The sequence below is a fragment of the Saccharibacillus kuerlensis DSM 22868 genome, from assembly GCF_000378145.1.
Classification (GTDB): Bacteria; Bacillota; Bacilli; order Paenibacillales; family Paenibacillaceae; genus Saccharibacillus; species Saccharibacillus kuerlensis.
The window spans coordinates 1-57,671 of record NZ_KB899283.1 but is presented as its reverse complement, the minus strand read 5'-3'; the positions used below and the strand labels follow the sequence as shown (position 1 = coordinate 57,671).

47 protein-coding genes and 1 riboswitch (1 of these 48 running past the window's edge) are annotated in these 57,671 nt (G+C 50.0%); all 47 genes read left to right on the top strand.

Annotated elements, in window-relative coordinates; genetic code table 11:
* Positions 1 to 259: the 3' portion of a low molecular weight protein arginine phosphatase gene (locus tag F456_RS0109575; RefSeq protein WP_018976803.1), read on the top strand. The gene continues 320 nt to the left of window position 1, outside the view; only the last 259 of its 579 coding nucleotides appear in the window; the start codon falls outside the window, past its left edge; its stop codon occupies positions 257 to 259.
* Between the two features lie 290 nt (positions 260 to 549).
* Positions 550 to 631: riboswitch (ZMP/ZTP riboswitch) on the top strand.
* 203 nt (positions 632 to 834) lie between these two features.
* Positions 835 to 1,419: a TIGR01440 family protein gene (locus tag F456_RS0109570; protein WP_018976802.1), complete on the top strand. Its 585-nt coding sequence runs from the start codon at positions 835 to 837 to the stop codon at positions 1,417 to 1,419.
* Between the two features lie 178 nt (positions 1,420 to 1,597).
* Positions 1,598 to 2,845 (top strand): serine hydroxymethyltransferase, encoded by a 1,248-nt coding sequence (locus F456_RS0109565; protein ID WP_018976801.1) that lies wholly within the window; start codon positions 1,598 to 1,600, stop codon positions 2,843 to 2,845.
* Between the two features lie 462 nt (positions 2,846 to 3,307).
* A complete protein-coding gene (locus F456_RS0109555) occupies positions 3,308 to 4,189 on the top strand; it encodes a carbohydrate ABC transporter permease (RefSeq protein ID WP_018976799.1) in 882 nt (293 codons plus the stop codon).
* Positions 4,189 to 5,025: a carbohydrate ABC transporter permease gene (locus F456_RS0109550; protein ID WP_018976798.1), complete on the top strand. Its 837-nt coding sequence runs from the start codon at positions 4,189 to 4,191 to the stop codon at positions 5,023 to 5,025. Before F456_RS0109555 ends, F456_RS0109550 begins: the two co-directional genes overlap by 1 nt.
* Positions 5,026 to 5,038: 13 nt before the next feature.
* Complete coding sequence (locus tag F456_RS0109545) at positions 5,039 to 6,310, top strand: ABC transporter substrate-binding protein (RefSeq protein ID WP_018976797.1); 1,272 nt, start codon at positions 5,039 to 5,041, stop codon at positions 6,308 to 6,310.
* A gap of 400 nt (positions 6,311 to 6,710) precedes the next feature.
* A complete protein-coding gene (gene upp, locus F456_RS0109540) occupies positions 6,711 to 7,340 on the top strand; it encodes a uracil phosphoribosyltransferase (protein ID WP_018976796.1) in 630 nt (209 codons plus the stop codon).
* Between the two features lie 139 nt (positions 7,341 to 7,479).
* A complete protein-coding gene (gene wecB, locus F456_RS0109535) occupies positions 7,480 to 8,652 on the top strand; it encodes a non-hydrolyzing UDP-N-acetylglucosamine 2-epimerase (protein ID WP_018976795.1) in 1,173 nt (390 codons plus the stop codon).
* A gap of 287 nt (positions 8,653 to 8,939) precedes the next feature.
* Positions 8,940 to 9,317 carry an ATP synthase subunit I gene (locus F456_RS0109530; RefSeq protein ID WP_018976794.1) on the top strand — a complete coding sequence of 126 codons (378 nt, stop codon included), beginning with the start codon at positions 8,940 to 8,942 and terminating at the stop codon, positions 9,315 to 9,317.
* A gap of 30 nt (positions 9,318 to 9,347) precedes the next feature.
* Positions 9,348 to 10,115 (top strand): F0F1 ATP synthase subunit A, encoded by a 768-nt coding sequence (atpB, locus tag F456_RS0109525; protein ID WP_018976793.1) that lies wholly within the window; start codon positions 9,348 to 9,350, stop codon positions 10,113 to 10,115.
* 111 nt (positions 10,116 to 10,226) lie between these two features.
* A complete protein-coding gene (gene atpE, locus F456_RS0109520; RefSeq protein WP_026293774.1) occupies positions 10,227 to 10,439 on the top strand; it encodes a F0F1 ATP synthase subunit C in 213 nt (70 codons plus the stop codon).
* Positions 10,440 to 10,548: 109 nt separating this feature from the next.
* Entirely contained in the window at positions 10,549 to 11,034 is a 486-nt protein-coding gene (atpF, locus tag F456_RS0109515) for a F0F1 ATP synthase subunit B (RefSeq protein ID WP_018976791.1), read from the top strand.
* A complete protein-coding gene (locus F456_RS0109510) occupies positions 11,031 to 11,576 on the top strand; it encodes a F0F1 ATP synthase subunit delta (protein ID WP_018976790.1) in 546 nt (181 codons plus the stop codon). The genes atpF and F456_RS0109510 overlap by 4 nt, the downstream gene beginning before the upstream one ends.
* Positions 11,577 to 11,594: 18 nt before the next feature.
* Complete coding sequence (gene atpA, locus F456_RS0109505; RefSeq protein ID WP_018976789.1) at positions 11,595 to 13,109, top strand: F0F1 ATP synthase subunit alpha; 1,515 nt, start codon at positions 11,595 to 11,597, stop codon at positions 13,107 to 13,109.
* A gap of 402 nt (positions 13,110 to 13,511) precedes the next feature.
* A complete protein-coding gene (gene atpG / locus F456_RS0109500) occupies positions 13,512 to 14,375 on the top strand; it encodes an ATP synthase F1 subunit gamma (protein WP_018976788.1) in 864 nt (287 codons plus the stop codon).
* A 24-nt stretch (positions 14,376 to 14,399) separates the two neighbouring features.
* Complete coding sequence (gene atpD, locus F456_RS0109495; protein WP_018976787.1) at positions 14,400 to 15,800, top strand: F0F1 ATP synthase subunit beta; 1,401 nt, start codon at positions 14,400 to 14,402, stop codon at positions 15,798 to 15,800.
* 31 nt (positions 15,801 to 15,831) lie between these two features.
* Complete coding sequence (locus tag F456_RS0109490; RefSeq protein ID WP_018976786.1) at positions 15,832 to 16,254, top strand: F0F1 ATP synthase subunit epsilon; 423 nt, start codon at positions 15,832 to 15,834, stop codon at positions 16,252 to 16,254.
* 387 nt (positions 16,255 to 16,641) lie between these two features.
* Complete coding sequence (locus F456_RS0109480; protein WP_051086727.1) at positions 16,642 to 16,896, top strand: DUF1146 family protein; 255 nt, start codon at positions 16,642 to 16,644, stop codon at positions 16,894 to 16,896.
* A gap of 164 nt (positions 16,897 to 17,060) precedes the next feature.
* Entirely contained in the window at positions 17,061 to 18,407 is a 1,347-nt protein-coding gene (gene murA, locus F456_RS0109475; protein WP_018976783.1) for a UDP-N-acetylglucosamine 1-carboxyvinyltransferase, read from the top strand.
* Between the two features lie 207 nt (positions 18,408 to 18,614).
* Entirely contained in the window at positions 18,615 to 19,613 is a 999-nt protein-coding gene (mreB, locus tag F456_RS0109470; protein WP_018976782.1) for a rod shape-determining protein, read from the top strand.
* Positions 19,614 to 19,771: 158 nt separating this feature from the next.
* Entirely contained in the window at positions 19,772 to 20,653 is an 882-nt protein-coding gene (locus tag F456_RS0109465; protein ID WP_018976781.1) for a flagellar hook-basal body protein, read from the top strand.
* Positions 20,654 to 20,665: 12 nt separating this feature from the next.
* Positions 20,666 to 21,472: a flagellar hook-basal body protein gene (locus F456_RS0109460; protein WP_018976780.1), complete on the top strand. Its 807-nt coding sequence runs from the start codon at positions 20,666 to 20,668 to the stop codon at positions 21,470 to 21,472.
* Positions 21,473 to 21,566: 94 nt separating this feature from the next.
* Positions 21,567 to 21,785 carry a DNA-directed RNA polymerase subunit beta gene (locus F456_RS0109455; RefSeq protein WP_018976779.1) on the top strand — a complete coding sequence of 73 codons (219 nt, stop codon included), beginning with the start codon at positions 21,567 to 21,569 and terminating at the stop codon, positions 21,783 to 21,785.
* Positions 21,786 to 21,981: 196 nt separating this feature from the next.
* Positions 21,982 to 22,413 (top strand): 3-hydroxyacyl-ACP dehydratase FabZ, encoded by a 432-nt coding sequence (gene fabZ, locus F456_RS0109450; protein WP_026293771.1) that lies wholly within the window; start codon positions 21,982 to 21,984, stop codon positions 22,411 to 22,413.
* A 52-nt stretch (positions 22,414 to 22,465) separates the two neighbouring features.
* Positions 22,466 to 24,178 carry a phospho-sugar mutase gene (locus F456_RS0109445; RefSeq protein ID WP_018976777.1) on the top strand — a complete coding sequence of 571 codons (1,713 nt, stop codon included), beginning with the start codon at positions 22,466 to 22,468 and terminating at the stop codon, positions 24,176 to 24,178.
* A gap of 186 nt (positions 24,179 to 24,364) precedes the next feature.
* Entirely contained in the window at positions 24,365 to 26,383 is a 2,019-nt protein-coding gene (locus F456_RS0109440; protein WP_026293770.1) for a DUF5693 family protein, read from the top strand.
* Complete coding sequence (gene csaB / locus F456_RS0109435; RefSeq protein ID WP_018976775.1) at positions 26,356 to 27,507, top strand: polysaccharide pyruvyl transferase CsaB; 1,152 nt, start codon at positions 26,356 to 26,358, stop codon at positions 27,505 to 27,507. The genes F456_RS0109440 and csaB overlap by 28 nt, the downstream gene beginning before the upstream one ends.
* Positions 27,504 to 28,271: a WecB/TagA/CpsF family glycosyltransferase gene (locus F456_RS0109430; RefSeq protein WP_018976774.1), complete on the top strand. Its 768-nt coding sequence runs from the start codon at positions 27,504 to 27,506 to the stop codon at positions 28,269 to 28,271. The genes csaB and F456_RS0109430 overlap by 4 nt, the downstream gene beginning before the upstream one ends.
* A 100-nt stretch (positions 28,272 to 28,371) precedes the next feature.
* Positions 28,372 to 29,493 (top strand): glycosyltransferase family 4 protein, encoded by a 1,122-nt coding sequence (locus tag F456_RS0109425; RefSeq protein ID WP_018976773.1) that lies wholly within the window; start codon positions 28,372 to 28,374, stop codon positions 29,491 to 29,493.
* A 280-nt stretch (positions 29,494 to 29,773) separates the two neighbouring features.
* On the top strand, positions 29,774 to 33,358 hold the full coding sequence (locus F456_RS0109420; RefSeq protein WP_018976772.1) for an S-layer homology domain-containing protein: 3,585 nt from the start codon (positions 29,774 to 29,776) through the stop codon (positions 33,356 to 33,358).
* Positions 33,359 to 33,566: 208 nt separating this feature from the next.
* A complete protein-coding gene (locus tag F456_RS0109415) occupies positions 33,567 to 33,908 on the top strand; it encodes a hypothetical protein (RefSeq protein ID WP_018976771.1) in 342 nt (113 codons plus the stop codon).
* 462 nt (positions 33,909 to 34,370) lie between these two features.
* Complete coding sequence (locus F456_RS22245) at positions 34,371 to 37,358, top strand: beta strand repeat-containing protein (RefSeq protein WP_083923596.1); 2,988 nt, start codon at positions 34,371 to 34,373, stop codon at positions 37,356 to 37,358.
* Positions 37,359 to 37,538: 180 nt separating this feature from the next.
* Positions 37,539 to 38,741: a methionine adenosyltransferase gene (gene metK / locus F456_RS0109405; RefSeq protein ID WP_018976769.1), complete on the top strand. Its 1,203-nt coding sequence runs from the start codon at positions 37,539 to 37,541 to the stop codon at positions 38,739 to 38,741.
* A gap of 378 nt (positions 38,742 to 39,119) precedes the next feature.
* Entirely contained in the window at positions 39,120 to 43,559 is a 4,440-nt protein-coding gene (locus F456_RS22240; protein WP_018976768.1) for an Ig-like domain-containing protein, read from the top strand.
* A gap of 295 nt (positions 43,560 to 43,854) precedes the next feature.
* Positions 43,855 to 46,551 carry a phosphodiester glycosidase family protein gene (locus F456_RS0109395; RefSeq protein ID WP_018976767.1) on the top strand — a complete coding sequence of 899 codons (2,697 nt, stop codon included), beginning with the start codon at positions 43,855 to 43,857 and terminating at the stop codon, positions 46,549 to 46,551.
* Between the two features lie 82 nt (positions 46,552 to 46,633).
* Positions 46,634 to 47,830, top strand: a complete 1,197-nt coding sequence (locus F456_RS0109390) for a sensor histidine kinase (RefSeq protein WP_026293768.1) — start codon at positions 46,634 to 46,636, stop codon at positions 47,828 to 47,830.
* Positions 47,802 to 48,527, top strand: a complete 726-nt coding sequence (locus F456_RS0109385; protein WP_018976765.1) for a response regulator — start codon at positions 47,802 to 47,804, stop codon at positions 48,525 to 48,527. The genes F456_RS0109390 and F456_RS0109385 overlap by 29 nt, the downstream gene beginning before the upstream one ends.
* Positions 48,528 to 49,142: 615 nt before the next feature.
* Positions 49,143 to 51,032: an ATP-dependent helicase ComFA gene (locus F456_RS23575; protein ID WP_018976764.1), complete on the top strand. Its 1,890-nt coding sequence runs from the start codon at positions 49,143 to 49,145 to the stop codon at positions 51,030 to 51,032.
* Entirely contained in the window at positions 51,029 to 51,931 is a 903-nt protein-coding gene (locus tag F456_RS22230; protein WP_018976763.1) for a ComFC family protein, read from the top strand. Before F456_RS23575 ends, F456_RS22230 begins: the two co-directional genes overlap by 4 nt.
* A 133-nt stretch (positions 51,932 to 52,064) precedes the next feature.
* Complete coding sequence (locus tag F456_RS0109370) at positions 52,065 to 52,469, top strand: TIGR03826 family flagellar region protein (protein WP_018976762.1); 405 nt, start codon at positions 52,065 to 52,067, stop codon at positions 52,467 to 52,469.
* A gap of 234 nt (positions 52,470 to 52,703) precedes the next feature.
* Entirely contained in the window at positions 52,704 to 52,976 is a 273-nt protein-coding gene (flgM, locus tag F456_RS0109365) for a flagellar biosynthesis anti-sigma factor FlgM (protein ID WP_018976761.1), read from the top strand.
* A gap of 121 nt (positions 52,977 to 53,097) precedes the next feature.
* On the top strand, positions 53,098 to 53,604 hold the full coding sequence (locus tag F456_RS0109360; RefSeq protein ID WP_018976760.1) for a flagellar protein FlgN: 507 nt from the start codon (positions 53,098 to 53,100) through the stop codon (positions 53,602 to 53,604).
* Positions 53,605 to 53,623: 19 nt separating this feature from the next.
* Complete coding sequence (gene flgK / locus F456_RS0109355; protein WP_018976759.1) at positions 53,624 to 55,210, top strand: flagellar hook-associated protein FlgK; 1,587 nt, start codon at positions 53,624 to 53,626, stop codon at positions 55,208 to 55,210.
* A gap of 21 nt (positions 55,211 to 55,231) precedes the next feature.
* The gene (flgL, locus tag F456_RS0109350; RefSeq protein ID WP_018976758.1) at positions 55,232 to 56,137 is read left to right on the top strand and encodes a flagellar hook-associated protein FlgL; all 906 of its coding nucleotides are present in this window, start codon (positions 55,232 to 55,234) and stop codon (positions 56,135 to 56,137) included.
* Between the two features lie 94 nt (positions 56,138 to 56,231).
* The gene (fliW, locus tag F456_RS0109345; protein ID WP_018976757.1) at positions 56,232 to 56,678 is read left to right on the top strand and encodes a flagellar assembly protein FliW; all 447 of its coding nucleotides are present in this window, start codon (positions 56,232 to 56,234) and stop codon (positions 56,676 to 56,678) included.
* On the top strand, positions 56,678 to 56,908 hold the full coding sequence (gene csrA, locus F456_RS0109340; protein WP_018976756.1) for a carbon storage regulator CsrA: 231 nt from the start codon (positions 56,678 to 56,680) through the stop codon (positions 56,906 to 56,908). Before fliW ends, csrA begins: the two co-directional genes overlap by 1 nt.
* Positions 56,909 to 57,107: 199 nt before the next feature.
* A partial coding sequence (locus F456_RS0109335) for a flagellin (protein WP_018976755.1) occupies positions 57,108 to 57,671 on the top strand: 564 nt, incomplete at its 3' end.

Here is a 57,671-nt window from a genome sequence, read left to right as displayed (position 1 = left end):
AGGATATGTGGAAGACGATCCTCGTGTGCTGGCTGACCTGGAGGAGCTGGACAGTCTGCTGGCATCCGCTCAATTGTCACGGGCTCTCGGTGAATCTCCGGATACCTCGCAGCAGCAGCGAGTGATAGAACTGCAGCAGCGTATCCCGGTCTTCGATATTTCCGATCCGTTCGGCGGCTCGCGCGACGACTACGAAATAACGGCAGCGGAAATCCGCACGGCGCTTGATCGGCTTCTCGGCAAGCTGGAACGCGGATAAGGAAGTTTTCCTATCATTGAACAAGCCCGCGTCTTTGGACAGGGCTTTTCTTTTGGTGTCTTTCGGTGTCTCTTGCTGTATCTCTTGTTTTGATTTTTGATTTTTATCCGTCTTTCTAGTGCTGAAAAAAGCGGGACAGAACCTGTTACCCGTAGGTGTAAAGGTAATCTGAAAATTCAAAAGTCGAACAAATTCCGAACGCCCATCCGTACTATCCGTTTTTTGTCCGTATTTCGCTCGAAAATCAGTTGATTTTTGAGCATTGTTGCCTTATGATGAAGGTGAAAATGCAGACCCGGTGTAACTGGCGACGAAGTGGGTTCAACCACGATGGAGCACCGGAGTTATCGGCCGGTCGCCTGGGCATAGAGCAGCTTCGCGTATTACGCGTGGTCGCTCTTTTTGTTTTTTTATCAGCTTTCGAAAATCTACAGCGACTTTGATGCACGTATTTCACTTTTCCATATCCGACTTTTCTAGGTGCCCGACTTTCCTTTACGCCGCTTCGGCGGTATGATCGTTAGAGGAACGTCGGATCGTTCCGGCGAATGGCATCCAGAGAAGGAGTGACGAATATGGAACAGGAACGCGAAGACTCGATCCGCTCTCAGGCGGCGCTCGCTGTACGGGAGCTGGCGGAAACCGCCGGACTTAAGGCGGGCAAAGTGCTGGTGGTTGGAACCAGCACAAGTGAAGTAGCCGGAAGGCATATCGGCACTTCAGGCGCGCTTGAAGTGGCGCAGGAGCTGCTCGCCGGTATCCGCGAGGTACAGCAGGAATTTGGCTTTGACACCGTGTATCAATGCTGCGAGCATCTGAACCGGGCGCTTGTAATGGAACGCTCCGTATTAGAGCGGCTTGGGCTTCAGGAGGTTTCGGCGGTGCCGATACCGAAAGCCGGCGGCTCCATGGCGTCCGCCGCTTATCGCAGCATGGAAGAACCGGCGCTGGCGGAGACGATCGAGGCCCATGCGGGGCTTGATATCGGAGAGACGCTGATCGGCATGCATCTGCGCCGTGTAGCGGTGCCGCTGCGTTTGTCGGTACGCCAAATCGGGGAAGCGCGGGTAAATGCAGCGCTGACCCGTCCACCGCTGATTGGCGGGGATCGGGCGGTATACCGTCTTCCGGAAGAGGCGGATTCGACTTTCTGCGAGTAATGAAGGCTTTAATTGCGCCCATCTGCTCTGCAGCATACCAAGCAGGTTCTGTGTAGAACCTGCCTGGTAGATACCTATGCACTTCGCCACTTCACGGTATTGAAGAAGCGGCCTGAGAACGGCTGCGGGATTAATGAACACAGACAATACTTTTAAAACCAGGGAGGAATACGTAAACATGGAGCACTTGAGAAAAAGCGATCCGGCCGTACTGAAAGCAATGGGATTGGAACTGGACCGTCAAAAAGCCAATATTGAACTGATTGCTTCCGAGAATATTGTCAGCGAAGCGGTTATGGAAGCAATGGGTTCTGTTCTGACCAATAAATATGCCGAAGGTTATCCAGGCAAGCGCTACTACGGCGGCTGCGAGCACGTCGACGTGGTAGAAGATCTGGCACGCGACCGTGCTAAAGAATTGTTCGGCGCAGAACATGCCAACGTACAGCCGCACTCCGGCGCTCAAGCCAATATGGGTGTGTATCTGGCAACGCTCAAAGCGGGCGACACGGTACTGGGTATGAACCTGGCGCACGGCGGACACCTTACACATGGCAGCCCTGTTAATGCTTCCGGTATTCTCTATAATTTTGTAGCTTACGGTGTGCGTGAAGACAACTTCCGCATCGACTACGACGAAGTGCGCAAGACGGCGTTCAAGCATCGTCCTCGTATGATCGTGGCAGGAGCCAGCGCATATCCGCGTACAATCGATTTCGAAGCAATGGCTTCGATCGCTCATGATATCGGCGCACTGTTCATGGTCGATATGGCGCATATCGCGGGTCTTGTAGCAGCCGGCGTTCATCCGTCCCCGGTTCCGCATGCTCACTTCGTTACCACAACAACACATAAGACGCTGCGCGGACCTCGCGGCGGTATGATTCTGTGCCAGAAGCCTTGGGCGCAGGCAATCGACAAAGCGATGTTCCCAGGCATTCAAGGCGGACCGCTTATGCATGTGATCGCATCGAAAGCCGTTGCGTTGGGCGAAGCGCTCGATCCGTCGTTCAAAGTATACGCGCAGAACGTTGTCGATAATGCCAAAGTATTGGCTGAGACGCTGATCGGCGAAGGCATCGAAATTGTATCTGGCGGAACGGATAACCACCTGATGCTGATCGATACGCGCGGTGTAGGCATCACCGGCAAGGAAGCCGAGCATGTACTCGATTCCGTCGGCATTACGGTCAACAAAAATGCGATTCCGTTCGATACGGCAAGTCCGTTCATTACAAGCGGTATCCGGATCGGCACGCCTGCAGCGACTTCGCGCGGCATGGATCAGGATGCAATGAAGTCGATCGGACGGATTATTGCTTCCGTACTGAAGGCGTCGAAGGACGAGAACGTATTGGCTAAAGCACGCGCGGATGTTAAGGAATTGACCGACCGCTTCCCGCTGTATGCAGACATGAAATACTAAGCGTATCTTCTTAATAAAAGTGCGAAAGCCCGGTTCCTCGTGGAGCCGGGCTTTTTGGCGTGTGCTCCTTTTCTGATGAACAGCGAGCGGCAGACACCTACAGACCACTGGAGTATTGAAGTATATATTTTTAAATTTATGGAAAATATTAAGAGATGAAAGATACCAGCCAAAAAAGGGTATATAAAGAATACGTTTTGCAATCGCTTTATTGCTTATGCTCGAACTTTTCGATTTTTGGTTTGAGTGTATGCCGCAATTTAGGCATGTGTGCAGCTCGTGAATCCTTCCGATCCAGGCGCCCTCGGAAGAGCCCGCGAATTTGCGCATAGGCTTCAGCCAACGCTTACGAACGAATTCTCCGACCGCAGCGGAATGCCGGTTGTCCGATCCGCAGTCCAAGACGCGTTCCGCAGCCAAAGGCATCGATTTTTACACTTTTTACAGAGGAGAGGATTCGGATTGAGCCGTAAAAAACTTTCGCAGTGGACGCAGCAGCTCGTTTTCGTAGGTCCCACGACGATCTTCTTCGTTCTGATCGTCATGATTCCGTTTCTGCTCGGGATTTACTATTCGATGACAAATTGGAACGGCGTATCGCGCGACCTTGAGTTTGTCGGTCTGCGCAATTATGCTCACATCTTTACCGCCGACCCGGATTTCCGAAATGCGTTTTGGTTTACCGTGCGCTTCACCATTGTAGCGGTTATTTTGACAAACCTGCTGGGCTTTTTCCTTGCTTACTTTCTCATGAAGCCGCTTAAGAGCAAGAATGTACTGCGGACTGTCTTCTTCATGCCCAACATGATCGGAGGCCTGCTGCTCGGATTTATCTGGCAGTTCATTTTCGTACGCGGCTTCGCTGCAATCGGCCAAGCAACAGGTATTTCTTTCTTCAATCTGCCTTGGCTGGGCAATGAATCGACCGCTTTCTGGGGAATTGTCATTGTATTCGTCTGGCAGTATGCCGGCTACCTGATGGTTATCTACATAGCCTCGCTCGGCAACGTCTCCAAGGACGTCCTTGAGTCGGCGTCGATCGACGGTGCCAAGCCGGGACAGGTGTTATGGAAAATCATCATTCCGCTCGTCATGCCAGCAGTGACCGTCTGCCTGTTCCTGACGCTGTCGTGGTCGTTCAAAATGTTTGATCTGAATTTGGCGCTGACTAACGGCGGGCCGTTCAACGCGACTCGTTCCGTAGCGCTCGATATTTACCGGGAAGCATTCACGAACAGCCGTCTGGGCCTCGGTACGGCCAAAGCTGTCATCTTCTTCGCCATCGTTGCGATCATTACGGCCCTTCAGGTCCGTGCTACCAAGAACCGGGAGGTTGAAGCTTAATGGAACAAGATTCGAGATATCGTGTACGAACGCTGGTCATCGAAATCCTGCTCATTCTAATCGGCCTGTTGTTCTTGGTCCCTTTCTATTTCCTGCTGTCAAATTCCTTGAAGACGTTCGGAGAAATTCTGTCTGATGCCGCAGCTCTGCCGAGCACGCTTCAATGGGCCAACTACAAAGCCGGTTGGGAAGCGATCGACTTTCCGTCCGCGCTCAGAAATTCGCTGATCGTTACGATTGCCAGCAACCTGCTGCTTGTTCTATTCAGCTCGATGGCCGCTTATCAGATGGTACGCCACAATACGGTATTCAATCGCGTTCTATTCGGTCTGTTTGTGGCTGCCATGGTCATTCCTTTCCAGTCGATCATGCTGCCGTTGATGGACGTAACGAGCCGCGTAGGACTCAGTGACAGCCTCTGGGGGCTTATCCTCTGCTACCTGGGCTTCGGTGCTCCGCTGTCGGTCTTTCTGTTCCATGGCAACATTAAATCCATTCCGCTGGAGATTGAGCAGGCGGCGCAGGTGGACGGAGCAGGCACATACGGCGTCTTTTTCCGAATTGTCTATCCGATGCTTCGCCCGATGTACGTGACGATCATCATTCTGAATACGCTGTGGATTTGGAACGATTATCTGCTGCCTTCCCTAATCTTGACGAGCGAAAATCTGCGAACGATTCCGATCGCCACGTTCATGCTGTTCGGTCAGTATACGAAGCAGTGGGACCTGGCGCTTCCGGCACTTGTACTCGGAATCGCTCCGGTCATCATTTTCTTCCTGGCCATGCAAAAATATATCGTGTCGGGCATCGCGGCCGGCGCCGTGAAAGGGTAAAGGAGGAAAAACCATGCTGAAGAGAAAACTAATGCTTCTGCCTGCTCTGCTCCTGACCGCCGCGGCCGCATTGTCCGGCTGCAGCCAAGGAGGCAGCACGGGCGGAGCCGGAGAAAAGGTCATCAATATTTATCAGGGTAAAGTCGAGATCTCCAATCAGCTTGCGGAAATGAAGCAGGTCTACGAAGAGTCACACCCTGGCGTTACGCTGAATATTCAATCGGTTGGCGGAGGGACGGATTACGCGGCCTCGCTGAAGTCACGCTTCTCCGCTGGCGCACAGCCTGACATCTTCACGATTGGCGGCTTCCAGGAGCGTGATCTGTGGCTTGAATATCTGGAGGACTTGTCGGATCAGCCTTGGGTGCAAAATATGGATCAGGTCGCAAAAGATCCCATGAGTGCGAACGGGAAGCTGTATGGTTTTCCGCTGAACTACGAAGGTTATGGCTTCCTGTACAACAAGGACATTTTTAAGGAAGCCGGCATTACGGAGATTCCGAAAACACTGAGTGAGTTGGAGCAGGCGGCTCAGAAGATCGAGGAAGCCGGCTATACGCCGTTCGTCAACGCTTATGCGGAATGGTGGGTGCTTGGCAACCACAACGTCAACGTACCGTTTGCCCGCCAGGATGATCCGGAAGCTTTTCTGAAGTCGCTGGACGACAGCAATGCCGATATCAGAAGCAACGAAATCTTTGCCGGTTGGCTGGATCTACTCGACCTGACACTTAAATACGGCAATGCCAACCCGCTGACAACCGATTATAATACGCAAATGTCTACGTTTGCGAACGGCCAGGCGGCCATGACGCAGCAGGGCAACTGGGTACAGCCGACGCTTGACGGAATCAATCCCGATCTCAATGTAGGAATGATGCCGATGCCGATCAGCGAAGATCCGGAAGCTAACGATAAGCTGTTCGTCGGAGTGCCAACCTACTGGGTCATCAACAAGAATTCGCCGGTCAAGAAAGAAGCGAAGGAACTGCTGGAATGGATGGCGACTTCGCCGGAAGGTCAGGAGTTCCTGACGACAAAATTTCAGTTCATTCCGGCGTTCAACAATATCCAGGGAGACCCTGAGGGAATTGGGAAGCTGGGCGCTGATCTAACCCAATATATCGAAGAGGGTAAAGTGCTCAACTGGTACTTCCAGCAGCTGCCGATCGGCACGCCGCAGGATTACGCCAATCTGATGCAGTCGTATATCGCGGGACGCGATACCCGGGATGAAATGCTGAAAAACCTTCAGACTTCTTACGACAATTTGAAAGTACGCTGACAAGCGCTTTGCCGAAACGGACAGATAGAAAGCCGACAAGGAAGCGAAAAGCTGCCAAGTAAGCAGGGGCGGAAGACGTAATTGCAACAACTGAAATTAAGGACTACAGCGCTATTGTGCAGGACCTTTGCATGGCTCCCAACCGGCATTTCGGTTGGGGATTTTTTTTGCGCGAAAAAGAAGGAAGGAGGCTTGTACAAATAAAGGAACACGTTTTTGTAACGGACTTTTCAAGGCTGATGCACAGAGGGCTTCGTAATGCTATAATGAACAAGATTTACGGTGCGCTGCAGGATATTACATGCTTGCAGGAACGCATCTCATAAGGAATTCGAGACGAATTTTCGAAAAAACGGACGCTGTTAAAAGGTGCCGAACATTGTACGGAGGGACGAACATTATGAGTAAACTGGTGATCTGCGATCATCCGCTGATCCAGCACAAACTGACTTTTATCCGAGACGTGAACACGAATACCAAGGACTTCAGAGAGCTTGTCGACGAAGTAGCGACATTGATGGCTTATGAAATTACGCGCGAAGTGCCGCTCGAATCCATTCCGGTAGAGACGCCGGTTACACAAACCGAAGGCAAGGTCATTTCAGGCCGTATGCTCGGTCTGGTTCCGATTCTGCGTGCGGGACTTGGTATGCTCGACGGTGTATTGAAGCTTCTGCCAGCGGCCAAGGTAGGGCATGTCGGACTGTTCCGCGATCCGAACACACTCCAGCCGGTCGAGTATTACGTGAAGCTGCCAACAGATGTACAAGAGCGCGAGTTGATCGTTATCGATCCGATGCTGGCAACAGGGGGTTCTGCCATTGCGGCGATCGACGTGCTGAAGAAACGCGGATGCACCCAGATCAAGATGATGAATCTGATTGCCGCGCCGGAAGGCGTGAAAGCGGTACAAGATGCGCATCCTGACGTGGACATCTATGTAGCGGCACTCGATGAGAGACTCGATGATCACGGTTATATCGTACCGGGACTTGGCGATGCCGGAGACCGTCTGTACGGAACCAAGTAAGAATTCGGAAAGTATGCAGATACGGTTGGATAAAAAGGTTGAAAAAGCGCTTTATAAGGAAGCTATTATAATGAAGGAACAAGCGATCCGGTTTCTTCGATGAGTCGGATCGCGAGCGGAAAGGTGAGAAAATCAACCGATGAAAAAAATTAAAGTGATGACAATCTTCGGCGTACGCCCGGAAGCGATCAAAATGGCTCCACTGATTCTTGAACTGGAGAAGCATCCGGAAGAGATTGAATCGATCGTGTGCGTCACGGCCCAGCACCGTCAGATGCTTGATCAGGTACTGGAAGTATTCAAGATTACTCCTGACTATGATCTGGACGTAATGAAGGATCGTCAGACGCTGAACGAAATTTCGATTCGAGTCCTTCAAGGTCTGGAGCCTGTGCTTCGCGAAGCAAAGCCGGATATTGTACTGGTGCACGGAGATACGCTGACGACATTCTTGGCGAGCTATGCGGCGTTCATGCTGCAGATTAAAGTCGGTCATGTGGAAGCGGGACTTCGGACGTGGAACAAGCTGTCGCCTTATCCGGAAGAGATGAACCGTCAGCTGACGGGCGTTATCGCGGATCTCCATTTCGCTCCGACCTCTTGGTCGGGAGGGAACCTGGCTAAGGAAAATAAGTCGAAGTCAAGCGTTTATGTCACAGGCAATACGGTCACGGATGTGTTTCAATATACCGTACAGCCCGATTACACTCACCCGATGCTCGATTGGGCCAAAGGAAAAAGGCTAATTCTGATGACTGCACATCGTCGCGAGTCGCAGGGCGAGCCGCATCGCAATATTTTCCGGGCGGTAAAACGGATTGCCGACGAGTTCGAAGACGTGGCAATCGTGTATCCTGTGCATCCGAGTCCTGCTGTCAAAGAGCCTGCTCATGAAATCCTCGGCGGTCATCCTCGTATTTCGCTGATCGATCCGCTCGACGTCGTAGACCTGCACAATTTCTATCCGCATACGCATTTGATCCTGACCGATTCCGGAGGCCTGCAAGAAGAGGCGCCGTCGTTCGGCGTGCCTGTTCTTGTTCTGCGTGATACGACGGAACGTCCAGAAGGCATCGAAGCCGGCACCCTGGAACTAGTGGGAACGGAAGAAGAGACGGTATATGCACGGACCCGGGCGCTGCTCAGCGACGAGACTTTGTACGAATCCATGAGCCGGGCTGCCAATCCTTACGGAGACGGCCAAGCGTCCCAGCGTATTGTCAATGCGATTCTTCACAGTTTCGGCTTCAAAAGCGAACGTCCTGAAGAATTTCACACAATGGACACAATTGATCCAGAAGTTGCATTGTGATTGACTAGGTAAACAGTATACAGTATAGCTGTACGGTTGATACGCTTTCATAGAGAAGTGCGGCATCTGCTATTGAAAAATGCTGCATTCGAAATGTGAGCATACTGACTGTGCTTTGTACAGGGTTCGGAGCGGGATTTCAGAGCGAATGAGATTCGGCGGAAACGATTGATTGATTCCATAAAAGGCAGGGATTGGTCGATTGACAGAGACTCTAGCTGTTCAGTAAAATAAAACAGACTCAGTCAGGATGCCTCATTTTAACTTATTTTTTCTGGAGGGGTAATGTGAATGATTTAACTCCTATTGTAAATACGGCATCCAGGATCATACTGCTTCTGTTGTCCGTTTTAATTTTCGGCTGGGCTCTTTTCCCTGATTATCGTCCGGTATTCTCTGGACTGGTTCTAGGCGTTGTAGCGGGTGGGTTCAATGTTCGCTTCCTTTCTTCCAAAGTTCAAGAGCTGGGAATGTTGGCTATGAATCCGGAAGGCAAACGATACAATTTCGGGTTTCTTACCCGTCTTTGCATAAGCGTACTGGTCGTGGCAGTAGCCGCAAGATTCGATCAGGTCTCGCTGGTATCAGCGGTTGTCGGGCTCATGATTCCGCAGCTGCTTACCATTCCTGTCAGTATTGTGGTAAGCATCAGAAACAACCATTGACCCGTATCACTTCGGAAAGGAGGGACAACTATGCATGACGCTCCCGTTATCAATCTCGGCGGGTTCAATCTTGACCTCTCGGCGATCATTATGCTTCTCGTCACCTGCGTGATCACATTCGCACTTGTAAAGCTGAGTATTCGGAACTTATCCGTCGAAAATCCGTCCAGAATTCAAAACTTCATGGAATGGGTCGTCGAATTCGTTCAGAACCTTATTGCAAGCACCATGGACTTGAAGAAGGGTAAGGCTTACATATCGCTCGGCCTGACGCTGATTCTCTTCATCTTCGTTGCCAACCTGCTTGGGCTTCCATTTAACCTGATTACGGATCTTCCGGCCAATTATACAGTCTTTGGTCAGCCGATTCAGGCAACTGTCGGGCTTGAAGCCGGTCAACATGCCCATGTGCTCTGGTGGAAGTCTCCAACAGCGGATATTTCCATTACTGCGGGGCTTGCAATCGTCGTGTTCATTCTGGTGAATTATCTTGGATTGCGCTTGAATAGAAAGCACTATCTGAAGCATTATGTACAACCGTTCTGGATCTTCCTTCCATTGAATATCGTGGAGAACCTGTCGAAGCCGATCGCTCTGGCCATTCGTTTGTTCGCCAACATTTTCGCGGGGGAAGTGCTGATTACCGTTATCCTGAAGCTTGGATTCTTCGGTATTCCGTTCATGGCCGCTTGGCAGGGCTTCAGTATCTTTATCGGCGCGCTGCAGGCATTTATTTTCACTATTTTAACAATGGTGTACATTTCGCAGGCAACGACGCACGAGGAAGCTCATGATTAATTGCAGTTCATTCCGAAAAAAACGTCTGTCTTAAATAGGACAGTCGGATGATTCGTATAGCTTCAAAAAACAAATATCAACCATACTTTGAGGAGGCAATTCATAATGGATTTGAACTTTTTGGCAGCAGCAATCGCAGTAGGTCTGGGCGCACTTGGCGCTGGTATTGGTAACGGTATGATCGTCAGCAGAACTGTTGAGTCCATCGCTCGTCAGCCAGAAGCACGCGGTCAACTGCAAACAACCATGTTCATCGGTGTAGGTATCGTCGAAGTTATTCCGTTGGCGGCTACCGTTATCGCCTTCCTGATCATGTTCTCTTAATATTCATACGACTGTTTGGCGGGGAGGGCTTTGCCATCCGCGCCTTCGTTTTGTTAGTATACATGCATTTGTGTAAGTACACGTTTTCAATGGAAAGGAGCGATAATCGGTGCACATCTATTGGGAAAATATATTGATTACGATCATTTCGTTCATTCTGCTCTATTTCCTGCTGCAGAAGTATGCGTTCAACAAGCTCTTCTCCATCATGGAGCAGCGCCGCGAACTGGTCATGAACCAGCTGGCTGAAGCTGCGAACAGCAAAAAAGCGGCAAGTGATTACGTCGAAGAGCAGCGTAAAGCGCTCGAACAGGCGCGTCTGGAAGCTCAAGGCATCATCGAAACGTCCAGACAAACAAGCAGTGCTCAAGCCGACATGATGCTCGAACAGGCAAAAGAAGAATCGCTGCGGATCAAAGACGAAGCTCTTCGGGATATCGAAAGCGAGAAGAACAAAGCGGTGGCTGCGCTCCGCGGCGAAGTGGGACGCGTATCCGTACAGATCGCTTCCAAGCTTCTTGAAAAAGAAATCGATGAGAAATCGAATGAAGGCCTGGTGGATCAGTACCTGAAAGACGTAGGCAGCAAATCATGAGCCGCGATAGCCGGGTCGCAAAGCGTTATGCGCGTGCACTGTTTGAAGTAACCTTTTCACAAGGGAAGGTTACCGAAACCCAGGCCGAGCTGCGCGCCATAACGGAAGTATTTGCGGCGAATGCGGATTTGAGTCGATTCATTTCTTCGCCAAGCGTATCTGTGGAGAACAAAAAGAACGCTTTGCAGGCCGGATTTGAAGGGCGAATTTCCATTCCGGTCATCCGCACGATCGAATTGTTGATTGAACGGGGACGGGCAGAGCTTTTCGGCGAATTGAGCAAAAGTTACGAGCTGATCTCAAATGAGGCGCTTGGTCTGGCTGACGCTGACGTATATACGGCGTTTCCAATGACCGAACAGGAGAAAACCGCGGCCGCTGAACGCTTCGGCGTACTGACAGGCAAACGGATTACCATCCGCAATGTGATCGACAAAAGTTTGCTCGGTGGAGCAAAAGTTGTGATCGGCAATACACTTTACGATGGCAGTCTGGCAGGCAAGCTGGCTCGTCTCGAAAAGTCGTTTGAACAGAAAGCATAGTGACAGGGGGGGAAACACTTGAGTATCAGACCTGATGAAATCAGCACACTGATTAAAAGCCAGATTGAACAGTATCAGAATGATATTGAAGTCGCCGAGGTAGGTACCGTTATTCAAATTGGTGACGGGATCGCCCGGGCGCACGGACTCGATAATGTAATGTCGGGCGAGCTGCTCGAGTTCTCCAACGGAATTATGGGCATGGCGCTCAACCTGGAAGAAGATAATGTAGGTATCGTTATCTTAGGACCTTACACGGATATTCGCGAAGGTGACCAAGTTAAGCGTACCGGCCGCATTATGGAAGTTCCGGTTGGCGAAGCAATGCTCGGTCGCGTCGTGAACCCTCTCGGACAGCCGGTCGACGGCAAAGGTCCAATCGCAACGACCGAATTCCGTCCGGTTGAAGGAAGCGCTCCAGGCGTTATCGACCGAAAATCCGTACACGAGCCAATGCAGACAGGTATCAAGGCGATTGACTCGATGGTTCCAATCGGCCGCGGACAGCGCGAACTGATTATCGGTGACCGTCAAACCGGTAAAACGACAATCGCAATTGATACGATCTTGAACCAAAAAGGCAACAATGTGAAGTGTGTATATGTCGCAATCGGTCAGAAGCAATCTACCGTCGCACAGGTTGTGGAAACACTGCGTCGTACCGGCGCACTGGAGTACACGATCGTCGTAACGGCATCGGCTTCCGATCCGGCTCCGCTTCAGTACATTTCGGCCTATGCCGGATGCGCAATGGGCGAGTACTTCATGTACAAGGGCGAGCATGCCCTCGTCATTTATGACGACTTGTCGAAGCAGGCCGCGGCTTACCGCGAACTTTCCCTGCTGCTTCGCCGTCCTCCGGGCCGGGAAGCTTACCCGGGTGACGTCTTCTATCTGCACTCCCGTCTGCTTGAGCGCGCAGCGAAACTGAGCGACGAACGTGGCGGCGGCTCGTTGACGGCACTGCCGTTTATCGAAACGCAGGCTTCGGACGTATCGGCTTACATTCCGACGAACGTAATCTCGATCACCGACGGTCAGATCTTCCTGGAGTCGGACTTGTTCTACTCGGGTCAGCGTCCGGCGATTAACGTCGGTATCTCGGTATCGCGTGTCGGCGGTTCCGCACAGATTAAGGCCATGAAGAAGGTTGCCGGTACACTGCGTCTGGATCTGGCTCAATACCGTGAGCTTCAGGCATTCTCGCAGTTCGGTTCGGATCTCGACAAATCGACGCTTGCCCGTCTTAACCGCGGTGCACGCATGATGGAAATTCTGAAGCAGGGTGTCAATCAGCCGCTATCGGTTGAACAGCAGGTTGTAAGTTTGTACACGGCGGTTAAGGGCTTCCTTGACGATATTCCGGTGGCAGACGTTCGCCGCTTCGAACGCGAGTTCTTGATTTATATGGCGAGCGAACATCAAGCGATTCTCGACTCGATCATCCAGACCAAGGATCTTACGTCCGACAACGACAAAGCCCTGGTTGCGGCAATTGAGAAGTTCAAAAAAGGATTTGCAACGACGGCATAAGTGCCGGATGCATATTTTCTATAGAAGGTTTGCGAACTTGAAGTAAGCAGTGCTGCGGTTTTCCATGAGGAAAATACGGTGCTGCCTACAAGGGTTCAGAAGACTTTCTTATACAAAGTAGGATACGGATTTACGCTTACGAAGTGGCTTTGCTCCGCAAAGTCTCACGTGTCGAGAAAGTATAATTCTGAATGAAGCGAGGAGGCGGAGGGAGAAATTCAGTGAAGGAACGATAGTGTTCGCCTTTGAAATTGAGAAAATTCTATTTGAATTTAATCCCTTTTCTCAATTTCAACACGCGACCGGAACGAATTTCTCCCGCAGCCACAACGTTTCTGTAACGAATAGGATTTTCTTGATAATTTGTGACTTTGCTCTGCAAAGTCTTTGGGAGGTGACAGAATGGCTAAAGGAATACGCGAAATCAAGCGGCAGATCAAAAGTACGCAAAATACGCGTCAGATCACCAAGGCTATGGAGATGGTTGCGGCCTCCAAGCTGCGTCGTGCACAGGAGAAGACGGAAGCGGCGCGTCCTTACTCGGAAAAGCTGCGTGAAGTCGTAGCAAGCATCGCTTCCGGCAGCACCGGAGTTCGTCATCCAATGCTCGAAAAACGCGCAGTACGTAAAACGGCTTACTTGGTTATTACATCGGATCGCGGTCTTGCTGGCGGTTACAATGCTAATATTCTGCGCCGGGTATCGAACGAGCTTCGGGATCGTCATTCTTCTCCCGACGAATACATGATTTACGTAATCGGCCGGAAAGGTCGCGATTATTTCCGCAGACGGGGCATCCCGGTCGCGGAAATGGTAACGGATCTTTCCGACGCTCCTTCGTTCGCCGATGTCAAGACGCTTGCATCCCGAGCAGTCAGAGATTACGAGCTCGGCAACTGCGATGCGTTGTACTTATGCTATAACCAGTTTGTTAATGCGCTTACTCAAATTCCACAGGTCGAAGGACTGCTGCCAATGGAGCCGGTCACTTTCGATGGTGCGATGCAAAGCTATGAATTCGAACCTTCGCCTGCCGAAGTTTTGGACGTGCTGCTGCCTCGTTATGCCGAGACGCTGATTTACAAAGCTGTTCTTGAAGGAAAAGCAAGTGAACTTGGCGCGAAGATGACTGCCATGGGTGCAGCGACTAAGAATGCATCCAAGCTGATCAACGAGTATACCTTAACGTACAACCGTGCACGTCAGGCAGCCATTACACAGGAAATTACCGAAATCGTGGCCGGCGCTAATGCCGCACAAAGCTGAAGCTTGTAGGGGGGAAAACCAAGCATGAATACAGGACGCATCATTAGCATCACGGGTCCGGTTGTCGACGTGGAATTCGAACGTGGTCAGCTTCCGGAAATCCTGAATGCGCTCAAGGTTCAAAAAGCGACGGAAAACGGCCAGACTTTTGAACTGACTCTGGAAGTCTCTAACCATCTGGGAGACAATACGGTGCGCTGCATCGCGATGTCTTCTACCGATGGATTGATGCGCGGAAGCGCAGCGGTCGATACGGGAAGTCCAATTTCCGTACCGGTCGGAGAAGTTACACTGGGACGTATCTTTAACGTTCTTGGTGAGCCAATCGACGAAGCGGGCGAAGTGGTATCGGCGATCAAAGATCCGATTCACCGTCAGCCTCCGACGTTCGACGAACTCTCGACACAGGCAGAAATGCTCGAAACGGGCATCAAGGTTATCGACCTTTTGGCTCCTTACGCCAAAGGCGGAAAAATCGGCTTGTTCGGCGGTGCCGGTGTAGGTAAGACCGTTACGATTCAGGAACTGATCAATAATATTGCGCAGGAACACGGCGGTATCTCTGTATTTGCCGGTGTCGGCGAACGTACTCGCGAAGGTAACGACTTGTACCATGAAATGAGAGAATCGGGCGTTATTAACAAAACGGCGATGGTCTTCGGACAGATGAACGAGCCTCCGGGCGCGCGTCTTCGCGTCGCATTGACGGGTCTGACTATGGCGGAGTATTTCCGCGATCAAGAAGGCCGCGATGTACTGCTGTTCGTCGATAACATCTTCCGCTTTACCCAAGCGGGCTCCGAAGTATCTGCACTGCTCGGCCGTATGCCTTCTGCGGTAGGCTACCAGCCTACATTGGCAACGGAAATGGGTCAGCTGCAGGAACGGATTACATCGACCAAAAAAGGTTCGGTTACATCCATCCAGGCGATTTACGTACCGGCGGACGATTATACGGACCCGGCTCCGGCTACAACATTCGCACACTTGGATGCTACGACTAACCTGGAACGTAAAATCTCCGAAATGGGTATCTTCCCAGCCGTAGATCCGCTTGCTTCCAGTTCGCGGATTCTGTCTCCGGATGTAGTTGGCGAAGAACATTACGAAGTTGCTCAAGGCGTGAAGCAGATTCTTGCCCGCTACCGTGAGCTGCAGGATATTATTGCGATTCTCGGTATGGACGAGTTGAGCGAGGACGACAAGCTGATCGTTGGCCGTGCGCGCAGAATCCAACGCTTCTTGTCGCAGCCTTTCCACGTAGCCGAAGCTTTCACAGGTCTCAAAGGCCGTTATGTTCCGGTTAAGGAAACGATTCGCAGCTTCCGCGAGATTCTTGACGGCAAATACGACGACCTTCCGGAAGCGGCATTCCTCTTTGTCGGCACGATCGAAGAAGCCGTCGAGAAGGCGAAAAACCTGTAAGCTTACAAGCTTCGGGTGAGGAGGGATAGAAGTGAACACCTTTTTGCTGGAAATCGTCACGCCGGAGCGTCTTATTTACTCTGGCAATGTCACCAGTATCGTCGCTAAAAGCATAGAAGGCGACATGGGCGTCCTGCCGGGTCATATTGCGACGGTCGCTCCGCTGCAAATCGGAGCGTTCAGCCTCCAGCATGACGGCAAGTGGTCCCATGTAGCGGTACACGGTGGATTCCTTGAAGTCCGTTCCGAGAAAGTGGTCGTGTTGGCGGAAAGTGCGGAGCTGCCGGAAGCGATCGATATCGACCGTGCCCGTGCGGCGCGTGAGAGAGCCGAATTGCGCCTCGAAAACGGAAAACTGCATCAGGATGAGATCGATTTCCGCCGTGCCGAACTCGCGCTCAAACGTGCAGTGACTCGTCTCGACGTGACCAATATGGACATCGTCAACAAATAGTCGCAAAGCCGGTCTCCTCGGAGACCGGCTTTTTTTGTATAGTTATATTTCCCCGGAAATATAAAACACATGTAAATATTCAAAGCGCTTTTTCTCTTATAAATTCATATCGTCCAACGGCAGATTGACCACGGTTTAAATCAACAAACGAAACAAGAAAACCCGCAACCACAAGGGATAAAAAAGAAAAACGCTTACAATTTTATAAGCAAGCAGGCAAAACCCAGTAAATAAGCTCAAGAGGAAAGTTATGGGCGTTTTTTTGCAAAATTTGTTTGAAATGTGCTGGATTCTTCGCCCGCTTCCCAGTATTATAGAGAAGTCCGCAAAAAATAATCGTTTATGCAGTCAGAAGGTAAGGCCGGATCAATGAAAGGAGCTTGGATGATGGCTGAAAGAGCAATGGCATCTTTCTCGCAAACCGGAGTTTCCGGCATCTTGTCCATGTGTATTTCACTGGGCTGTATCGCTTTGGCATGGTGGGCGCTGCAAAACCTGAAGCTCGATCTCTTTATTCGCCATCCTCAGAGTTCGCAGGGGAAAATGCTGCATGTTCTGTTGGCGATTGTGCTCGGGCATTTCGTTGCGAACTTTATTTTGGATTATATCGGATGGTCGCAGCTGCTCAGAATGAGCTTATAAAGCTGGAATTGTTTTAAGTCGGAATGCTTGGGTTAATCAGTGATTAGGTTTGTTGGCTTCACTTTATCCAAAAGATAAACCGGTTTTAGACCGGCATGTGCACAATACCACAAACAAAAACAAACAATTAAACGCAAATTACAACGCGCGGAGGGAATACGGAGATGAGCAAATTTATCGTCCGCGGCGGCAAACGATTGACCGGAACCGTCAAAGTTAGCGGTGCCAAGAATTCGGTGCTTCCTATCATCGCTGCCAGTCTTTTAGGACAAGAAGGAGAGAGTGTCATCTCGGATGCACCTCCTCTTGACGACGTAATGACTATCAATAAAGTTTTGGAATCACTAGGAGCGGGCATTACATACCGGGACGAAGTCATCCGTGTAGATGCGCAAAACCTGACTTCCTGTGAAGCGCCTTACGAATGGGTGAGCAAGATGCGCGCCTCTTTCCTCGTAATGGGACCTTTGCTTGCACGCCTGGGATCTACCCGCATTTCGATGCCGGGCGGGTGTGCAATCGGTACACGTCCAATTGATCTGCATCTTAAAGGATTCGAAGCGATGGGGGCAACCGTTACGTTGGGAGAAGGATATGTTGAAGCCAAGAGCGAAGGCAGACTTCGCGGGGCGAAAATTTATCTGGATATGGCCAGCGTAGGCGCTACAGAAAACATTATGATGGCGGCAACAATGGCTGAAGGCGTGACGACGATTGAAAATGCTGCCAAGGAGCCAGAGATTGTTGACCTGGCCAATTACCTGAATGCCATGGGCGCAATTGTCCGCGGCGCTGGTACCGGTACAATCCGGATTGAAGGTGTTGAGAAGCTTGTAGGTGCTCCTCATACCGTGATTCCCGACCGCATTGAAGCTGGAACCTATATGGTAGCTGCTGCAATCACAGGCGGCGACGTATACGTTGAAGGAGCGATTGCCGATCATCTCGGTCCGGTAATTGCCAAGATGGAAGAAATGGGCGTTTCGGTAACTCCGGACGACAACGGCATTCGTGTTGTAGCCGACAAGCCGCTTCGGGCAGTGGATATTAAGACGCTGCCGTACCCGGGCTTCCCAACGGATATGCAGGCCCAGATGATGGCACTTCTGCTGAGTGCGACTGGAACAAGCGTAGTGACAGAAACGGTATTCGAAAACCGCTTCATGCACGTCGATCAGTTCCGTCTGATGAACGCCGAAATCAAGGTAGAAGGACGTTCTTCGTTTGTTAGCGGCGAAACGAAGTTTGTAGGCGCCAAGGTAACGGCTACCGACCTTCGTGCAGGAGCGGCTCTAATCTGTGCCGGCCTTGTAGCGGAAGGTACGACAGAAGTCGGCGGCACTCATCATATCGACCGTGGATACGTCAACTTGACGGAAAAACTGGTAGGTCTGGGTGCAGACATCTGGCGCGTTTCCATGACGGAAGAAGTGCAGGAGTCGACAGCGGCGAACGAAACGATCGTGCAGGCGGAAGCTCCGATCTTCAACATTCAGCCAACGTGGGCTTAACTCCACATCTCAGTTCAAAAAGGTTCAAAAACCCAAGTTCTCGCAAACTTGGGTTTTTTGCATTTTCGGCCTATATTTAAGCTGGATTTCCGTTGATGTAACGCCTGTAAATATGGTATGTTAAAAGCTGGTAGTTTACAGGATGGCGGGCAGAAGCACGCAGTAAAAAAGCCGAATAAACAAGGATGCTGGAGGCCGCGAAAAGACATGTTGAGCAAGGATATCGGGATCGATCTAGGCACGGCGAACGTGCTGATTTATGTGAAGGGCAAGGGAGTCGTTATTGACGAGCCATCGGTTGTGGCGGTAGAGAGAGAATCCAAACGCGTGTTGGCTGTAGGCGAAGAAGCGCGCCGTATGGTAGGACGCACGCCAGGCAATATTGAAGTGGTGCGGCCACTGCGCGACGGGGTTATTGCAGACTTCGACATTACGGAAGCCATGCTGCGCTACTTCATCAACAAAGTCGGCGGCCGGAATTGGTACAGCAGTCCGCGGATTCTGATCTGTGCACCGACCAATATTACTTCCGTCGAGCAAAAAGCAATCCGTGAAGCGGCCCAGCGTACCGGAGCAAAAGACGTATACTTGGAAGAAGAGCCGAAAGCAGCTGCAATCGGTGCAGGCATGGACATTTACCAGCCGAGCGGCAATATGGTCGTCGATATCGGTGGCGGTACGACCGATGTGGCTGTTCTGTCGATGGGCGATATCGTAACATCCTCCTCGATCAAGGTGGCAGGGGATACATTCGACGAATCGATCATTCGCTATATCAAAAACAAATATAAATTGTTGATCGGCGAACGTACGGCGGAAGATCTTAAGATTAACATCGCTTCCGTACATCCCGATGGACGTCAGGCAGAAGTGGACATTCGTGGACGCGATATGGTCAACGGACTGCCGCGTACCATCTCCGTTACTTCTGCTGAAGTCAAGGAAGCGCTGGACGAATCGGTTGCATTGATCGTGAGCGCCGCCAAAACGGTGTTGGAGCGCACTCCTCCCGAGCTGTCGGCAGATATTATCGATCGGGGCGTCGTGTTAACAGGCGGCGGAGCGCTGCTTCACGGCCTTGACGACCTGCTCGCGAGTGAATTGAGAGTGCCAGTCTGGACAGCGGAAGATCCGATGCACTGTGTTGTAAAAGGCACACAGAAGATGCTGGATCATCTTGATAAAACAGCCAAGAAAAAATTCTGATTTCCTCTTCACAATTTCTCGAAAATGCCGATATATATAAAACAAGGCCGGTGGGGCTTTTTTGAAACGCCGGCTAGAGGATACGGACAAAGACAGCCTGGAATAATAAGAAAAGGAAACGTACCGCATCCGCGATATCGGAAAGGGGAAAACATCGAATGCTGAGAGGATTATATACGGCGACCGCAGGCATGATGACCCAGCAGCGCAGACATGACACGGTCACGCAGAACATTGCCAACATAAACACGACGGGATACAAGCAGGTAGAAAGCATAGCACGTTCTTTTCCCGAAGTAATGGTGGCACTGCGCAGCGGGGATGAAGGCCGCGACAATCGTAATGTCGGCAAGCTGAATACCGGCGTGTTCGCCGAAGAAAGCATTTCGATGATGGTGCAGGGCGATATTACGGAGACACAGTCTTCGGATGACCTCGCGCTGATCTCCGATATCCAGGTGGCGAATCCGCAGGGCGGAAATGTAATGTTCGACGCTTCCGGCAAGGCAGTACTGGCGAATGGTCAGACGGTGTACAAGCCGCAGGCATTCTTCAATGTTGAGAACCCGGAAGGCGGCATTAGCTATACACGCGACGGCGATCTCAACTTGGCGGCTGACGGCCGTCTCGTTACTTCGATGAATCAGAACGTATTGGGGCAAGATGGCCAACCAATCATTCTGGCAGGTTCGATGGACGATTACTGGGTGCGGGAGAACGGAACCATTTTCAATAAGGTGACAGGTGCGGCATCAGGCCGAATCGGAGTTACGATTGCAGAGCAGCCGAATGGGCTGACTCGCGACGGCGAAGGGCTGTTTACGGAAAAGACTCAGGGAGCTGGAGCGCTTCGTGCAGCGACAGACGCCGATCAGTTTGAAGTGAAGCAGGGGTATCTGGAGCGCTCTACAGTAGATGCGGCCCAGTCGATGGTAGATCTGACGGCAGCGCTTCGCGCGTATGAAGCCAATCAGAAGATCGTACAGTTTTACGATAAGAGTTTGGAAAAAGCTGTTAACGAAGTTGGAAGAGTAAACTAAGGAGGTACATTCATGAATAACTCGATGATCAGTGCTGCGGTAACAATGAACGGCCTCCAGCGTAAGCTCGAGATGATTTCGGATAACATCGCTAATCTAGATACGGTCGGATACAAAGCCAAGCAGGGGAATTTTCAAGACGTACTGACTCAGGTTCAGAAACAGGGGCAGCACTTCCAGCTTGACGGACGCCGTACGGATGCCGGATATAATCTGGGCTTTGGCGCTCGTATGGGCGAAGTAACCGTTGATTTGAAGCAGGGTGCGTTGAAGGAAACCGGCAGTCTGTCTGACATTGCGATCGAAGGTAATGCACTGTTCGAGATTCAGGTAAACGGAGGCAAGGGCTGGACGCGCGAAGGCGGCTTCCAATTAGGAGCGATTGCTGAAGATACACAAAACGTATATCTGATGACCAACCAAGGCCATCCCGTGATGGGAACGAACGGGCAGCCGATTCGGATCCCGGCCGACTCCAAACTGCAGGTGGACAGCGATGGAACCGTTCGTGCTCTGAACCCGGACGGGGGCAGTACGCCGGCAGGTCAGCTGTCGCTGGCTCGCGTGAACCATTCGGAAGGACTGGTACAGACGGATGGCAATGTATTCGTTCTTGGTAACGGTCTGAATGAAGCGGACGTATTGACGAATAACGATGTAACAGCTCAGGTAAGACAAGGATACGTGGAACAATCCAACGTTGATATGACGGCCCAGATGACGGATCTGATGCAGGCACAGCGTGCTTACCAACTGGCTGCAAAAGCGTTGACTTCAAGCGATACAATGGCGACTTTGGCGAACGGAATTCGTCAATAACAGATATTCGAAAAAACAATAGGCGGCACAATGAAAGAGTCCGAAGCTCCGGAGAATTCCGGGACTTCGGGCTTTGCGGTAAGGAGGTGTTAAAGTGGAAAAGGTAATGGACGAGCAGGTTGAAGCTCCGATACGCCGTAAAAAAATGTTCGGCAGAAGGCTGCTGAGGCTTACTCTTTTTCTGCTTTTTTTCGCTTTCTGTCTATTCGGAGGCTTAGTCTTCGGTTATGTGTATATGGGAAAGCAGGAGTTGGCGGAGGCGTTTAGGCCGGAAACATGGCTGCATGTATTTGACCTCATTTTTGCTCCGTAAGAACCTTTTGGATTGAAGTTTTTCGTCAGCTGAGCAGCGGCTGCAAGAAGTGCTGCGCGAATAGACATCAAGAGCCGTTCCCGGGTCCATGCGGCTTGGGAACGGCTCTTTGTATGCTCGGCTTTTCCGCGATTTCCTTTTGCGGCGGGAAACTGTATAATGATGGGGGAAATTGCCGAAGGGAGTTTTGCTCGTGATATTGGATTCGCAGCAGATTCAAGAAATCATTCCACATCGTCCGCCGTTCCTGTTGGTGGACCGTATTTTGGAAGCCGAACCGGGTAAGAGCGCGGTCGGTATTAAAAATGTAACAGTAAACGAACCTTTCTTTGTTGGACATTTTCCGGGTTATCCGGTGATGCCGGGGGTATTAATAGTTGAGGCACTGGCTCAGGTCGGAACGGTAGCGATGATGTTGGTAGAGGAAAACCGCGGTAAACTGGGTTTCTTCGCGGGCATCGACGGATTCCGTTTCCGCGGTCAGGTGAAGCCAGGCGATACGCTGAGGCTTGAAGTCGAAATGACACGCTTCAAGGGCAAGATCGGAAAAGGACACGCCGTGGCGAAAGTGGATGGAAATGTGGTTGCCGAAGGCGACATGATGTTTGCTCTCGCCGACCGCGAATAGTTCGATTACCGCCTCTTTACCCCAACAATCCGGACATGGAGGTACAAGGAATATGTTAAACGAAAAGACCGCGGCAGTTGTGAATCAATGGTTAGAAGATCCAAGCATCGATGAGGAAACGAAACAGGAATTGCGTGCGCTTGAATCGCAGCCTGATGAGTTGGAAGACCGCTTTTACCGGGAGCTGGAATTCGGAACGGGAGGTCTGCGCGGAGTTATCGGAGCAGGCAGCAACCGTATGAACCGCTATACAGTCGGGAAAGCGACTCAGGGATTGGCGGAGTACATACTCGAAACAGCGCAGGGCAAGGAAGGCAAACCGTCTGTCGTCATCGCGCATGATTCGCGTCACTTCTCGCCGGAGTTTTCGCTGGAGGCGGCCCTTGTACTGGCAGCTAACGGGATCGTAGCCAAGCTGTATCCGTCGCTTCGTACGACGCCGCAGCTTTCGTTCTCGGTTCGCCATCTGCAGGCCGATGGCGGCATCATGGTGACGGCAAGCCACAACCCGCCGGAATACAACGGCTACAAAGTGTACAATCGTGAGGGCGGACAGCTGGTTCCAGACGAAGCGGAACGTGTGATCAGTCTCGTGCAAGGCGTACAATCGTTTTCCGAGATCAAGCGGATTACCCGCGAAGAAGCGGAAGCGCAGGGACTACTCGTTTGGTTGGGCGAGGCGGAAGACGAGGCGTTTATCGATACTGTGGCAGGTTTGTCACTGAGCCGCGAACAGCTGGCGGCCGGCAAGGGCGACGATCTGCAGATCGTTTTCACACCGCTGCACGGTACAGGCAATGTGCCGGTGCGCCGTGTGCTAGAGAGAATCGGCTTCAAAAATGTGACTGTCGTGCCGGAACAAGAACAGCCGGACGGCGATTTTTCGACCGTGAAGTCGCCTAACCCGGAAGAACGCGAAGCGTTTACGTTGGCGATGAAGCTCGGCGAAGAGCTGAATGCCGATATTTTGATCGGTACCGATCCGGACTGTGACCGAATGGGCGCGGTCGTACGGAACAAAGAAGGCCAATATGTTGTGCTGACCGGCAATCAGTCCGGCGCAATTATGGTCGATTATGTGCTGGGGCGTATGAAGGAAGCAGGTACGCTGCCGGAAAATGGCGCTGTCATCAAAACGATCGTAACCAGTGAGATGGGCGCAGCGATTGCCCGGCACTATGGTGCAACAGTACTGAATACGCTGACGGGCTTCAAGTACATCGGCGAAAAAATGAACCAGTTTGAGCAGACAGGTGAACATACTTTCTTGTTCGGTTATGAAGAAAGCTACGGTTACTTGGCCGGTACGTACGCACGCGATAAAGATGCTGTCTTGGCATCGATGCTGATTGCCGAAGCGGCGGCTTACTATAAGACGCAGGGCAAAACGCTGTACGACGTGTTGGAAGGATTGTACGAGCAGTTCGGTATGTTCATTGAACGCTTGGAGTCGCGCACGATGAAAGGCAAGGACGGTCTGGCGAAGATTCAGTCGATCATGGCTGATTGGAGAGAGAATCCGCCGACCGAGGTAGCGGGAGTCAAAGTCGTCCAGACGCTTGACTACGCACAAGGCATTGATGATCTGCCTGCGGAAAACGTCCTGAAATACATGTTGGAGGACGACTCTTGGTTCGTACTGCGTCCTTCCGGCACTGAACCGAAGATCAAAGTTTATTTTGCGGTACGTGGTGACTCGCTCGCGGGCGCGGAAGAAGCGGTAGAGCGCCTGATTGCTGCCGTAACCGAACGTGTGGATGCTTAAGACGTCAAGACACCGACATTAAAAGGGCCGCGGACGTGAGTCTTCGCGTTCGCGGCGTTTTTTCAGAAATCCAACGATGCCTCTTGCCAAAGCGCGCCGAAGCGGCGCGTTTCGGCAGGAGGCGTCTGACTTATCAACTTGAACAATGCCGAAGCTTGGATGCTTCGGCAAGGAGGTATATCCAACTTGAGTCAGAAGTGGCGGCAGTGGAATAGAATGGCAAGTAAAGGATTGTGGATCCTCGTGATCTTGGGGCTGGTTGCATCCCTTCCGGTTGCATACGACCGTATCCGTACGGAAGGCACGTCCAAAAACGTAGAGATGATCTTTGACTATCGGGATCTCATACAGCTCTCGGCTTATCAGGGCAATCCAAATGCTTTTATTAACGAACAGCTTGATGTATTGAAAGAAGCCGGTATTACTACGATGGCTGTCTATCAGGCAACGCTGACCGAATTGGCCAATGCCAGAAGAATTACGGTATACAGTGAGCAGGACGCAGCACGCCTAACGGGAAAAGTGCTGACGGCTAACGAGAACGCTACATATTTGCTGTTTACGGACGCGGAGAGCCGGAAGCAAGTGGAGCCGATTATCCGGCAGGCGTTCGCAAGTCAAGAGATCGCCGTGGAAGACTGGTCCATGAACGGGCGCAGCGGTCTCAAATTGGCAACACCCGTGCAAAATGCTGTACTGAAGACAATGGAACCAGATCCGATTGCTATGAATCTGCTGCAATCTAAAGGCTTCCATCTGCTTCCGCGGTTGGGAAACAGTGCTGTCTATAATCATGAAGCACTGGCTTCTCTGCTGGACCGCTTCAAAAGTATGGGTGTTACCCGCATTCTGTTTGATGGCGAAGAGGTGCCGGGATATGCGGAGGAACCGGATGAACGGCATTTGGAAGACTTTGCCGAGCTGCTGAACGAACGCGGGATCGGTATCGCAGCAATCGAGAATCTTCGCGGCAATCAGCGGGGGTTTGAGACGCTGGCCAAAGATACGAATTATAACGTCGCCCGCCTATATTCGTTAAGCGGCCGCGATTCGGCGCTTGATCCCGACATTATTTCCGATCGATTCGCTTTGGCTGCAAAAGATCGCAATATTCGTATGATGTTTATTCATACAGCTGTACAAACGAATACGGTCGAAGGCCGAATTACCGATACGATAGAAAATATCATTGAGAGTCTGGATGGTCCGGAAGGCGCAATTCAGCGTATCGAAAATTACGGATTCACCATAGGACCGGCCGATTCGTTCCAGGTAGCTGAAATGGCTGGACAAAACTATTTCCGTTGGATCGTAATTGTAGGCGCAGTGGCACTGGTCGCCCTGCTCGTATCGATCTTTATCCCACCACTAACGCTACTTTCCTTCGTTTTGGGATTGATTGGAGCCGCAGGGTTGTACGTACTGCGTCCGCATTTGATGGAACAGGCTCTCGCTCTGTTTGTCGCAATCAGCGGACCGACGATCGCCATGGTATTCGCAATTCGAAAAATCGACCGTTTGCACGATGCCGGACAGCATATGAATCCGGGAAGAAGACTCACCCATGGCGTGATGCTGTTTCTGCGCACCAGTGCGATGTCGTTGATCGCTGTACCATTTGTGATCGCACTGCTGAACCGTGTGACGTATCAACTGGTCTTGGAGCAGTTCCGCGGCGTCAGTCTGCTGCATCTCGCGCCGATTGCACTGACCGCACTCTATCTGCTCTTTTACCGGAAACATTCCGCCTTCGGCAGCGTCGGCAAGATTATGCGGATGCCGATTACGATTGCCATGGTTATCATTGTCGCGGTCGTCGGAGTAGTCGGTATGTATTATCTGTCGCGAACCGGGAACAGCGGCAGCGCAACCGGTCTTGAGAAGGCATTCCGAACCCTGCTTGAAAACACGGTCGGTGTACGTCCTCGCTTTAAGGAGTTCTTACTGGGTCATCCGATCTTCATTGTCGGTGTATTCGTTGCGCTGAAGTATCGACATGCTATTTATATTATGGTGATCGCTTCGATTGGACAGCTGTCGATCGTCGATACATTCGCACATATTCACACACCGGTCTGGATTTCTCTGGTCCGTGACCTGCTTGGAATGGGACTTGGCATTCTTGTCGGTCTGGTCTTTGTACTCATATGGCAAATCATCGAAAGGTGTTGGAAAAAATGGTCGCCTCTTCTCGCAAAATTGTAATTTCGGGCTACTATGGATTCCGCAATAGCGGGGATGAAGCGGTGCTCAAATCGATCCTGACTGCGTTGGAGCAGGAGGGGAAACGCGTGGGCATTATATTCGAACCGATTGTGCTCTCTGGCGACCCTTCTTGGACATCGGGCATTTACGGTGTGAAAGCTGTACACCGGATGCGGATGAATGAAGTGCGACAGGCATTAAAGGAAAGTGACGGCCTGATCAGCGGTGGCGGAAGTCTGCTTCAGGATGCCACCAGCCCCAAAACGATTCCTTACTATGTAGGCATTATCCGTTTGGCTCAGTGGATGGGCAAGCCGGTGTTCATTTATGCTCAAGGTGTAGGCCCGGTGAATCGCAAAATGTTTTACCCGCTTATCCACGGCGCGTTCAAACGCAGTCACTATATCTCGGTGCGCGACCAAGAATCCATGGAACTGCTTCGTTCCATGAAAATGGACGGGGGACGAATCGAATTGGTACCCGATCCGGTCATGGGTCTGCCGCTTCCTGCCGGTGCGGCATCGAAGTTCCCGGCCGAGAAGCCGGACGGCCTGCCCAAGGTCGGCGTCTCGGTCCGTTTTTGGGACCAAGATCGTACGGAACTTGCAGGGATTGCCGACGGACTGCACAAACTTGCGGAAAGCAGGAATGTACATTTCTGCTTCCTACCTTTTCATCTGCCGGACGATGAAGAAGCTTCCAACTACGTCATTGAACGTATGGGGGACGTCAAGTCGCTCGGTTCGAAAGTTACGACTAAGCAAACCGAAGACCCGCAGGCGATGCTGCTTGAAGTTGGACGCTGCTCTGCAATTGTCGGCATGCGACTGCACAGCTTAATCTATGCCGCCTCTCAGCGGGTGCCAATGGCTGGCATTTCCTATGACCCGAAGATCGACAATTTCCTTGCGCGATTGAAAATTAAAGCGATCGGCACAAGCGAACAGGTGCGTCCTGAACGTCTTGCCGAAGAACTGGCGCATCTGCTGGACGACAGCGAAGGCTGGAAAACGGACCGCGAGCCGCTGATTGCACAGCTGCAGCGGGAAGCTGCTCGGCCTGCCCAAGCGATCGCAGAATATTTTGCGCACAAAGGACATATAAAGGATGAGCGAAATCTATGAGTCAAACCCAACTTGAATCCGGAATCGGACAGGTACCGGTTACTTCGATCCTCGGCGTAGACGTTTCGAAGCTGGACATGCAAGGAACCGTTCAAGTGCTGGAGCGGGCTGTCGCCTCGAGAAGGCCGCACCAAATCATTACGGCGAATCCGATCATGATTATGGCGGCATTGGATAGCGAGGACAATATGCGTTCCATGCGTGAGGCAGAGCTGATCGTTCCCGACGGGGCCGGTGTGGTCTGGGCAGCGGAAGAACTCGGCGATCCGGTAGCTGAACGCGTGCCGGGAATCGACCTGCTCCATGCATTGATGAAGCGGGGCGAAGAGCTGGGGTGGACAGCTTACCTACTCGGAGCCGCGGAGGAAGTGGTTCAGGAAGCAGCCAGTCGGTTACAGAAACAATATCCGAAGGTTCGAATCGTCGGAGTCCGCAATGGATACTTCGGTGAAGCTGAAAACGCCGGTGTGATCGAAAGTATCCGCCAGTCTCAGCCGGACCTGTTGTTTGTCGCACGTGATGCCAAGACTCAAGAACCGTGGATTGCCCGCCATAAACAAGAGCTGGGCGTTCCTGTCATTATGGGCGTAGGGGGAAGTTTCGACGTCATTTCGGGCAAAAGCAAGCGTGCTCCGGTCTTCCTGCAAAAGCTGCGTCTAGAATGGTTTTATCGTTTGGCAAAGGAGCCTTCCCGACTTCCGCGGATGATGGCACTGCCTCGATTTATGAAATTGGTTAAAAAGACGAAAAAAAACATGCAATAAAAGGGTTTTAAAGCGAAGGTCGGCATATTCATGCTGGTATTCGGCCGTGGAGCGGGGTATAATAATTCCCGGTTGAAACACATTGGAGGTTTGAGACAACATGTTCATCGTCTATATTCTCGGTTTCGTACTTGCGCTCGGATTGGCTTTAGGCCTGACGCCGCTTGTCAAACGGTTTGCTATCAAGGTTGGAGCGGTGGACGTGCCGAACGCCCGCAAAGTGCATACGCGCATCATGCCAAGACTCGGCGGACTAGGAATTTTTCTTGCTTTCGTCATCTCGCTGCTTGCCGTTATGCCCTTCCTTCCGTTTGAATTGGCGGAGCGCGACGGGAATTTTATTAAGGCCTTCTTGACGGCTGGGACCATTATCGTATTGACCGGCGCATTCGACGATCGATTCGATCTCAATGCCAAGCTGAAATTTCTGATTCAAACCGGCGCGGCCTGTGTCGTTGTATTCGGATTCGGCATCAAAGTGGATTTCGTTAATATACCTTTTATGGATTCGTATTCTTCGCTTGAAAACTGGGTAGGGATTCCGCTGACCATCTTCTGGATTGTTGGCGTAACCAATGCAGTTAATCTGATTGATGGATTGGATGGTTTGGCGGCCGGAGTTTCCGGTATTGCAATCAGTACGATTTTGGTTATGGCATTGATTAACGGAAACTTGCTTGTTGCTATGCTGTGCCTGCTGCTGTTGGGAGGGATCATCGGATTCCTGTTCTTCAACTTCCATCCGGCCAAAATTTTTATGGGTGATACCGGCTCGCTGTTCCTGGGTTTTAGCTTGGCGATGCTCTCGCTGCTCGGTTTTAAGCAGATCGCGGTATTGTCTTTCATTACGCCGCTGATTATTATCGGTGTTCCACTGTCGGATACTTTCTTCGCAATCGTCCGCCGAAAGCTGCAGAAGAAACCGATTTTTGCGCCTGACAAAGGGCATCTGCATCATTGTCTGCGTGAACTTGGCTTCAGCCACCGTCAGACAGTGCTGATCATTTATGGTATTGCAGCATTCTTCGGAGTATTGGCCGTTATCCAGTCAGCTTCCGCCATGTTCGAGGCAAACTGGGTGACTTTTGTTGTGATCTGTGTCATGATGTTCTTCCTGCAGATTGGAGCGGAAATTATTGGTCTCGTTGGACAGACGAAGCGCCCGATTCTGCGTCTGCTTTCACGCCTGCGGTTGAAGTCGGAGGATCGAGCCAAGCCTTGATTTTCCCCGGCATATGCTTTGGAACAAGCAGCGTATTTACGGATAGAAACACATATGAAAAGCTCTGATCCCAGGGTTTCAACGGGATTGGGGCTTTTTTTGTTGTCCCGTTTTTTGGAGGATTTCAAAAAAAAAGGGGGCTTTTATAACATATCAGCAAAAGGAATCCGATAAAAAGCATAACGACGCGTAACAAGCAGGAAGAGAGGGAGATCCATTGCAGGAAAGCAACAATAAGACGGCCCCTTCGGGGTGCACGTCAAAAAGGGGAGCTGTACAAGTGGGTAAACAAGGCATGAAAACTCTGCTGAGCTTAATGATGGCAGTCGTATTGATCTTTACGTTGGTTCCGGTATATCCGGCATCCGCAGCAGGCGGCAGTCTTAAAATTACTAACCTTAGTCATGATGCTGAGGCGCCAACAAGCAGTGCTAGCGGTAAAGTCGATATTATCGGTACTTTCCAAGATGTAAATACATCGACAATTACTTATGTGATCGAATCCATAGTTGGAGAACAAACAGTAGGCTCCAGCAGCGGCGGGGATCGCCAGCCGGATACGGGAGATAATAAAACATTCAAGTTTTATCAAGTTAACGTTAAATCTGGGGTCAATCGGATTACGGTAAAAGCAACAACAACAAGCGGTCAGGAAATTTCGGACCAAGCTTATGTAACATTTGTCGATGCACCGAATATTACGTCGGTCAAAGTCGGAGCTGACGATACACAGGAAAATGTTCCTTTTGTCGTTTCTTCGCAGACGCCTTCTATTACGGTAGAAGCGCCTAACGCGGTAGATGTGACGCTCAATGGTAACCCGATGTTCAGCGGCGGCGCCGGAACATTCTTTGCTACGCCTACACTGACAAAAGGCTCGAACACATTGACCTTTGTGGCAAAATCGACGACAGGAACTTACGCAGAAACGCGTACTCTTGTTTACTACGACGGCACCGCTCAGCTGTACAGTGTGAAGATCGGTGACACGGCAGTCAACCAAAATGCTACGGTCGAAGGTGAACCAAGTGGCCAAATTTCCGGTGAAGTTGTTATTGCTGTGCCAGCAAGTGGAACGTCACCAAATACACTTAGCGGTAAGGTTACGTTTAACAAGGTAGTCGACAACACGCCTCAAGTTTACAACAACTTCAACGCTGCCGATGTAACATTAAATAAAAAGGAACTAGTAGGAACTTCGCTGGTTATCTATACATTCCGGACGGCGGATAGTCTGCCTACGCTAACTTCTGGCTCTTATCAGCTGGATCTTGTCGTAAATGATCAACAGCGTGCAACAATGAATTTTAAAGTGCGCGGCGCTCAGGATGCGTTTATCAAAAACATTTACCAAATTTACGGGGTGAACAGCAGCTCAAGCACGGTAAATTCGTACAGCAGCAAAACAGCTTTCGACGCGGGGACATCACCGTATGTATCGATCCCTGAACTGCCATTATGGCTCGCTATCGATACAGGAAAAGTAGGCAACTTGGTAAAAATCAAATCCGACGGTACGGAAATTCCTTCGGGCAATTATACGTACTATACGGATGGAAGCGGCACATCCTATAACATTTATAAAATCTCGAAACTGAAAAGTGGACGTCAGACTCTGACATTCGAATATGAAAATGATTCGGTTTCTGTTCCAATCAACTATCAGTCGGCTCCTTATATTCAGGTGACCAACTTGTATAACGAACAGGTCTTTACTGCTCCGAACGACATCAAGTCGGTTCAGGGTCGTTTGATCAACTTTACTGCGGACAGCAGTACGATCACAGTACAATACAGCGGCCGTACGACGGCGGTAACATCGTCGAATGGTACATTTACGCTCAACAGCACGGATGCTTTCCCGCTTACGTTGACGCCTGGTGGCAATACGTTGACTTTGTCGGGAACTGCAGATGGCAAAAAGGTTACGACTACACTTACGCTGTATCTTATTGAAAACGACAGCATTCAAATCGAGAACTTCCATCCGCGTCCGGTTGATGCTGCAACTCAAGATAATTCTTTGTTTGTTCCGGGAGAAGGGGATCAGTACACAACCAACGAATTGTCGATGGACGTGGAATTTTCCATTAATCCTGCCGATACAGCGGATGAACTCATTATCCGTCTGGACGGCAATAAAAAAGAAACTCGTTTGAAGCGGGGAACAGGTACTTCTTGGGAGCAGGCCAGCGGCGAATTGAAGGTTGGACCGAAAGCCGGCACTATGAATGCTTTTACCATTGAAGATTTGTCTCTGCCAACAACAGGCGATCTCAAAGTGACGGTATATGTGCGTAAAGGGACAGCAACGACATCGAAGACCCTCACGGTCACTCGCGAACTGCGTCCGTATACGATTCTGTCTCCAAAACTGCCAAACGAAAGCGTCATTACGCAGAACTTCCTTGACATTAGTATCCAGGCTGAAGGAGCTTCCAGCGTAGCTGTAGGCAAGCTGATGTTGGAAAAAGGCGATAAAGATATTTTCCGCGGTCGTCTGACAGGTCTCAAAGCGGGCAAAAATACAATCAAGTTCACTGTAACTTCAGGAACGAAAAAGACAAATGGTTCGTTTGAAGTTAACTATTCTTCGGAAATTGTGCAAGGTGCGCAGTACAGTGCAGTCATGCCGTCTGGAGGCAAACTTAAGCTCTTCAAGGGTGATCTGCAAATCTCGCTTCCAAAAGGAACGCTGCTGAGAGAGATCAATCCTACGCCAGGCAGTCAGTCTCCGACTATCAGTCTCTTCGATAAGCAGCAGCTGCTAGTAGGAATTGCAAGTCCGATCGATGGAAGAACGAATAAAATCTATAACCAAGTGAATGTAAGCGACGGCCAAGGCGGTTATCGTGACGGCCAATTGATACTGGTGGAGTCCAACGGTACGATGATCAGCCGTATGGTCCCAAAACCTCACTTCGGTTATGCATCGGATCTTTATTGGACAGATGCCGGTTATTTCACTTCCACAGCGACAAGCGACAATTATAAGACTGTACCGGGTCATCAGCCATATGCATCGCCAGGTTTTGAAAGCCGCTCAGCGAAACAATGGTTGGAACCTACTCAAACAGGAACAATTACAATCAAATACGATCCGAATCTTGTTGATGCTTCTGCCGGCAATCTGGGGATCTGGAGACTCAACGGCAATGAGTGGGTCAACCTGGGCGGAAAAGTGAACAAGTCTGCCAAAACAGTAACTGCACCGTTCGATGGATTCGGTTACTATGCCGTATTTGGTCTTCGGTACAGCTACGGCGACGTTATCGCTCAAGCCAATCTGCGCGAAAGCGTAGAAATGATGATGTCACGCGGTGTAATGAAAGCAAAAGATGCCAACGAATTCGGTGTCAACGAAGTCATCACACGGGGCGAATTCGCCACTATGTTGGTTAAAATGTTGAATATTCCGCTCGACTACGATGAAGACATTACGAAGCGCACCTTCGACGACGTAGGTCCTGTAACTAATCAGTATATGGACTACCGCTACATCGAGACCGCAGTGCGTAAAGGTATCATTCGTGGTACCGGACCAAGAGTGTTCATGCCTTACAATACACTCAGTCGGGAAGATGCGACGATGATGATTGCCAGAGCAATGAACTTGAAGCTGACGGACAATACCAAAGCTAAAGCGGCATTGGAAAAATCGTTTACCGATTCAGGCACGATCACTTCCAGTTATGCAGCAGCCGTACTGGCCGTTACCAAAGGCAAGTTTATGGAAGGCAAAGCAAACAAGCTTGAAGAGGGACAGAAGAAGGCGACGTATCGTTTTGACCCTAAAGCAACCTTCACTCGTGCTGAAGCTGCTGATATCGCAGTGAAAGTTATGAGCAAAATGAAAACTTTGTAAGCTGAGCCCGAAATCAATACAATTTAATGCAACTAAATGGAATGGCGGCACGTCTCTATAATTATGGAGATGCGTCGCTTTTCTTTTTGTAGAATTCATAATAGTTATAGGCCAAGGAAGATTGCCTAAAATCGTTTTTTGTAATTCGAAGCGTTTTACGTTAAAATGAGGAACAACAATACTTACTGTGAGGGTGGATACTGGTACGATGAAACCGATAAAGTCGAAAGCTCAAATTGATTATATGAAAGCTAGAACGAAGTTCGAGGAACGTTCTAAAGTGTTGGAAGCGCGCGTAGCCGAAGAACAGAAGAATCAAGAAGTTGAACAGGAGCTAATGGAGCAGTTAGTTGTTGAAACCGGCTTCCATGAAGCATTCAACGAGTTAGCCGAAGCCGAAAACGAACTGATCTCCTGGTCGCACGTAACGATCAAGCATGACAAGACGTATAAGGATAATAAGAAGCCGATCGACGAGATGTATGAGAAGCTCGACTCCGATCCGCAGATGCGAGCACGTATTATTCAACTGGCGCTTCGTATTCGTTAAATAGCTTCTATCTACCTGATAGACAATTCGCAAAAAAAGCGTCGGCTTCCGGCGCTTTTTGCGTTTATAGAGGGAAAAGACGGTTTAAGTAAATGATTGGGTATAGTTGTAAGCCCTGTATTCCCAAGCCTCAAAAGACGCTGCGAAAAAAAACAAAAAAACTTTTTTAAAAACTCGCAACTTTTTTGTAACCTCTTGCGTCTAAGTTATTGAGTGTCAAAACAAGCCGCCAGCAAGAGCCGTTTTCCCAAAGATTGGTCTCAAATCCGTGAAGTTGTCTATACTTGTGCGAAATTGGACTTTACGAGTGTTAGCGACCAATGTATAATACGGAAAGCGGGATTGGGCATCCTCTGTTTTGTGCTTACTTATTCATCATGGTTTTTAAGTTTCTGTGATACCCGTCACAGACCTGATTTATACTTACCTGCTCAACTCTGGAAAGGGGGTGCAATCAGCTTAATGAGGAACATGAGCGAATGCGAACCAACTACAGACAAAAAAAACACAGTAACACTCCAAGGAGGAGAACAAAAAGGTATGAAGAAAATTGTATCCCTGGCCCTTTCGACGGCTATGGCTCTCTCGATGTTTGCTTCGGTAACTTCCGGTGCAACTCTGACTACGCAAGAAAAGTACAACCAGCTGGTGACTCAAGGTCTGTTCGAAGGTTACCCTAACGGTGAAGCTTACCTTGACAAAGATCTGACTCGTGCAGAGTTCGCTAAAATCGTAGCTCTCATGACTGGTCTGGACACTTCCGCTACAAACACAATTTCTTACCAAGATCCAAACTACTCCGCTGCGAACAACTGGTACAGACCTTATGTAGAAGCTGTAACTAAAGCTGGCTACATGCAAGGTACATCCACTGGCGCTAAAAAACTGTTCAGCCCACAAGGCAAAGTAACAGTTCAAGAAATTGCCGCTACACTGGTACGCGCTGGTCAACTGGAAGTTCCAACTACGGGCATTAACAACGATGCATCCGCTTGGGCTAAAGGCGAAGTACAAGCAGCAATCAACGCTGGTCTGGTAAGCAGCAACGCTAACTTCAAAGCAGCAGCAACTCGCGGCCTGCTCGTTGACGTAGCTTACGCTTATCAAACAGCAGTGGTTAAACCAGCTGTCACTTCTTACGAAGTAACAGACAATGGTGCAACTGTAGTCTTCACACTGGCTAACGGCGAGAAAGTAACAGTTAAGCCTGCGACTGCTCTGCAGCCGAACGTTGCTACAACTGTAGCATTCACTTACGACGGTAAAGAGTACAGCGAAAGCGTAACTTGGACTGTAACAAATGCAACTGCAGCTACTGCAGCCGCAGCTACTAACCTCAAAGAAATCGACGTTACTTTTAATGGTACGCTTTCCAGCGCTACTGCAGCTGATCCTGATAACTACAGCACAACTGCTGGAGAAATCAAGTCCGCAACACTACTGCCAAGCGGCAACGTAGTACGTCTGGTGCTGGCTGACAACGTTACAATGACTAACCAAAACGCTTACACAGTAACGGTTAGAAACGTAGCGTCCGGAACTGCAACAATCAATTCCGGCGAGCTGTCGTTCCGTCCTCTCGACAACGTTCTCCCTACTGTGACTTCGGTTACTGGACTGGGTACAAAAGCGGTTAAGGTAACGTTCTCCGAGCCAATCGCGACAGTAAACTCGAATAACTTCCAAATCAACGGTACTGCTTATGTTGGTGCGGTAACGAAGACTGGTAACGATCGCGAAGTAATCCTGCGTCCTTACACAGCATTCCCAGTTGGTAACCACACGTTGACTTCCTCGCTGGTGACTGACTATGCTGGTCTGAAATCGCTGAGCGCTACTAACGACTTCACAGTAGCTACAGACACTACGGCTCCAACTGTAACTGAAATTCAAGCGACTCTCGAAAGAGCAGTTGTGACATTCAGTGAAGATGTAGACGCAGATACTGTAAGCAGAACTGACTTCTACTGGGTATCCGGTACGACTAACCACTACGCGGATAGCGTAGAGCAGCTGTCGAGCAACACATTTGCTGTAAACTTCGGCGGAACAAATAATGCGGACCGTCTGCCAGCTTACGCAACTAATCTGTTCGTATCTAGCGTCAGCGACTTCTCGGGCAACGTGAACACTGTTAAACAGTTCACAGTAAATGCTACAGTTGACCAAACTCGTCCAACCGTTACTGACGTTAAGTTCAACGCAAACGGAACGAACGACGATACACTGACTGTAGAATTCAGCAGAAACGTTAACGCTCAGAGATCGAACTTCGTAGTAACGAACGCAAGCGGCACAGTTCAGCCGATCCAAGCTGTACAAGTGGATGGCGACACTGTAACTGTTGACTTCGTAACAAACAATCTGTCCGCAGGAGCATACACGCTGAACATCACAGGTGTACAAGATAGAACCTTGCTGGGCAACACAATCGAGCCTTACACAACAACGTTCAATGTTGGCGACACGACTAGACCTACTGTAACAGGTGAAGTTTATGGCGTGAATCCAGCTAACAACGGAAACAGCACAATCACAATCGCATTCAGCGAAGCTATGGACCCTGCAACTCTGTCTGATGCTAACAATTACCTGATCACAGTTGATGGCGGACAAATCAGACTGCCAAGCACTTCCAACATCCGCATCGCTAACGATTACAGAGCAGTAGTTATCACGCTACCAGCAACAATCGCTAACGAAGATGTTGTTGTAGGCGCAGCACCAGCTACTCCAGCTGCTAACACAGCTTATGTGACGGCGATCAGCCTGATCGGTCTGGAAGACGCTGGCGACAACCTGATCCAAAACGCTGGTATTGCACTCCCAATCGTAGTAGGAGCAACTGCTGCTATCACGACTGCAGAGCTGACTGACGAAAATACGATCGAAGTAACATTTAACCAGCCGATCGAACGTGCAACGGCTAGCGACTTCACACTGAATGGTGCTCGCATCACTGGTGTAAACGTTAGCGGATCGACAGTTACACTGACTACTTCGAACATCGGTACGACAAGCAACGGTGTAAGCGTAGCGGTTGCTGCTGGCAACAACATTCAGACTGTATCGGGCGTGACAGCTCCAACTGCCGCAGCTGTAACAGTAATTGATGAAGTTGCTCCAGTCGTTAACACTGTAACTGATCTGGTGTACACTCAGAACGGCATTGTTCTTCCGTTCTCTGAGACTCTGTCTACTGCAAACGCTGGTCGTATTGCTGAAGACCTGATTGTAATCAACACTGTAACTGGCGATCGCGTAAGCCCAACAAGCTACACAACTACTGTTAACGGTAGCAACGTAGTCATCGCTCTGGGCGCTGGCGTATCGGGAACTCAGTTCTCCGTAGCGGTTCGTGCAAATGCTGTTTACCTGCAAGATGTAGCTGGTAACGTTGCAAAAGCTCAAGGACCGTTCGTAACTGCAGCTTACAGAACAGTTCAATAAGCTTAATTCTTAAAGAAAAAGACCCCGGGACGCCGGGGTCTTTTTCTATTTCATTTGACACCCTTCTCTAAATCAATTACCATTACTATCGAGGATGGAATGATTAACCTTTTCCTATGGGAAAGGTTCGTTTTTTGTATACGGGAAATTTTATAGTGGAACTCAAGGAGGTACGCGCTTATGTCTCTTCAAGGACGGCGTTTGTTTACATCCGAGTCCGTTACGGAAGGTCATCCAGATAAAATCTGTGACCAGATATCCGACGCGGTATTGGATGCATTTCTCGCGAATGACCCGAATGCACGGGTAGCTTGCGAAGTCTCTGTAGCTACGGGCTTGGTGCTCGTTATCGGAGAAATCAGCACATCATCGGAATATGTGGATATTCCGGCGATCGTCCGTCAGACGGTCAAAGATATCGGTTATACTCGCGCCAAATACGGATTCGATTACAATACATGTGCGGTGCTGACATCGCTTAACGAGCAGTCGGCCGATATTGCGCAGGGAGTTAACTCGGCTCTGGAGACTCGCGATCCGGATCAGATGAGATTGGAAACGGAAAATATCGGTGCCGGCGACCAGGGACTCATGTTCGGCTTTGCATCGAACGAGACGCCAGAACTGATGCCGCTGCCGATCGCCCTGTCGCACCGCATTGCCCGCCGCCTGGCAGAAGTGCGCAAAGACGGTACGCTGGACTACCTGCGTCCGGACGGTAAAACGCAGGTAACGATCGAATACGACGGCGATACGCCGGTTCGTGTCGATACGATTGTCGTATCCACGCAGCATGCTGAAGAAATTACGTTGGAACAGATCCAGCGCGATATCAAAGAGCATGTTATTCTTCCGGTCGTGCCGGAAGCACTGCTGGATGACGAAACCAAGTACTTCATCAACCCAACAGGTCGCTTCGTCATTGGCGGACCACAGGGCGATGCAGGTCTTACCGGCCGCAAGATTATCGTGGATACGTATGGCGGTTATGCCCGTCACGGCGGGGGGGCTTTCTCCGGCAAAGATCCGACGAAAGTCGACCGTTCGGCAGCTTATGCAGCACGCTATGTAGCCAAGAACCTGGTAGCCGCAGGCTTAGCCGATAAGTGCGAGATTCAGCTTGCCTATGCAATCGGTGTAGCTAATCCGGTATCGATCAGTATCGATACGTACGGAACAGGCAAAGTCAGCGAAGAAACGCTGGTCAATCTCGTTCGCGAGAATTTCGACCTGCGTCCAACAGGCATTATCCGCATGCTGGATCTTCGTCGTCCAATTTACAAGCAGACAGCGGCTTATGGTCATTTTGGCCGTACGGATCTGGATCTGCCTTGGGAACGTACAGACAAGGCTGATGATCTGAAAGCTCAGGCAGCGATTTAATATAGCTTTTTCAATCGATCTTGCCTTATACAATGAACAAAGCTTTAAAAGGGTCTCCTCTGGAGGCCCTTTTTTTTATGAAATACGAAAGAACACCCGTGACTTCAGTCGTGGGTGTTCTTTTCGCAGGCTTGAAGAAGAAAAATTCGCAAATTTGAAAAAGAGAATGACGTGTAACGAATGTATTTTTATCTTTCTCACTCCCACTCTAACTTTCTATCTCTCTAACTCTAATTTTAATTCTAATTTTAATTCTCTCTCCCTCTCTCTCTCTCTCATCTAACTATTACTTCCAGTGTTCGACTAATCATTTAGTTACTCTCTTCCGATATAAAAAAAGACTGGATTTTTTAGGGAATCGGGAAGGAGCGGTATATAATGAAGAAAAAAATCGCATTGGGGCTTGCTGGCCTGATGTTTATGAATCTGTCGGCTCCGGCAGTATGGGGTACGTTAAGCGGAGGGAAAGAAAGCTATGTTGCAGCTGCAGCCGCAGTGGAAGTATATGCTTCGGTAAGCAGCTATTCGCCGGCCAGCAAAGCATTGAACGTTTCGCTGACGCCAGGCTTTTTATTGACCTTTGATCGGGCGGTACAGCTTGCAGAAGGCGCAGAGGACAAATCGTTTGTTCTGAAAAAGCAGAGCGATAATACAGTAGTCCGTACAATCAAAGGCAGAGATCTTCAACTTCAAGGAGACGGGACCCAAGTGCTGCTTCCTGTCGAACAGCTAAAATTGGATGCCAACACCGGTTATTACATACTGGCTGATGCCGGAATACTTACCCCTGTACTGACAGAAACCGAAAAACAAGCCGGTGTAACGGTCAAGGCGTGGAGCGGCATTACCAGCGCAGCTGTCTGGACATTCAAGACAGGAGCGGAAGCCGATACAATCGATCCCGATCTGACCAGTACAACACCGGTACATGGAGCGATCGGCGTGAAGCCGGACAAGGGACTCGGATTGACGTTTACGGAATCGGTAGCAGCCGCTGAAGGCAGCATCATTATTTACGAAACGGATACAATGACAGTAGACAGTCCTGAAGCTATTAAAATTTCGGTGCTTTCGGAAGAGGTCACCGGTCTGGGGACGGCCAATGTCTCTATTGCTCCAACAGCAGAGCGTGCATTGAAAGCAGGAACCCGGTACAGCGTGCATATCGACACAAACGTATTTACGGATATGTCCGGACGTTTTTATCAAAAGGCTATCGATTGGACATTCCAAACAGAGTCTGCGAATAATGTGCCTCCGACCGTTCAGACGGTAAGTCCGCAAAAAGGAATGTCAGGCGCACCTACAGACGGAACGCTTTCTATTACTTTTAGCGAACCGGTTACGCCTAATGGAGGCACGGAAGCACAGCCGAACAAAGGCGGTGTATCGATTTATCGATTGAACGATGGCAAGCTCATTCAAACTTTGAAGTCGAGCGAATTTACAATGGACAGCGAAACGGGTATCAGAGCTTCCGCTGCCTATAAAGGTTTGGAGCGCGGAACCACTTACTATGTACTGGCCGATCAGGATAGCTTCCGCGACATGGACGGCACGCCGTTTGCCGGTATTTCTTCCTCTCGGGATTGGAACTTTACGACGACGGGAGACGCGCTTGCTCTATCTGCTCTGTCACCGGCTTCCGGTACAACAGGTGTGGCAGCCGGGCTGCCTCTGAAATTAACTTTCAGCCGAAACGTCTATCCGAACAGCGGATCGGGAGAAGTTCGGATTACCCGAAATGACGGGGCTGTAGATACGGTCGCTTTAGGTTCGGGGCAAATTACAGGCGGAGGCACCAAAACGCTGACGATTACGCCTCCAACGCCGCTGGCAGTAGGACATACGTATACCGTTGAAATCCCTGCCGGCTTGTTCGGAGACTCGGAAGGCAATGTATATCCGAAGGCCGGCCAACCACTTAACTGGACCTTTTCGACCATGCCAAATACGTCACTGCTTCAAGTCATGTCTTTGTATCCCTATGATCGCAGTATAGGTATTACGTCAGACGTTAAGCCGACGATCCGCTTCAACCGCAGTGTTGCGCTGAGTGGAACGGGAATCACGCTGTATCGCAGCGGCGGCTCCAAAGTCGAAGCCCAAATTGCCGTCAGTACTTCAAATACGGCAGAAGTGATCATTACGCCAAAAGAAAAGCTGGCGCCGGGAACTTCCTACTATGTGGATGTGGAAAGCGGCGCGGTCAAAGACAGCGTAAATACAGGGATATCTTTTGCAGGTTTGAAAGGCAGTACATCTTGGGGTTTCCAAACAGGAACTTTCGATACGACCCTACCAATCATTCAAAGCGCAAAAATGGATAGTCCGACTCTAATCCGTATGGCTTACAGCAAAACGCTGAACTCGGCGCAGACGCCATTGCTGTCCAGCTATACGGTATGGGTCAATGGAGAAAAACGGACACCAGGGAGTGTATATATTAGCGGAGACAGCGTCTATATCCGATTGAATACAGGTGTGGCAGTCGGTCAAGACGTTAAAGTGACTTACGATCCGGGTGTACGTCCGCTTATCGATTATACAAATAATCAAGCGGTATCGCTGTCTTCTTACACGGTAACTAACGGAATTGAGAGTGCCCTGCCGAAGCCAAAAGAAGGCAACGTATACGGCAGCATGGTGACTCTAATTTTCGAAAACGGTCTGAAGGCACCCGCCACGCAGGCTCACAATCAATTTACGGTCACAGCCGACGGTCGTGCCTATGAGGTGCGCTCGGTAAGCAGCAGTTCACAGGCGCTTCTCCTGTATTTGAATACGGCAGTGCCTGACGGTGCAGTCGTTAAAGTGGGCTATAGCCCTAGCGGATCTCCGCTGCAGGATTACTTGGGTCAAAAGATTTCGGCTTTTTCCGATTTCTATGTACGGAATCTAATGGATACCTATCCTCCAGAATTCGTTAACGCAGAACTTTCGGGTACGGAGCTTGTATTGAATTATAACGAAGCGCTGCATACGGATGCTCTGCCGACGAACAGCCAGTTCTCCATTTTGTCTGGCGGCACACCAGTATATGTAACAGGGGTCAAAATCGAGGGCAGCAAAGTTCGATTGTCTCTCGCTTCTTCGCTGATTGCAAACGGGAATATTACCGTATCATATGTGCCGGGTACATTGAAATTGGCCGATCTTAACGGCAATGCGGCCGGCTACTTGAACCTTCAACCGGTTGATGCGGCGGCTGGTACAAGCGGGATTCGAACAGCAATTGGAAACAAGGGACAGATTGCCGTGACTTTTACCGGTGCACTTTATGCAATTGATGAAGCGGCTTATCGACAATTTTCGGTTACGGCCGACAATAACACGATTGCAGTAGAGTCATCTTCTTTTTCAAACGGCACGCTAACGCTCAAACTGGGAACAGAGCTTCAAGCCGGGCAGACAGTAACGCTGTCGTATATGCCGGGCAGCCATCCGCTCAAAAACGTTTCGGGTACACCGGTCATCGGTTTTAATCGTATGAACGTGCAGAACTTGAGCGGTTCGACGGTGACAAGCGGTCAAGAATCAACAACGCCGACCAGTAACGCCGACGTGCTGCCTGCATCCGAATTCGGAAAAGAAATGCTGATTCTTACGCGTACATCGGCTGTTACTTCGGATGCTTCGTCTACCTTCAACACCAATACGCATCGTTATACAGTGAACGCAGCTGCCCTCAAGGAAGCGCTTGACTCCGCTTATTCACGCAGCGCCAAAAATGGAGCGGTCGTTTTTGAAGTTCCGACAGCGGAAAATTCGGGTCTGGTATCATTCCCTCTGCAGCCGCTCAAAGAAGCTTATGCTCAGCATAACGGAATGTCTATTGCGGTGCGCTATAAAGACACTGTTTATGAGCTTCCGCTATCTGCACTAAGTCAGGCTGGAGGCGGGGCGGTTTCCATGCTCAACGTGCAAATCGAAACACTGCCTGCCACATCAGTAAGCCGTATTATAGATATGTTGGCTGATTCGAATGCGCAGATGCTGAGTAATCCGGTCGATATTCGGGTTTCGCTCGGTACAACTTCAGGCAGTTCTTCCTCGGAAGAGGCGAATATTAAGGGAACGTACCACATGAAATTGAATGTCAATGCTCCTGCTTCACGAACAGCAGTTGTGTATTTTGACAATAACGCATCTGCTCCGGCGTTTGTTCCAAGTGCCGCAAAAGCGCAAACGGCAGGAATGCTGTTGACCGGTACATTTGCAGGAAGCCGTACGCTGATTCCGGCGAATTCAACACTTACGGTAGCCGGAGCAGCCGGACATTGGTCGCAGGATATCGTAAATGAGCTGGGGGCCAAATACGTGTTAAGCCCAGTACTAAGCAAAAATTTTGCGCCCAAAGCTAATATGACGCGTGGTGAATTTGCGGAGTTGATTGCCCGTGGGCTTGGACTCGGCAGTGATGCGGCGGCTGCCTCTTTCTTCAGTGATATCGGATACAGCAGAGTGCCGATTGGAGCGATTGGAGCGGCTGTCAAAGCAGGGATTATTACAGGCAATACCGATGGCACATTCCGTCCAAATGATTCGATTACGCGCGAACAGATGGCCATCATGATGGTTCGGGCATTGAATTACACAGGAACGGATGTCTCGTTGAAGAGCAGTGCTAATCAAGTGCTGGCCGCATTCAAAGACAAATCCAAAATCAGATATACGGATGAAGCAGCGAAAGCGGTACAAGCGGGAATTATTCAGGGAGCAAGCGGAGGGAAATTTAACCCGCAGGGCAATGCAACCAAAGCGGAGGCTGCGGTAATGCTTGCTCGTGTGTTGAAAAAAGCAGGTTATTTGAACTAAATGATAAGTGGGTCAAAAGACCTCATTAACTTGGTTATTTTTACACAGGATTTTGAATAAAAATAATGAAAAGGCGATCATTCCTGCAAATTCTTTGTAGAAATGATCGCTTTTTCTCTGTTCATTTTAAAGAAGTACGGTAGAATGGTTTATTGGAGTTTGTTTTTTTGCCGAATTTGCAGGAACTTTTGGGTGCCGTTACAGTCTATTAGAATAGTGGCGTATTTCTGCCTTATACAGGCATTCATACATACGCGAACGAATCTATATACAATAGGGAGCGAAACCGAACATCATGAATAAGCAGTGCGGCAAGACATTTAAAGTAGGCAAAAAGTGGATGATTGCAGTGCTGGCCGGTGCGCTGGTCGTGCAGCCTCTGGCTGTGCCAGGTTGGGGAGCACTGACGGGAACTTACACGGCGTCCGCAGCGGCCGCTGTATCGATCAACAAAACTGGGGAAAACATCGTCACCTCCGGCGCAAAGCTGCTGACCTATAAATACTCTGTTCCTCGGTCGGGCAAAACGGCGACCGGGCTTGCAAGCGTCATTCAGGTGGATCTGCAAAACCCTTATGTCAAATTGGATGTCATGACAGGACGCGGCGGCAAGTTTACCACGCTGCAGACGGTCAGCGGTATGGCGAAGGAAACCGGAGCAGTAGCCGGCGTCAATGGTGACTACTTCAATACGGCGGCGGAAGGGGCACCAATGGGCGCTCAAGTGTCAAATGGCGTTCTGATGTCGAGCCCTTCCGAGCTGAAAGGCATGTATGCCTTCGGCGTCACGAAAGACCGCAAGCCGGTGATCGATCAATATGATTTTGCAGGAACGGTAAATGCGGCTGACGGTTCAACGTTCGAACTGGCCGGTATCAACCAAGTCTCTTACTCGATCGAGGAGACCAAAGCGTACAGCCATATTGATGCGATGTACATCTATACGGAAGCATGGGGAAATGCCGAACGGCCGAAGAACAGCGCAACGACACCTTCGGAAGTATTAGTACAAAACGGTACCGTAACGAAGGTTTCGCTGGGCAAAGCGCTTGAGGGTACAGTACCGACAGGAGCTTACATTTTGCGGGCGCACGGAAAGGCAGCTGCCTACATGAAACAGCATTTGACGGTAGGCGCCAAAGTGCAGACCGACTACAGCCTTGTTTCCAAGACGACCGGTCAGAAGCTTGATCCTTCTTCGCTTGAAGTGATGATCGGCGGACATACCATTCTGGTCGATAACGGAAAAGCGACTTCGTTCTCCCGCAATGTCGATTCGATTGGAGGATACCGTGCACGGACGGCGGTCGGCTACTCGCAGGACAACCGGTATGCCTATATTGTGACGGTGCAGGATAACGATGGCAGCAGCGGGATGTCGCTGACGGAACTGCAGGGCCTGATGACGGGTCTAGGCATCTGGAAAGCGGTTAACCTCGACGGCGGCGGTTCGACAACGATGGTGACACGTCCGCTTGGCGAGGAAGAGGCGCAGCTGACGTTCACGACCGAATACGGCGGCCAAACGCAGCGAAGTGTAGTCAATGGGCTCGGCGTGTATACAACCGCACCTGCAAGCAAGCTCAAAGGATTCGCGATCAGTGGAAAAACACAGCTGTTGATCGGGGAAACGGCATCTTACAGTGTGAAAGGTTATGATACCTACTATAACCCTGTTGCCGCTTCGAACATCAATCCATCATGGAAGTCGAGCAGCTCGAACGTCGTGTGGAACGGAAGCTCCTTCACGGCGAAAAAAGCAGGTACTGCTACGCTGAGTGCAACGAGCGGCGGCGTCAGCACAACGCTGAAAGTCGAAGTGCTGGGTGCGGATTCGCTATCGGCGCTTAATCTTGGTGCAGCTTCCGCTCCGCTGAAAGCCGGCACAAGCATTCCGCTTCCGGCAACAGTGAAGTTGAAGTCCGGCAGTACTGTCAGTATCGATCCTTCGGCGCTGCAGTGGGAGTTTGTCGGTTTCAAAGGCAGCATCAAAGATGGGGCGCTGAACGTAACGTCCGTGAACAGCGGAACGAAGGTTGGTTATGCGATCGCCAGCTATGAAGGGTTTAAGACGATGCTGACACTGGCGGATGTACAAGAAACCGATTGGGAAAGTTTTGAAAACGTATCTTACGGCCTGACCTTCACCGGCAGTCCATCAGCTGTTACGGGCAGCGTGCAGATCAAGTCGGGTACGGGCACTCATGCGAACTCCAAAGTGCTGCGTCTCGATTACGATATGACAGCGGGAACCGGCAACAAATACGCTTATATTAATCTTAACGGTTCATCCGGCAAAACGCTGACATCGAATGCAAGCTCGCTCAGCCTTGATGTATGGGGTGATTCCAGCTACAACTGGCTTCGCGCAGAGGTTGTTGATGCCAATGGAAAAACCGTTTATGTCGATCTAGCCCGAAGCCTTAACTTTACAGGCTGGAAAACACTTAGCGTTAACCTGAATCAATATGGTACGATAGCTTATCCGGCCAAAGTTAAACGGATTTATGTAGTGAATCTGGCAGAAGGACAGGATGAGCGGTCGGCGATCGGGTCTGTGGAAATCGACAACATTAAGACAATTTCGCCAGCCGGTTCGGATTCGTTCGGCCTTCCTACAGGAGTAGCAGCGAAGATGAGTATCGGTTCCACCAAGCTCCAGGTCAACGGGAAATCTACTATCATGGATACGACTCCTGTTGTACGGGACGGAGTCACTTATCTGCCGGTCAAGTATATAACCGATACGTTTGGCGGAGTCTCCGGTTGGGATTCCAAAAATGCTGCAGTAACTGTACGTCGCGGTGATCAACTGCTTGTGTTAAACTTGAATAAAAAGGACTACATTTCAAACGGAAAAATCAAAACTTCCGAATCCGCGATCATCAATGTATCAAACAGGACTTTAGTCCCTGTGAGACTAGTTTCAGAGCAGCTTGGATTGTCTGTAAAATGGGAACAAAAAACGAAGACCGTGACTATCGAGTCATGATACGATAGGTTCTGAACGATCACCGCCTTTGCGCATTTCGAGCAACAGGTGAACGCCGGAGAGAATGGAGTCGATTTTGCCCGTGGATTTCCAAGCGGATGCTCTAGACCGAGTTATCAAAACTGCTATGCAGGTCGTCGAAGACAGCAAGTATCAAATTTTTGAGATATTGGATCAGTCCCGCGCTGAACTCAACTCGCTCACCGAAGAACTGCAGAGAGTGATCAAGGAAACTTCAGATACCGCCGACAAAGTCGACGATCTTGAAGGGAAATTCCGTCTTTCCCGTATCCGGCTTACAGAAGTAAGCCGAGATTTCGTCAAATATACGGAGAGTGATATTCGGCAGGCCTATGAGCGGGCAACGCAGTTCCAATTAGAGCTTTCGGTGTACAGGGAAAAAGAAGCTTATTTGCGTGCTCGGCGGGACGAGCTCCAGCTTCGCGTTCGCAATACGATGAACTCTGTTGAACGCGCGGAGACGCTGGGTTCGCAGATGAGCGTAGTCACCGAATACTTGTCCGGCGGAGAAGTTGGACAGGCGACCAAGATGTTGGAATCCGCCAAAACCCGCCAGATGGTCGGGCTGAAGATCATTCTGGCTCAGGAAGAAGAACGAAAACGCATTTCCAGAGAAATTCACGACGGGCCGGCGCAGCTGATGGCCAACATGGCGCTCCGGACCGAAATCGTCGAACGCATGCTGGTGAAGAAAGAATACGGCCGCGTTCAAGAAGAAGTGGCAGATCTCAAAAAACAGGTTCGTTTCAGCCTGGAAGAGATCCGCAAAGTCATTTTCAATCTCCGACCCATGGCGCTTGACGACCTCGGATTGATTCCGACGCTGCGCAAGTACACACGCGACTACGAGGACAAAAATCGAATTCGCACCGTATTTGAGACGAGAGGCAAAGAGTACCGGCTCTCCTCCGCAATGGAAGCTGCCGTCTTCCGCTTGATTCAGGAGGCGCTGACCAATGCGGCTAAGCACGGAGAGCCGACTCATGTCGTCGTCGAGATCGCCTACCAGACGCAGCTTGTCAAAATCTCGATTCGGGACAATGGACGCGGCTTTAACACGGATATCTTGGAACAAAAGGCGAACCAGCATACGCACTTCGGTTTGATTGGAATGCGGGAAAGAGTCGAGCTGCTTGAGGGAAGAATGGAGATCGAATCAGCCGAGAATAAAGGAACGAAAATCGTGATCCATATCCCGACGAATGTAGAAAATGGAAAGGGGTATGAAGATGGAGAGCATGAACTCGGAACAACTTAAAATTAAAGTGCTTTTGGCTGACGATCACCAGTTGTTCCGTGAGGGGTTAAAAAGGATTTTGAACATGGAGGACGATATTGAGGTTATAGGGGAGTGCAGCGACGGCATTCAAGTGCTGGAATTCTGCAACGCCTATAAACCTGATGTCATCCTGATGGACATCAACATGCCCAATGAGAACGGTGTAGAAGCGACAGCCAAACTCCGCGAGATTTTCCCGGAGATTAAAGTCATTATGCTGTCGATTCACGATGATGAAAGCTATGTCTTCGAGACGCTTCGCAAGGGAGCAAGCGGTTATCTCTTGAAAGACATGGAAGCGGAATCGCTGATCAATGCGATCCGCAGCGTAGCGGCTGGTCATGCTTATATCCATCCCAAAGTAACGGGTAAACTAATTCAACAGCTTCAGCGTATGACGTTCGTCAATGAGCGCGGCGCCATGTTTGAAGGTGTACAGGATGAGGAAGCGGGCGTTAAGTTTATCGGCGGGGAAGACAATCCGTTGACGCGTCGTGAAGCCGAAGTGCTTCGCTTAATGTCTGAAGGCAAGAGCAACAAAGCCATCGGCGAATTCTTGTTTATCAGTGAAAAAACGGTTAAGAACCATGTCAGCAGTATTCTGCAGAAGATGGAAGTTGAAGACCGTACGCAAGCTGTTATCAATGCCATCAAGATGGGATGGGTTACCCTGTAATCTTCATTTAATAAGTGGAGAACGATACAGTGAACGACCCGATATCTGGAAATCGATCGTTTCTGGTAGGTAACACTTGGAAATAGTTAGTAAGTGAAGGAAATAACGTGAATATGGAACAGTCGTTCAGGCTGTTCACCTTGGAATGAAGCACACTCCTTATACGCCTCACGGGCGAAAAGGGTGTGCTTTTTTTATTTTTTTCAAAAATGTCCAGGAGGGATCAAGATGAAAGTGTCTCTGTATGCGGCAGGAAGCATGAATGAAATGTGCTTATATCTTTCGTTGGATCAACGGGTAGACCGATTGTGGTGGGGAGGAGACACTCATTGGGAGAAACAAAGTGAGCGTTTCTCTGGAACAGATGGAGAACCGTATAGGGGAAAAACAAACGCTTCTCGGTATGCAGGAGTAAGAATGTTACCAATCTCCTCCGGTATGCCGCTTCAGTGGGTTTCCAAACTTGCGGGAATGAAGCTTAATGCTTGTGCTGCGGAATGGAGTAGGGTGGAATGGGAGCGAAGGGTTCGCGGCTGGCTTGGAGAACGATTGAGCTTGGAACATGCGGCTGACGTATCCTTTCTATTAGGCATTAGTGAAGCTGGCCGAGGAGACATGACGGGTGCCGAGGGGACGAACAGTAAAGTAACAGATAACAGCGTGACGGATGACAAAATGACAGATGACAAAATGACAGATGACAAAAAATCGGCGGCGAAGGTTTGGATGGACGATGTCGTCATTCGATCATGCGGAATAAGTGTGAGTGAACAGGCCTGGATGCAGAGTTTGGAGAAGAGGGCGGAGCGGATTGTTTGGCTCTTGAAAGGGCGATCACTGTTAAGCGGTGAGCTGGAATCGATGCTGCGCGAAATGGCTCCGGATCTGGAATCCGATTGGAGAGCAGCAGCTCAGTTGGCATATTTGCAGGGGCAGATTCATTTGCAAAGCGCAGTAGAAGCGGATGAGAATAGCCGAAAGAAGGTACGGCAGGAATCTTCACGGAAGGGAGGGAATTCTGGAAAAAGGAAGACACATCGCTGTGTACGCTGCGGCAGCGCAGCATTTGGCGGTCCCTGCGCGAGCTGTGGATCGTCGGACTGTGCGCGCTGTGAAGCTTGTCGCTCACTCGGACGCAGCCGCTCCTGTGAGCTGCTGCTGCAGGGCGGGCCTCGGCCTCAGGTACATGCTGTAGGTTCCAGCAGCTCTGCCCTCAATTTAGATATGAATGTAAGCATAGATGCAGGTATAAATGAAGATACAAGTGAGGGCATCCATAGAGGGTTAAGGAGTGCTTCCAGGCCACCTGATCTGCAGGCAAGACTGGCTCGGTGGAAGCTGAGCCCGGCGCAGACTGCTGCGGCAGACTTGGCAGTTCGATTTCTTGAAGGGAAGCGTCAGACGTTTCAGACCGGCACTGCAATCAAGGCTGGACGTAGTGCGGATGCTTCCGGTTATGCTGCGAACGATCCGAGCAGCCGCTTTCTGTTATGGGCGGTAACCGGTGCAGGTAAGACTGAAATGCTGTTTCCGCTGATTGAGAGTGTACGCAGCCGGGGCGGACAGGTGCTGGTTGCTACGCCCCGCCGCGATGTCGTACTGGAATTGGCGCCGCGTCTGCGCAAAGCTTTTCCGAACGAAACATGTGTCACTTTGTATGGAGGCAGTGAGGAACGCTGGAGACGCGGCGGGCTAACGTTGGCGACGACACATCAGCTGCTTCGATTTGCCCAGGCGTTCGATCTGGTTGTGATTGACGAGCTGGACGCTTTCCCGTTCCACGGTGATCCTATGCTCGCTTATGCAGCAGAAATTTGCCGTGCCCCTGAAGGAAAAACGGTCTATCTATCCGCTACTCCGCCCAAAGAGCTTCAGCGGCTTGTCCGAAGCGGGCGTCTAGCATGTGCCAAGGTACCGGTACGCTATCATCGGCATCCGCTGCCTGTTCCCGAACTGCTGCATATCCCTTCCTTGAACGAAGTGCTGCGCCGGAAAAAGCTGCCGGATTCGCTGCTGCGCAGATGGCGTACTTCACTGAATCGAGGCGCGCAGGTATTTATTTTTGTTCCCAAAATTGCGTTTGCCGAGCCGCTGGCTGCGCTTCTGCGCTCTGCCTTTGCCGGAGTGACGGTCGGTGCAACCTCCTCCAAAGACGAAGAGCGCGGACACAAAGTGCAGTCCTTCCGCGCCTCAGATGTGCGAATGCTCGTCACGACGACGATTCTGGAACGGGGAGTGACCGTGCCGCGGAGTGACGTGTATATTCTTGAGGCGGACAGCGGTCTGTTCGATGAAGCTTCGCTTGTTCAAATGGCGGGCCGGGCAGGAAGGTCGGCTGACGATCCTGCAGGCTGCGTCGTTTTTGCAAGCAGGCAAAAAACACGTGCCCAAGCCGGGGCTTGTCGACAGATCCGCCGGATGAATCGGTTGGCGAAACCTTTTCTACTGCCGCAGGCTGCAAACAAAGGATTGGGATTCCGGCGTCTATGGAGCAGAGGCTTATGAACGGAACCGGAAATAGGCATGGGAATGGAAATGGGAATGGCAGTAGAGTGCGAGAGCTATCCGTTCTTCGAAAGCTGCTGATCCCGGAGTTCAAATCTTGTCTTGTCTGCAGCAGGCCTGTTAAGTCGAAAGGTTCTCTTCCACTGCTCTGCGAACACTGTACAGACAATGTGCCGTGGATTGTACAGCCACGCTGTCCGGTCTGCGGCAGAGCGCAGGGCTGTCCCGACTGCCTGCGCCCGGAAGCCCGTTCCCGCGCTTTTATCATGAACCGCAGCGCCGTCCTGTACGATACCACCATGCGGGCATGGATTGCCGAGTATAAATATGGCGGACGGGAACAGTTTGTCGAACCATTCTCAATGATGCTGGAGCAGGCTTACCGACAGATGTGCCGAGAATTGGCGGGAGATCATGAAGCTCCGATTCGACATCTCTTCTCCTCCTTGACCCGTCTGATGTCTGGTCGCCCTCAATGGAATGTTGATCTGATTACGTGGGTGCCTGTTAGTCGGGAACGATTGGAGGAGCGCGGTTTTAACCAAGCGGAACTTCTAGCACGCAAATTGGCGAAAAGATTAAACATGCCGGCTTGCGAAATGCTCGTTCGAATGACACATACGGGCAAGCAAAGTTTCAAAAAGAGAGCCGAGCGCCTCCATAATCTGGACGGCGCATTTGGCTTACTTCCTAATTTAGACCCCCGGTTTTTTAAACAATGGGACTTTATAGGAAGTAGGGAGCATTCCGAAGGGTCTTTTCCTATTAAAATCCTACTTGTCGACGATATTTATACGACAGGTACGACTGCCGCTGTATGTTCGTCGGTATTAAAAAGGTTGGAAGCGGCAATTGGACGCTCCGTTTCAATCTACAGCCTGACGCTTGCCCGTTCGTAAGCCCCTTGTAATCAATGTTCTTTAAGATAAAATGATAGAAGCGGCAAAAATTTTAACGGAATTGAGAAAGAAATCCGATATATACTTAACGTCTCTTCAACATTGGGAACGAACGATAAGGAGGCACTTTACGATGAATTTGGCAAATTGTCCGCGCTGCGGCAAGGTTTTTGTAATGAATTATAAAGGGATTTGTGGAAATTGCGCGAAAGATATAGAGAGTGAATATGAAGCTTGCGTCAAATATTTGCGTGATAATAAAGGCGCTCACATGCAGGAATTGTCGGACGAGACAGGTGTAAGCGTACGGCAAATCACGACTTTTATCCGCGAAGGCCGCATTTCGATCGCCAATTCGCCTAATATGGGGTACGGCTGCGAAGTATGCGGAGGTCCGATTCGTGAAGGGCATATGTGCGAGCCCTGTCGTACAAAATTGACCGGAGATCTTCGGCAGGCTGCTCAAGAGCAGTATAGCGACCAGAAGAAAAATTCATCGGGAGCGTATAGAGCGGTCGATCGTTTTAGAAAAGACTAAAAAATCCGTGCCGGCTTACCCAGCAATAGGAACAATGAAACAAAAATAGCCCAAATTTACGCTTGACAATTTAAATTTTTTCTTCAAATAGCTATAAACAATGTTTGAACAGGCGCCGATAAACTTATTATAAGCTTATCGGTGCTTTTACTTAGATAGCTCACACCTAATTCATAACTGAACTCAAGCTTAAACTTAAATTTAAACTCAAACCTTTAGGAGGTTGACCATATTATGAAAATCAACGACACGTCAAGAATTTCGGCTCTTAACCCTTACCAACGTACGAATGAGACGCAGCGTCCCGAAGAAACAAAAAAGACGGCACGTAAAGATGAAGTGACGATTTCCACGGAGGCGATGGAAATGCTGCAAGCGGCAAACAAACCGGCTGACAGCGAACGCACTGCACGCATCCAAGAGCTCAAGCAGCAGGTATCTGCAGGCACGTATTCGGTAGACGCAAATAAAATTGCCGAAAAACTGTTACCTTTTCTTGCGGAATAACCGATAAAGGTTATAACGGAATGGGGGACTTTTTCAGAAGCCCGGTATATCCGGAGCTTTTGGGAAAGTCCTTTTTAAATATATCGACAACCTATTAAATTGGAAAGAAAGGTGAACGAAGTTGGCACTGAAGGCGTTGATCGAGCAGCTTGAGCAGCTGAACCGCTCTCATCTTGAAATGATTGAAATTGCGGAAGCGAAGAAGGAAGCCATTGTCAAAAATGAAATCGATGTGTTTATCGCCACAATGAACAAGGAATCCAAGCTTCTCAAGCGGATCTCGGCTGAAGACGAACAGCGCAGCGAGTTGGCTTATGCGTTCATGCAGCAGCGTGGTATCAAATCCCGTCTGAAGCTGACAATTGTGGAGATCTCCAGACTCGTCTTTGATCCTCATGAGAAAAAAGAGCTGTTAGAGGTGCAGGCCCGTTTATCGCAGACGCTCGCCCGCTTGAAGCAGATCAATGACTTTAACCGCGAGCTGATCGAACAGGCGCTCTCGTTCATCAATTTTTCGATGGAATTGTTGTCGTATCGCCCAGAGCAGGACACGACTTACCAACATCCATCTGTACAATCTTACGGTTACGGTCAAAGCCGTTTCAATACGTTTAACAGACGCGGTTAACGAGTAAAGGAGAGAACCTATGACATCGACATTTCACTCTTTGGAGACAGCAAAACGGAGTTTATATACACAAACGACTGCGCTGAGTACGGCCGGACATAATATTGCGAATGCCAATACGGCGGGTTATTCCAGACAGGTGGTCAATACCAAGGCGGCAGCTGCTTTTGAAACACCTGCGCTTAGAAACTGGCTGAACCCTGGACAGCTTGGCAGCGGGGTTGAAGTCACATCCATTACCCGCGTACGGGATTCGTATCTAGACGATCAGTTCCGCGGGGAGAACAGCGGAATGGGAGCCTGGACAGTTCGTCAAGAAACGCTGAGCAAGCTGGAAGCTATCGTTAACGAACCTTCCGAGACAGGACTTAGCGCAGTGTTGAACAACTTTTGGTCAGCCTGGTCCGATTTCAGTAAAGATCCGCAGGACATTACGAACCGGAAAATTATTAAAGAAACGACGCTTGCAATGACAGATTCCCTGAATCAGACATCGAAGCAGCTGGATGCTATGACAACGGACTTAACGGCCAATATCAACTTGAAAGCTACAGAAGTCAACTCGCTTCTGCAGGCAGTTGCCGATCTGAATGCTGGCATTAAAAAAGTGGAAAACTTGGGCAATAACGCGAACGACTTGAGCGACCAGCGTGACTATGCAGTCGATCAGCTGTCTAAAATCGCTAACGTAACAGTAACCAAGCTGGACACCGGTTATGAAGTGTCACTGGGCGGGAATATTGCAGTGAGCGGCACCACGGTTACGCCTGTCACCGAGGCTAGTCTTAAGGAAGCCTACGGCAGCGGAGCGCTCAACAAGGGCGAATTGTACGGTATGTTCGTATCCCGTGACGATTATGTGGTCGACTACAGAAGTCAGCTAGATACGCTGGCAAATACGCTTGCTAACGGTGAGTTTAAAACGACGCTGCCTGCGGGCAGTGTGCTTCCCGAAGGTACACAGCTGACGGTGATCAGCGCGGATGGTACGGAAACAGAAACGACGTTTTCAAATGCCAACAACAACCGGACATTAACTGACTCGATCAACGTCAAGGTTGCTGGCATTAACGGATTGATGAAAATCGGATACTCTATCGATGGGACGACACCTTCGGCAGGGATCGATCTTTTTAGCGGATCAGGTGGCACTATTACCGCCGGAAATATTACGCTAAATACTCTAATCCAGAACAATCCCAACCTGATCGCTTCTTCTTTCCGCGTAACGAACCCGGGGACAGCAAGCGAAACGGTTGTTGCGGGCAATGCGGGTTTGGCCCTGATTATGGCTGATATGAAGAGCACCAAGTTCGACTTTGGCAGTGCGGCATCTACTCCGGTTACGATCGATGACTATTTCGGTTCGATTACCGGTCAGCTAGGTGTCGAATCCCAAGAAGCCGCCCGTCAAGCACAAAACGCCACAAGTCTTGCTGACCAGGTCGAGACGCTGAGACAATCGGTCAGCGGCGTATCGATGGATGAAGAAATGACTAATCTGGTTAAATTCCAGCAGGCTTATAATGCAAGTGCACGGTTTATGACCACATTTGACGAAATGCTCGATAAGCTGATTAACGGCACTGGTGTAGTCGGCCGCTAAGTTTTAAGGGAGGAATAAAAGATGACGATCCGGATGACATCTAATATGATGAGTTCGACGCTGCTTGGCAGCTTGAACAAAAATTTGTACAACATGGACAAGTTAGAAGGTCAGATTTCTTCAGGCCGCAAAATTAACAAACCTTCGGACGATCCTGTCGGCGTAACCTACGCCTTGCGTTATCGTTCGCAGCTGGCAGGCAACGAACAATTCCAGAGAGCGACCGATTCGGCACAAAGCTGGCTGGACGAAACGGACAGCCAAATGGGCAGCGCAGGGAATGTGATGACGCGTCTGAAAGAGCTTATGGTTCAGGCTTCCACTGGAACGTATTCTGGCTCCGATATGCAGGCGGCTGCGCTTGAAGTCGAGCAGCTCAAGAAGCAGCTTGTTGATATCGGCAACAGCAAATTTGGTGGAAAATTTATTTTCAACGGTCAAAGTTATGAATCTATTCCTTATCCGGTTGAGGCCGGTACTGACTATTCCAAGGTTGAAACAGATAATACGGCGGTTAAGTATGTGATTGGCGAGAATATCCAGTTTCAGATCAATACGAGCGGCAACGAATTTTTCGGTGCAGCTACGGATAACGATAATGCGTTTGCTCTTATGGACCGATTGGTTACAGCGCTCGGTTCGGGAAAGCAGGATGACATTACCGCCGAAATGGGCAATATTGAATCCCGTACCAGCAAAATGCTCGCGGCTCGTTCTGAAGTAGGCGCACGTACTAACCGCGTCGAATTAGTTAACAGCCGACTGCAGGACCAAGAGATGAACACGACAACGCTGCTCTCGAAAACAGAAGATCTTGATATGGCGGAAGCGTTGATTAAGGCGACAAGTGCCCAAACGGTTTATGAAGCAGCACTCAAGTCATCGGCAAAAATTATGAGCACTTCACTTATCGACTTTATGCGTTAATCAGTTAGAATGTTGAAATTAGCTGGTCAAATCTATAATCTGAAGCTACGGACAGCGGTCCGTAGCTTCTTTTAAAATGTTGAGGAGGATCCATATGATACAAATTCAATCTGTTCAATTGGGTGAATTGACGGTAAGCGAGGAAGATCTGATTACTTTTCCAAAAGGAATTCCCGGTTTTGAAGAAGTTGCGGAGTATGTGCTGTGCAATGTGGACGAGACGTACAGTTATCTGCAGGCAGCCGATCAGCCGGAAGTAGCGTTCATTGTAACGGATCCTTTTTTACACTTTCAGGATTACGAATTCAAGTTATCCGATGAACTAGTCGAGGAACTGCAGCTGTCGGAGGAAAAAGGCTTGGCGGTCCGCTGCATCGTAACATGGAACAGCGATCCTGCGCGTGTAACGGCGAACTTGTTAGCCCCTTTGATTTTCAACGTAACAGATCGCATAGCCAAGCAGGTGGTGCTGGTGAATACAACCTATCAGACTAAACACCCTTTGAGCTCTTCATTATCCTCGGAAAGCGGTGAATCCTAATGTTGGTATTATCAAGAAAAAAAGGTGAGTCCATCATCATTGGCGAGGATATCGAGTTAATGATCATTTCGGTAGAAGGAGATACGGTCAGACTGGGGATTAATGCGCCCAAACATGTCGAAATCATGCGCAAAGAAATTTTGGTTTCGGTACAGGAAAATAACCAGACAGCGGCAATTAATGTAGAACAAATCACAGAGTTTATGAGTGAAAGGAAGAAAGAGAAATAAGGGGATGTCCGGTCAAGGCTGTTGAGCGAGTCTCACAGTCTTTTTTTATACAATTTTAAATTGAAAGCTATAAAAAAAAGAAATTTGAATCCGATATAAGAAGTAAGGTACACGGGTGGAGCGAAGATTCTGAACGAGCCATACGAGTAACCAACCACATGGATGTGGAAATCAACCAACTCAGGGAGGAAACAACACAATGATTATCAATCACAACTTGCAAGCCGTAAACACACACCGTAACATGGGACTGAACAACGCATCTGCCAGCAAAAACATGGAGAAACTCTCCTCGGGTCTGCGCATTAACCGTGCAGCCGACGACGCAGCGGGCCTGTCGATTTCCGAGAAAATGCGCGGTCAGATTCGCGGTCTGGAACAAGCACAGCGTAACGTACAAGACGGTGTCTCGTTCGCACAGACAGCTGAAGGCGCGATGAACGAAGTCAGCGCCATGCTGACTCGTATGAAAGAACTGAACGTTCAGAAATCAAACGGAACGTACAGTGCAAGCGACAAGTCGAACATCAACGCCGAGCTGAACGCTCTGGGTTCGCAGATCGATGCAATCATGACGAATACGAAGTTCAACGGCATCAGCATCAAGAGCAACGTGTCGGTACAAGCTGACGACCGTTCGTTCAAGATTCAAATTACTGGTGTAGCTACAACTGGATTCTCGGGTCTGTCTTCGGCAACGACTCTGACGAACGTGAGCACAGCGATTGAGAACGTAGCAAAACAGCGTTCGAACCTCGGTGCG

Bases quoted from the DNA above. Each gene is read 5' to 3' on its own strand.
- F456_RS0109465 (WP_018976781.1), top strand. From the start codon at position 19,772: ATGCTGAGAGGATTATATACGGCGACCGCAGGCATGATGACCCAGCAG.
- flgM (WP_018976761.1), top strand. From the start codon at position 52,704: ATGAAAATCAACGACACGTCAAGAATTTCGGCTCTTAACCCTTACCAA.
- murA (WP_018976783.1), top strand. From the start codon at position 17,061: ATGAGCAAATTTATCGTCCGCGGCGGCAAACGATTGACCGGAACCGTC.
- F456_RS0109480 (WP_051086727.1), top strand. From the start codon at position 16,642: ATGGCTGAAAGAGCAATGGCATCTTTCTCGCAAACCGGAGTTTCCGGC.
- F456_RS0109545 (WP_018976797.1), top strand. From the start codon at position 5,039: ATGCTGAAGAGAAAACTAATGCTTCTGCCTGCTCTGCTCCTGACCGCC.
- flgK (WP_018976759.1), top strand. From the start codon at position 53,624: ATGACATCGACATTTCACTCTTTGGAGACAGCAAAACGGAGTTTATAT.
- F456_RS0109550 (WP_018976798.1), top strand. From the start codon at position 4,189: ATGGAACAAGATTCGAGATATCGTGTACGAACGCTGGTCATCGAAATC.
- fliW (WP_018976757.1), top strand. From the start codon at position 56,232: ATGATACAAATTCAATCTGTTCAATTGGGTGAATTGACGGTAAGCGAG.
- F456_RS22230 (WP_018976763.1), top strand. From the start codon at position 51,029: ATGAACGGAACCGGAAATAGGCATGGGAATGGAAATGGGAATGGCAGT.
- metK (WP_018976769.1), top strand. From the start codon at position 37,539: ATGTCTCTTCAAGGACGGCGTTTGTTTACATCCGAGTCCGTTACGGAA.
- F456_RS22240 (WP_018976768.1), top strand. From the start codon at position 39,120: ATGAAGAAAAAAATCGCATTGGGGCTTGCTGGCCTGATGTTTATGAAT.
- F456_RS0109570 (WP_018976802.1), top strand. From the start codon at position 835: ATGGAACAGGAACGCGAAGACTCGATCCGCTCTCAGGCGGCGCTCGCT.
- F456_RS23575 (WP_018976764.1), top strand. From the start codon at position 49,143: ATGACGGGTGCCGAGGGGACGAACAGTAAAGTAACAGATAACAGCGTG.
- F456_RS22245 (WP_083923596.1), top strand. From the start codon at position 34,371: ATGAGGAACATGAGCGAATGCGAACCAACTACAGACAAAAAAAACACA.
- F456_RS0109430 (WP_018976774.1), top strand. From the start codon at position 27,504: ATGAGTCAAACCCAACTTGAATCCGGAATCGGACAGGTACCGGTTACT.
- F456_RS0109415 (WP_018976771.1), top strand. From the start codon at position 33,567: ATGAAACCGATAAAGTCGAAAGCTCAAATTGATTATATGAAAGCTAGA.
- mreB (WP_018976782.1), top strand. From the start codon at position 18,615: ATGTTGAGCAAGGATATCGGGATCGATCTAGGCACGGCGAACGTGCTG.
- atpG (WP_018976788.1), top strand. From the start codon at position 13,512: ATGGCTAAAGGAATACGCGAAATCAAGCGGCAGATCAAAAGTACGCAA.
- F456_RS0109510 (WP_018976790.1), top strand. From the start codon at position 11,031: ATGAGCCGCGATAGCCGGGTCGCAAAGCGTTATGCGCGTGCACTGTTT.
- flgL (WP_018976758.1), top strand. From the start codon at position 55,232: ATGACGATCCGGATGACATCTAATATGATGAGTTCGACGCTGCTTGGC.
- upp (WP_018976796.1), top strand. From the start codon at position 6,711: ATGAGTAAACTGGTGATCTGCGATCATCCGCTGATCCAGCACAAACTG.
- F456_RS0109370 (WP_018976762.1), top strand. From the start codon at position 52,065: ATGAATTTGGCAAATTGTCCGCGCTGCGGCAAGGTTTTTGTAATGAAT.
- F456_RS0109460 (WP_018976780.1), top strand. From the start codon at position 20,666: ATGAATAACTCGATGATCAGTGCTGCGGTAACAATGAACGGCCTCCAG.
- atpD (WP_018976787.1), top strand. From the start codon at position 14,400: ATGAATACAGGACGCATCATTAGCATCACGGGTCCGGTTGTCGACGTG.
- F456_RS0109385 (WP_018976765.1), top strand. From the start codon at position 47,802: ATGGAGAGCATGAACTCGGAACAACTTAAAATTAAAGTGCTTTTGGCT.
- atpB (WP_018976793.1), top strand. From the start codon at position 9,348: ATGCATGACGCTCCCGTTATCAATCTCGGCGGGTTCAATCTTGACCTC.
- F456_RS0109425 (WP_018976773.1), top strand. From the start codon at position 28,372: ATGTTCATCGTCTATATTCTCGGTTTCGTACTTGCGCTCGGATTGGCT.
- csrA (WP_018976756.1), top strand. From the start codon at position 56,678: ATGTTGGTATTATCAAGAAAAAAAGGTGAGTCCATCATCATTGGCGAG.
- F456_RS0109395 (WP_018976767.1), top strand. From the start codon at position 43,855: ATGAATAAGCAGTGCGGCAAGACATTTAAAGTAGGCAAAAAGTGGATG.
- wecB (WP_018976795.1), top strand. From the start codon at position 7,480: ATGAAAAAAATTAAAGTGATGACAATCTTCGGCGTACGCCCGGAAGCG.
- csaB (WP_018976775.1), top strand. From the start codon at position 26,356: ATGGTCGCCTCTTCTCGCAAAATTGTAATTTCGGGCTACTATGGATTC.
- F456_RS0109565 (WP_018976801.1), top strand. From the start codon at position 1,598: ATGGAGCACTTGAGAAAAAGCGATCCGGCCGTACTGAAAGCAATGGGA.
- F456_RS0109445 (WP_018976777.1), top strand. From the start codon at position 22,466: ATGTTAAACGAAAAGACCGCGGCAGTTGTGAATCAATGGTTAGAAGAT.